The 56203-nt window shown below is 59.2% G+C and carries 55 protein-coding genes and 1 riboswitch (2 of these 56 running past the window's edge); of the genes, 23 read left to right on the top strand and 32 right to left on the bottom strand.

Annotated features, from left to right (window positions below; genetic code table 11):
* From ACR3E6_RS11615 to ACR3E6_RS11605, 3 genes are all read left to right on the top strand, one after another.
* Window positions 1-571, top strand: partial view of a pyrimidine 5'-nucleotidase gene (locus ACR3E6_RS11615; protein WP_171723477.1) — the 3' portion only. Its footprint begins 74 nt before the window's first position; 571 of the gene's 645 nt are visible here — the last part of the coding sequence; its start codon lies off the left edge, out of view; it ends in the stop codon at window positions 569-571.
* Between the two features lie 85 nt (window positions 572-656).
* Window positions 657-905, top strand: a complete 249-nt coding sequence (locus tag ACR3E6_RS11610; RefSeq protein WP_171228521.1) for a hypothetical protein — start codon at window positions 657-659, stop codon at window positions 903-905.
* 74 nt (window positions 906-979) lie between these two features.
* Window positions 980-2176, top strand: coding sequence for a UbiH/UbiF family hydroxylase (locus ACR3E6_RS11605; protein WP_480487227.1), 1197 nt, complete (start codon window positions 980-982; stop codon window positions 2174-2176).
* A gap of 12 nt (window positions 2177-2188) precedes the next feature.
* Here the strand turns inward: ACR3E6_RS11605 and ACR3E6_RS11600 are convergent, their stop codons facing one another.
* A complete protein-coding gene (locus ACR3E6_RS11600; protein WP_210092192.1) occupies window positions 2189-3316 on the bottom strand; it encodes an aminotransferase class V-fold PLP-dependent enzyme in 1128 nt (375 codons plus the stop codon).
* Window positions 3317-3545: 229 nt separating this feature from the next.
* Between ACR3E6_RS11600 and ACR3E6_RS11595 the strand changes: the two genes are divergently transcribed.
* Complete coding sequence (locus ACR3E6_RS11595) at window positions 3546-4247, top strand: GntR family transcriptional regulator (protein ID WP_480487225.1); 702 nt, start codon at window positions 3546-3548, stop codon at window positions 4245-4247.
* 6 nt (window positions 4248-4253) lie between these two features.
* On the opposite strand, the gene ACR3E6_RS11590 is transcribed toward ACR3E6_RS11595, so the two are convergent.
* Both ACR3E6_RS11590 and ACR3E6_RS11585 read right to left on the bottom strand, forming a co-directional pair.
* Complete coding sequence (locus ACR3E6_RS11590; RefSeq protein ID WP_152457626.1) at window positions 4254-4712, bottom strand: Lrp/AsnC family transcriptional regulator; 459 nt, start codon at window positions 4710-4712, stop codon at window positions 4254-4256.
* Window positions 4709-5164 (bottom strand): Lrp/AsnC family transcriptional regulator, encoded by a 456-nt coding sequence (locus tag ACR3E6_RS11585; protein WP_480487223.1) that lies wholly within the window; start codon window positions 5162-5164, stop codon window positions 4709-4711. Before ACR3E6_RS11585 ends, ACR3E6_RS11590 begins: the two co-directional genes overlap by 4 nt.
* Window positions 5165-5295: 131 nt before the next feature.
* Between ACR3E6_RS11585 and ilvC the strand changes: the two genes are divergently transcribed.
* A complete protein-coding gene (gene ilvC / locus ACR3E6_RS11580) occupies window positions 5296-6318 on the top strand; it encodes a ketol-acid reductoisomerase (protein ID WP_171633271.1) in 1023 nt (340 codons plus the stop codon).
* Window positions 6319-6450: 132 nt separating this feature from the next.
* Entirely contained in the window at window positions 6451-7353 is a 903-nt protein-coding gene (locus ACR3E6_RS11575; RefSeq protein ID WP_209833415.1) for a DMT family transporter, read from the top strand.
* Here the strand turns inward: ACR3E6_RS11575 and glmM are convergent.
* The 9 genes from glmM to ACR3E6_RS11530 all read right to left on the bottom strand — a co-directional run bounded on the left by glmM (window position 7350) and on the right by ACR3E6_RS11530 (window position 19632).
* A complete protein-coding gene (gene glmM, locus ACR3E6_RS11570; protein WP_171228515.1) occupies window positions 7350-8693 on the bottom strand; it encodes a phosphoglucosamine mutase in 1344 nt (447 codons plus the stop codon). The genes ACR3E6_RS11575 and glmM overlap by 4 nt on opposite strands.
* Window positions 8694-8726: 33 nt before the next feature.
* Window positions 8727-9725, bottom strand: coding sequence for a dihydropteroate synthase (gene folP, locus ACR3E6_RS11565; protein WP_480487221.1), 999 nt, complete (start codon window positions 9723-9725; stop codon window positions 8727-8729).
* Window positions 9722-10642 (bottom strand): dihydroneopterin aldolase, encoded by a 921-nt coding sequence (locus ACR3E6_RS11560; RefSeq protein ID WP_170346604.1) that lies wholly within the window; start codon window positions 10640-10642, stop codon window positions 9722-9724. The genes folP and ACR3E6_RS11560 overlap by 4 nt, the downstream gene beginning before the upstream one ends.
* A 101-nt stretch (window positions 10643-10743) precedes the next feature.
* Window positions 10744-12117, bottom strand: a complete 1374-nt coding sequence (locus tag ACR3E6_RS11555) for a multicopper oxidase family protein (RefSeq protein ID WP_480487219.1) — start codon at window positions 12115-12117, stop codon at window positions 10744-10746.
* A gap of 73 nt (window positions 12118-12190) precedes the next feature.
* The gene (locus ACR3E6_RS11550) at window positions 12191-12832 is read right to left on the bottom strand and encodes a cell wall hydrolase (RefSeq protein ID WP_171723483.1); all 642 of its coding nucleotides are present in this window, start codon (window positions 12830-12832) and stop codon (window positions 12191-12193) included.
* A 187-nt stretch (window positions 12833-13019) separates the two neighbouring features.
* Window positions 13020-15560: a putative PEP-binding protein gene (locus ACR3E6_RS11545; protein WP_480487217.1), complete on the bottom strand. Its 2541-nt coding sequence runs from the start codon at window positions 15558-15560 to the stop codon at window positions 13020-13022.
* Between the two features lie 89 nt (window positions 15561-15649).
* Window positions 15650-17884, bottom strand: a complete 2235-nt coding sequence (gene glyS / locus ACR3E6_RS11540) for a glycine--tRNA ligase subunit beta (RefSeq protein ID WP_480487215.1) — start codon at window positions 17882-17884, stop codon at window positions 15650-15652.
* Between the two features lie 9 nt (window positions 17885-17893).
* Window positions 17894-19102 carry a sodium/glutamate symporter gene (gltS, locus tag ACR3E6_RS11535; protein WP_480487213.1) on the bottom strand — a complete coding sequence of 403 codons (1209 nt, stop codon included), beginning with the start codon at window positions 19100-19102 and terminating at the stop codon, window positions 17894-17896.
* 8 nt (window positions 19103-19110) lie between these two features.
* Window positions 19111-19632 carry a DUF6446 family protein gene (locus ACR3E6_RS11530; protein ID WP_480487211.1) on the bottom strand — a complete coding sequence of 174 codons (522 nt, stop codon included), beginning with the start codon at window positions 19630-19632 and terminating at the stop codon, window positions 19111-19113.
* Window positions 19633-19710: 78 nt separating this feature from the next.
* On the opposite strand from ACR3E6_RS11530, the gene ACR3E6_RS11525 reads away from it, so the two are divergent.
* On the top strand, window positions 19711-20343 hold the full coding sequence (locus tag ACR3E6_RS11525) for a MarC family protein (RefSeq protein ID WP_171633290.1): 633 nt from the start codon (window positions 19711-19713) through the stop codon (window positions 20341-20343).
* An 8-nt stretch (window positions 20344-20351) separates the two neighbouring features.
* On the opposite strand, the gene ACR3E6_RS11520 is transcribed toward ACR3E6_RS11525, so the two are convergent.
* The gene (locus ACR3E6_RS11520) at window positions 20352-21281 is read right to left on the bottom strand and encodes a glycine--tRNA ligase subunit alpha (protein ID WP_480487208.1); all 930 of its coding nucleotides are present in this window, start codon (window positions 21279-21281) and stop codon (window positions 20352-20354) included.
* Between the two features lie 206 nt (window positions 21282-21487).
* Here ACR3E6_RS11520 and ACR3E6_RS11515 point away from each other — a divergent pair, with 206 nt between their 5' ends.
* Entirely contained in the window at window positions 21488-23227 is a 1740-nt protein-coding gene (locus ACR3E6_RS11515; protein ID WP_480487206.1) for a serine protease, read from the top strand.
* A gap of 52 nt (window positions 23228-23279) precedes the next feature.
* On the opposite strand, the gene ACR3E6_RS11510 is transcribed toward ACR3E6_RS11515, so the two are convergent.
* From ACR3E6_RS11510 to metZ, 5 genes are all read right to left on the bottom strand, one after another.
* The gene (locus ACR3E6_RS11510) at window positions 23280-24854 is read right to left on the bottom strand and encodes a thiamine pyrophosphate-binding protein (RefSeq protein WP_171723489.1); all 1575 of its coding nucleotides are present in this window, start codon (window positions 24852-24854) and stop codon (window positions 23280-23282) included.
* Window positions 24854-26302, bottom strand: a complete 1449-nt coding sequence (locus ACR3E6_RS11505; RefSeq protein ID WP_171723490.1) for a TrkH family potassium uptake protein — start codon at window positions 26300-26302, stop codon at window positions 24854-24856. The genes ACR3E6_RS11510 and ACR3E6_RS11505 overlap by 1 nt, the downstream gene beginning before the upstream one ends.
* 59 nt (window positions 26303-26361) lie before the next feature.
* Complete coding sequence (locus ACR3E6_RS11500; protein ID WP_480487204.1) at window positions 26362-26994, bottom strand: hypothetical protein; 633 nt, start codon at window positions 26992-26994, stop codon at window positions 26362-26364.
* Window positions 26995-27278: 284 nt separating this feature from the next.
* A complete protein-coding gene (folE2, locus tag ACR3E6_RS11495; RefSeq protein WP_480487202.1) occupies window positions 27279-28382 on the bottom strand; it encodes a GTP cyclohydrolase FolE2 in 1104 nt (367 codons plus the stop codon).
* A gap of 232 nt (window positions 28383-28614) precedes the next feature.
* On the bottom strand, window positions 28615-29820 hold the full coding sequence (metZ, locus tag ACR3E6_RS11490) for an O-succinylhomoserine sulfhydrylase (RefSeq protein WP_480487200.1): 1206 nt from the start codon (window positions 29818-29820) through the stop codon (window positions 28615-28617).
* Window positions 29821-29882: 62 nt separating this feature from the next.
* Window positions 29883-29960, bottom strand: a riboswitch (SAM riboswitch).
* A 122-nt stretch (window positions 29961-30082) separates the two neighbouring features.
* Between metZ and ACR3E6_RS11485 the strand changes: the two genes are divergently transcribed.
* Window positions 30083-30781: a glutathione S-transferase N-terminal domain-containing protein gene (locus ACR3E6_RS11485; RefSeq protein ID WP_480487198.1), complete on the top strand. Its 699-nt coding sequence runs from the start codon at window positions 30083-30085 to the stop codon at window positions 30779-30781.
* Between the two features lie 69 nt (window positions 30782-30850).
* Here ACR3E6_RS11485 and ACR3E6_RS11480 read toward each other — a convergent pair whose 3' ends face one another.
* Both ACR3E6_RS11480 and ACR3E6_RS11475 read right to left on the bottom strand, forming a co-directional pair.
* Window positions 30851-31237: a hypothetical protein gene (locus ACR3E6_RS11480; RefSeq protein WP_171119571.1), complete on the bottom strand. Its 387-nt coding sequence runs from the start codon at window positions 31235-31237 to the stop codon at window positions 30851-30853.
* Window positions 31238-31461: 224 nt separating this feature from the next.
* On the bottom strand, window positions 31462-31854 hold the full coding sequence (locus ACR3E6_RS11475; RefSeq protein ID WP_152459842.1) for an OB-fold nucleic acid binding domain-containing protein: 393 nt from the start codon (window positions 31852-31854) through the stop codon (window positions 31462-31464).
* A gap of 127 nt (window positions 31855-31981) precedes the next feature.
* On the opposite strand from ACR3E6_RS11475, the gene ACR3E6_RS11470 reads away from it, so the two are divergent.
* Both ACR3E6_RS11470 and ACR3E6_RS11465 read left to right on the top strand, forming a co-directional pair.
* A complete protein-coding gene (locus tag ACR3E6_RS11470) occupies window positions 31982-32305 on the top strand; it encodes a 2Fe-2S iron-sulfur cluster-binding protein (protein ID WP_152457603.1) in 324 nt (107 codons plus the stop codon).
* A complete protein-coding gene (locus ACR3E6_RS11465) occupies window positions 32305-33048 on the top strand; it encodes an FG-GAP repeat domain-containing protein (RefSeq protein WP_480487196.1) in 744 nt (247 codons plus the stop codon). The genes ACR3E6_RS11470 and ACR3E6_RS11465 overlap by 1 nt, the downstream gene beginning before the upstream one ends.
* A gap of 134 nt (window positions 33049-33182) precedes the next feature.
* Here ACR3E6_RS11465 and purD read toward each other — a convergent pair whose 3' ends face one another.
* Window positions 33183-34451 (bottom strand): phosphoribosylamine--glycine ligase, encoded by a 1269-nt coding sequence (gene purD / locus ACR3E6_RS11460; protein ID WP_480487194.1) that lies wholly within the window; start codon window positions 34449-34451, stop codon window positions 33183-33185.
* 75 nt (window positions 34452-34526) lie between these two features.
* Between purD and xseA the strand changes: the two genes are divergently transcribed.
* Window positions 34527-36011: an exodeoxyribonuclease VII large subunit gene (gene xseA / locus ACR3E6_RS11455; protein ID WP_480487192.1), complete on the top strand. Its 1485-nt coding sequence runs from the start codon at window positions 34527-34529 to the stop codon at window positions 36009-36011.
* A gap of 3 nt (window positions 36012-36014) precedes the next feature.
* Window positions 36015-36656 (top strand): glutathione S-transferase family protein, encoded by a 642-nt coding sequence (locus ACR3E6_RS11450; RefSeq protein WP_480487190.1) that lies wholly within the window; start codon window positions 36015-36017, stop codon window positions 36654-36656.
* Here the strand turns inward: ACR3E6_RS11450 and ACR3E6_RS11445 are convergent, their stop codons facing one another.
* Entirely contained in the window at window positions 36657-37037 is a 381-nt protein-coding gene (locus ACR3E6_RS11445) for a hypothetical protein (protein ID WP_171633322.1), read from the bottom strand.
* Window positions 37038-37192: 155 nt separating this feature from the next.
* On the opposite strand from ACR3E6_RS11445, the gene ACR3E6_RS11440 reads away from it, so the two are divergent.
* The 5 genes from ACR3E6_RS11440 to ACR3E6_RS11420 all read left to right on the top strand — a co-directional run bounded on the left by ACR3E6_RS11440 (window position 37193) and on the right by ACR3E6_RS11420 (window position 41428).
* Window positions 37193-37831 (top strand): lysoplasmalogenase, encoded by a 639-nt coding sequence (locus tag ACR3E6_RS11440; RefSeq protein WP_480487188.1) that lies wholly within the window; start codon window positions 37193-37195, stop codon window positions 37829-37831.
* A 58-nt stretch (window positions 37832-37889) separates the two neighbouring features.
* Complete coding sequence (gene ftsY, locus ACR3E6_RS11435; RefSeq protein WP_171633327.1) at window positions 37890-39029, top strand: signal recognition particle-docking protein FtsY; 1140 nt, start codon at window positions 37890-37892, stop codon at window positions 39027-39029.
* Between the two features lie 90 nt (window positions 39030-39119).
* Entirely contained in the window at window positions 39120-40022 is a 903-nt protein-coding gene (locus tag ACR3E6_RS11430; RefSeq protein WP_171633329.1) for an EamA family transporter, read from the top strand.
* Window positions 40023-40038: 16 nt separating this feature from the next.
* Window positions 40039-40644, top strand: coding sequence for an inner membrane-spanning protein YciB (locus ACR3E6_RS11425; RefSeq protein WP_171633335.1), 606 nt, complete (start codon window positions 40039-40041; stop codon window positions 40642-40644).
* A gap of 115 nt (window positions 40645-40759) precedes the next feature.
* Window positions 40760-41428 carry a Crp/Fnr family transcriptional regulator gene (locus ACR3E6_RS11420; protein ID WP_171633338.1) on the top strand — a complete coding sequence of 223 codons (669 nt, stop codon included), beginning with the start codon at window positions 40760-40762 and terminating at the stop codon, window positions 41426-41428.
* Window positions 41429-41647: 219 nt separating this feature from the next.
* Here ACR3E6_RS11420 and ACR3E6_RS11415 read toward each other — a convergent pair whose 3' ends face one another.
* From ACR3E6_RS11415 to rpiA, 6 genes are all read right to left on the bottom strand, one after another.
* Window positions 41648-43162, bottom strand: a complete 1515-nt coding sequence (locus ACR3E6_RS11415; protein ID WP_209833451.1) for a Do family serine endopeptidase — start codon at window positions 43160-43162, stop codon at window positions 41648-41650.
* Window positions 43163-43272: 110 nt separating this feature from the next.
* Window positions 43273-43467 (bottom strand): DUF2065 domain-containing protein, encoded by a 195-nt coding sequence (locus ACR3E6_RS11410; RefSeq protein ID WP_171633344.1) that lies wholly within the window; start codon window positions 43465-43467, stop codon window positions 43273-43275.
* On the bottom strand, window positions 43467-44363 hold the full coding sequence (gene hflC / locus ACR3E6_RS11405; RefSeq protein ID WP_171633347.1) for a protease modulator HflC: 897 nt from the start codon (window positions 44361-44363) through the stop codon (window positions 43467-43469). The genes ACR3E6_RS11410 and hflC overlap by 1 nt, the downstream gene beginning before the upstream one ends.
* A complete protein-coding gene (hflK, locus tag ACR3E6_RS11400) occupies window positions 44363-45505 on the bottom strand; it encodes an FtsH protease activity modulator HflK (RefSeq protein ID WP_171633351.1) in 1143 nt (380 codons plus the stop codon). The genes hflC and hflK overlap by 1 nt, the downstream gene beginning before the upstream one ends.
* A gap of 72 nt (window positions 45506-45577) precedes the next feature.
* Window positions 45578-46936 (bottom strand): glutathione-disulfide reductase, encoded by a 1359-nt coding sequence (gene gor / locus ACR3E6_RS11395; RefSeq protein ID WP_480487185.1) that lies wholly within the window; start codon window positions 46934-46936, stop codon window positions 45578-45580.
* A gap of 126 nt (window positions 46937-47062) precedes the next feature.
* On the bottom strand, window positions 47063-47851 hold the full coding sequence (rpiA, locus tag ACR3E6_RS11390; protein WP_171723503.1) for a ribose-5-phosphate isomerase RpiA: 789 nt from the start codon (window positions 47849-47851) through the stop codon (window positions 47063-47065).
* Window positions 47852-48018: 167 nt separating this feature from the next.
* Between rpiA and ACR3E6_RS11385 the strand changes: the two genes are divergently transcribed.
* From ACR3E6_RS11385 to ACR3E6_RS11370, 4 genes are read left to right on the top strand one after another with little or no spacing between them, the layout of a single operon-like run.
* Complete coding sequence (locus ACR3E6_RS11385; RefSeq protein ID WP_480487183.1) at window positions 48019-48720, top strand: glutathione S-transferase family protein; 702 nt, start codon at window positions 48019-48021, stop codon at window positions 48718-48720.
* Window position 48721: 1 nt separating this feature from the next.
* Window positions 48722-50095, top strand: a complete 1374-nt coding sequence (locus tag ACR3E6_RS11380; RefSeq protein WP_480487181.1) for an L-serine ammonia-lyase — start codon at window positions 48722-48724, stop codon at window positions 50093-50095.
* An 11-nt stretch (window positions 50096-50106) separates the two neighbouring features.
* On the top strand, window positions 50107-50535 hold the full coding sequence (locus tag ACR3E6_RS11375) for a GFA family protein (protein WP_480487179.1): 429 nt from the start codon (window positions 50107-50109) through the stop codon (window positions 50533-50535).
* A 45-nt stretch (window positions 50536-50580) separates the two neighbouring features.
* Window positions 50581-51495 (top strand): DMT family transporter, encoded by a 915-nt coding sequence (locus ACR3E6_RS11370; protein ID WP_210092169.1) that lies wholly within the window; start codon window positions 50581-50583, stop codon window positions 51493-51495.
* Here the strand turns inward: ACR3E6_RS11370 and ACR3E6_RS11365 are convergent.
* Window positions 51440-52147, bottom strand: a complete 708-nt coding sequence (locus ACR3E6_RS11365; RefSeq protein ID WP_171633369.1) for a thiamine diphosphokinase — start codon at window positions 52145-52147, stop codon at window positions 51440-51442. The two genes, ACR3E6_RS11370 and ACR3E6_RS11365, sit on opposite strands and share 56 nt — an antisense overlap.
* Window positions 52148-52270: 123 nt before the next feature.
* Here ACR3E6_RS11365 and ACR3E6_RS11360 point away from each other — a divergent pair, with 123 nt between their 5' ends.
* Window positions 52271-53971, top strand: a complete 1701-nt coding sequence (locus tag ACR3E6_RS11360) for a hypothetical protein (protein WP_480487177.1) — start codon at window positions 52271-52273, stop codon at window positions 53969-53971.
* A 242-nt stretch (window positions 53972-54213) separates the two neighbouring features.
* On the opposite strand, the gene ACR3E6_RS11355 is transcribed toward ACR3E6_RS11360, so the two are convergent.
* The 3 genes from ACR3E6_RS11355 to ACR3E6_RS11345 all read right to left on the bottom strand — a co-directional run.
* The gene (locus tag ACR3E6_RS11355; protein ID WP_171228487.1) at window positions 54214-54450 is read right to left on the bottom strand and encodes a DUF2842 domain-containing protein; all 237 of its coding nucleotides are present in this window, start codon (window positions 54448-54450) and stop codon (window positions 54214-54216) included.
* The gene (locus ACR3E6_RS11350) at window positions 54450-55745 is read right to left on the bottom strand and encodes an adenylosuccinate synthase (protein WP_171723506.1); all 1296 of its coding nucleotides are present in this window, start codon (window positions 55743-55745) and stop codon (window positions 54450-54452) included. The genes ACR3E6_RS11355 and ACR3E6_RS11350 overlap by 1 nt, the downstream gene beginning before the upstream one ends.
* A 224-nt stretch (window positions 55746-55969) precedes the next feature.
* Window positions 55970-56203: the 3' portion of a nitrile hydratase accessory protein gene (locus tag ACR3E6_RS11345; RefSeq protein ID WP_480487175.1), read on the bottom strand. It continues 96 nt past the right edge of the window; the window shows 234 of its 330 coding nt (coding positions 97-330); the start codon falls outside the window, past its right edge — the gene reads right to left on this strand; its stop codon occupies window positions 55970-55972.

Genomic DNA, 56203 nt, shown 5'->3' with positions numbered 1-56203 from the left:
GCGGCTGTTCGATCAGATAGAAGTTCTGATGACGGATTATGTGGTGCAAGCCATCGGTGTTGACCGGGCCGAGGCCGACCGGCTGCGCGCGCATTACTGGCGGGAATACGGGACCACGCTGGCCGGGTTGATGGCCGAACATGATCTGGACCCCGACCCTTACCTGCACGCGGTACATCAGGTTGACATGAGCCACATGGACCCGGATGCGGAACTGGCCGATCACATCCGCGCCCTTCCCGGCCGGCGGATCGTCTACACCAACGGCAGCGCGCCCTATGCGGAACGGGTCCTCGAGGCACGCGGCCTGACAGGCCTGTTCGACGCGATATACGGTGTTGAACATGCAGGGTACCGACCAAAGCCCGAAAAAGCTGCGTTCGAAGCGATTTTTGAAAAAGACGGTCTTCAGACAGAAACGGCGGCCATGTTCGAAGATGAACCACGCAATCTCGCGGCCCCGCACGAGATGGGAATGCGTACGGTTCATGTTTCCCCCGACCCGCATGAAGCCGATCACATCCACCATCACACGGACGATCTGACCGCGTTTCTGTCGCGCCTGCGATAGGCTGTCACACTGCGACGATCTGCACGTTCTGCACGCGCTTCCACACCCCTATATGCGCGGCAGCGACGAACAGATGGAGACCCCGATGAGCGCGATTGACATGCCGCTGCGCCTACCGATTTGGCAGCGCCTTTTCTTTGCAATTCCCGTCTTTGGATGGCTGGCGCGCGACGCGGTCAACGCCAAGGCAGAAGACTTGTATTACACCGCCGCTGCGATTTTCAGCATGTGGGGCTGTTCCATCATGTTGTTCGGCCTTCCCGGCCTCTACATCCCTGCCCTTATGATGGTGCCGCTGATGTTTCTGATCCTCATCCTGATTTCACGGGGCTGAAATACGGGACAGGATGTCACTTGGCACTTGGGGCAGATCCGAACTAGGTTCTGCCCAGAATGATGAGAGGCGCCATGTCCGACAGCTGTGACATCCTGATTTCCGGTGGCGGGATCGCCGGTCTGACCGCTGCGGCGGTATTCGGAACAGCAGGTTTTGAAGTGATCTGCGTTGATCCGAGCCCTCCGATCACCGAGCGGGACGTGGACGGGTCGGACCTGCGTACAACGGCTTTCTTGCAGCCTGCGCGTGGCCTGCTGGAACAATGCGGTCTGTGGGCAAGACTGGATGCACAGGCAGCCCCGTTGCAAGTCATGCGGATCGTTGACGCCGGGGGCGACTTGCCCGAGCCACGCGTCGTTCGCGACTTCAACGCGGCCGACATCTCCGAACAACCTTTCGGCTGGAACCTGCCCAACTGGCTGTTGCGCCGTGAAATGGTGGCACGACTGGCCGAGTTGCCAAATGTCGATTTCCGCCCCGGCACCGCGACCACCAGCCTGTTCACCCGAACCGCCGAGGCCCGCGTGGGCCTGAGCGATGGCCGCCGCGTTCGGTGCAGACTTGTGATTGCTGCCGATGGTCGCAATTCGCCAATGCGCGAAGCGGCCGGCATCGAGGTGCACACAACTCGATATGGGCAAAAGGCGCTGGCATTTGCGGTGACGCACCCCATTCCACACGAGAATGTCTCGACTGAGATTCACAGATCCGGGGGGCCGTTCACGCTGGTGCCTCTGCCGGACTGGAACGGGCAGCCCTCGTCCGCTATCGTCTGGATGGAGCGCGGCCCGAAGGCCGTTGAACTTCTGAACCTGGAACCCGAGGCATTCGAGGCCGCCATGACCTCTCGGTCCTGCGGTTTGTTCGGCCCGCTGAAATTGGCATCCCGCAGAACGATCTGGCCGATCATCAGCCAATCGGCGGAACGGTTGGCGGGTGAACGCATTGCGCTGATGGCCGAGGCGGCGCATGTGGTGCCTCCCATCGGGGCACAGGGATTGAACATGTCTCTGGGCGACCTGCGTTGCCTGCTGGATTTGGCACAGGCCCGGCCCGAAGGTCTGGGAGACGAACAGATGCTGGGTGCCTATCACAAGGCCCGTCACACCGAGGTCCAGATGCGCGTCAAGGGCATTGATCTGCTAAACCGTGCCTCGATGATCAAGACGCGGCCGCTGCGGGATGCACGGGCGATGGGGCTGAGCGCGCTCTATTCCCTGCCCCCCGTGCGCAAGACTTTGATGCAGATGGGCCTCGGCGTTCGCTAAGGCCCGGTCCGCTTAAAGAACCTGATCCAGCACCCGTTTCAAACGCGCGATGGTGCCGTCCACGTCGTACAGCTTGTCGAGCCCGAACAGACCCAACCGAAACGTGCTGAACCCTTCGGGCTCATCACATTGCAACGGAACACCCGCGGCAATCTGCATGCCAAGTGCCGCAAATTTCTTGCCGTTCTGGATTTCCGGATCCGAGGTATAGCTGACCACAACTCCGGGCGCGCCGAAACCGTCGGCCGCAACCGAAACAACACCCTTGTCCTTCAGCATCGACCGCACACCGTCACCCAGCGCCCATTGCGCCGCACGCAACTTTTCGAACCCGTATTCACGAGTCTCTGCCATGGTGTCGCGGAAGGCCAGCAACGCATCGGTCGGCATCGTGGCGTGGTAGGCGTGGCCGCCGTTTTCATAGGCTTGCATGATCTGCCGCCATTTCTTCAGATCAAGGGCGAAACTGTCGGAACTGGTCTGCTCCAGACGTGCCTCTCCGCGTTCAGACAACATGACCAGACCGGCACATGGCGAGGCGCTCCACCCTTTCTGCGGCGCCGAGATCAGAACATCGACACCGGTGGCTTTCATGTCCACCCAGGCGCAACCCGACGCAATGCAATCCAACACCATCAGCGCACCCACTTCATGCGCCGCGCTTGCCAGCGCGGTCACATAATCATCCGGCAGAATGACCCCCGCCGACGTTTCGACATGCGGAGCAAAAACAACACCGGGCTTTTGTTCGCGAATCGCGGCGACGACCTCTTCGAGTGGAGCAGGCGCAAAAGGCGATGGGCTGGAATTGCCAGTCTCGCGCGCCTTCATGACCGTGGTCGAGTTTGTCAGAGAACCGCTTTCAATGATCTGGCTCCACCGGTACGAAAACCAACCATTGCGAACCACAAGCACATCTGCGCCGCGCGCAAACTGTCGGGCGACCGCTTCCATGGCATAGGTTCCACCACCGGGAATAACGGCAACGCCATCCGCGTTGTACACGCCCTTCAACATATCCGAAATGTCGCACATCACCTGCTGAAACTTTTGCGACATATGGTTCAGCGAGCGGTCGGTAAATACGACCGAGAATTCTTCGAGCCCGTCCGGGTCAACGGTTTCCAGCAAGCCTGGCATGGCGCATCCTCTCCAAAGCGTTTTCGAAGTCTTGTCCGCTTTGTCAGTGCGGGTAAAGCCCTTTCGCTGCAAAAATTGACCCAACGTAAAGCTTAACAAACACTTAATTTTTTTCACTTAGTTTCCTGAAAACAGAAAAATGACGCCAACCAGTGTCACTTCCCCTTTACACTTCTACTTGCTTCTGAACAGATGCGCACACTTTATACTTGAAGGGATAGATTCACCCGTGACGATACAAAAGCGGATCAGCTTCCAGTTCGTTCGAGACGAAGTAAAACGACGCATTGAAAGCCGTGTCTGGCCACAAGGATCGCTTTTGCCGACGGAGACCCAGCTGGCAGAGGAGTTCAATTGCGCCCGGGCCACTGTGAACAGAGCCTTGAGAGAACTGGCCGACCAGGGCTTTGTCGAGCGCAAACGCAAGAGCGGGACACGTGTCAAGAAAGAGCCCAGCAAACACGCCAAACTTGAATTGTCACTGGCGCGGCAAGTGGTCGAAAACCAGAATGCAAACTATCGCTATGCGCTTGTTGAAAGGAATGTGGTCACGAGCCCAGGATGGCTTTCCTCGCAGATCAACGTGGCACCGGACGCGCGTGTTCTACATGTAATTTGTATGCACTATGCAGATAATCGGCCCTTCCAGATGGAAGAACGATGGATCAACATCGAGGCCGTACCTGACGTGGAGGACGCGGACCTGTTCGAACAGGGGCCACATGAATGGCTGTTGACGGCCGCACCTTTCACCGATGCCGAGGTCGCTTTCTGTGCCATTTCCGCAGATGCGCGACTGGCAGAATTCATGGGCACCACGGCGGGAACATCCATGATTCAAATGGAGCGCACCACCTGGAAAGAAGACAGGCCGCTTACCTTTGCGCGCATGACGCATCGTCCGGGCTATTGCATCCGCACGAAATACTGACTCTGTTCAGCCGATGGGACCGGGCAGACGTTCTTCGCTCAGCAGAACGTTGGCCTCGACGTCGCCTGCACCCGGAAGAGTCATGATCCGACGCCGCAATACACGCTCAAAATCGGCCAAGTCCCGGGCTACGACACGCAGTCGATAATCATACAACCCCAGCACGTGTTCGACTGTCTGCACCTCGGGCACGGCACTGACAGCGCGCTCAAAATCTTCAAGACTGACTTGGCCCTTGCGCCCCAGCTTGATGCCCAGAAAGACTGTGACACCGAACCCCAGCGCCTCGGCATTCAGACGCAGCCGACGGCCCTTGATTATTCCTGCCTCTTCCAGCCGACGAATGCGGCGCCACGTGGCGGGTTGGGACAACCCGAACCGGCGCCCCAATGCTCCGGCACTTTGCGTGGCATCCTGTTGCAGCGCGCGAAGAAGACGGCGATCAATCTCATCCAGTTCGATCATACCGGCAGTACCTCGTCCCGCTTGACCCGCGCGATGTGCATAAGGGCCTCGATATCGGCAATATGAGGCAGGGTCAGAATCCGGTCGCGATAAAGCTGCTGATAATGCTTCATATCTCTTGCAATGACGGAAAGACGAACATCGACACGACCCAGAAAGGTCTGGATTTCGATTACCTCTGCCACGTCACGCGCCGCCTGCGTGAAATCGTCGAAAGCTCGGGCCTGCGTCTTGTCGAGCGTGATCCGAAGCGAAACTTCGACAGCATATCCCATCGCGGCCCAGTCTATCACGACCTCCTGCCCTTCGATGATCCCTGCGGTCTGCATCTTTTCGATTCGCCGCCAGCAGACGCCCGCGCTGATCCGGCAAAGATCGGCCAGTTCCGCTGTTGTCAGGCTCGGGTCTGCTTGAAAGTGGCGCAGAATGCGCCGATCAATATCATCAAGCATGATTTTTTCACTTTCTCTAATTATTACGAATTATTCTTCATCTTTTTTGCAAATACTCAAGCCCAACCCTATCGCCATTGCGCGAACAGGCAGATACAACCGCCGCAATCAAACCAGAAAGGACCGGCGAAATGCGCGTCTATTACGATCGCGATTGCGATATCAACCTGATCAAAGACAAGAAAGTGGCTATCCTGGGCTATGGCTCGCAAGGTCACGCCCACGCGCTGAACCTGCGCGATTCAGGCGCAAAGAACCTGGTCATCGCCCTGCGCGAAGGCTCGCCCTCGGCCAAGAAAGCCGAAGCGGAAGGTCTGCAAGTGATGGGCATCGCCGAAGCGGCTGCCTGGTGTGACGTGATCATGTTCACCATGCCCGACGAGCTTCAGGCCGAGACCTACAAAAAATATGTCCACGACAACATCAAGCCGGGCGCGGCTATCGCCTTTGCCCACGGCCTGAACGTCCATTTCGGCCTGATCGAGCCGAAAGAAGGCGTCGACGTCATCATGATGGCCCCCAAGGGCCCCGGCCACACCGTGCGCGGCGAATACACCAAAGGCGGCGGCGTGCCCTGCCTGGTCGCTGTCCACAACGATGCAACCGGCAAGGCGCTGGAAATCGGCCTGTCCTACTGCTCGGCCATCGGTGGCGGGCGCTCGGGCATCATCGAAACCAACTTCCGTGAAGAATGTGAAACCGACCTGTTCGGCGAACAGGCCGTTCTGTGCGGTGGTCTGGTCGAACTGATCCGCTGCGGCTTTGAAACTCTGGTCGAAGCCGGTTACGCCCCTGAAATGGCGTATTTCGAGTGCCTGCACGAAGTGAAGCTGATCGTTGACCTGATCTATGAAGGCGGCATCGCCAACATGGATTATTCGATCTCGAACACCGCCGAATACGGCCAGTACGTCACCGGGCCGCGTATCCTGAAATACGACGAAACCAAAGCGCGCATGAAAGCGGTTCTGGACGACATCCAGCAGGGTAAATTCGTTCGTGACTTCATGCTGGAAAACGCCGTTGGCCAGCCGACCATCAAAGCGGCGCGCCGTGCCAATGACGAGCATATGATCGAAGAAACCGGCGCCAAGCTGCGCGGCATGATGCCGTGGATTTCGGCCGGGAAGATGGTTGACAAAGAAAAGAACTAAGTAGGGCGGAAGCCTTTCACAGGGCGGCCCGCGTGGCCGCCTTTTTCGTTTGAACAAAGGTCCGGCAAGGCACATAAACAGCCGGTCAGGTTAAATTTTTTGGCGCACCCGCGCGTTCCGACAGGACAATCAATGGTTCTACAGCCGACAAGACAGGACTGGAGCGGCGTCTTCACGCTGGGCCTGATCTGGGGCGCGACCTTCATGGTCGTTGCCATGGCGCTTGAAGGGTATGGCCCAATCACCGTTGCCACCTCACGAACCACGCTGGGCGCTGTTACCCTGTTGCTGATGATGAGGGCGACCGGTCGCAAGCTGCCGGTTCTGACGCCGGCGCTGAGTGTTTCGATTGTCCTTATTGGCGTGCTGTCCACTGCCGTGCCATTCATGTTGCTGAGCTGGGGGCAGCAATTTGTGCCATCTGCCTTTGCGGGGCTGTCCATGGCTGCTATCCCGCTGATGGTGCTGCCGCTTGCGCATTTCTTCTCGGATGAACCACTGAACCTGCGCCGATTTATGGGGGTGTGCCTTGGCTTTTCCGGGGCCCTGGTTTTGATCGGACCCGGCCTTGCACAATTGGGCCAGGGGGCAGAACCCGTCGCACAACTGGCCTGCATCACGGCAGCGTTGTGTTATGCAAGTTCATCCGTGCTGACGCGACGCTGTCCGCCGGTTGACCCTTTGGTACTGGCTGCTCTGACGCTGGTTGTCGGGGCTGTGCTTCTTCTGCCCATAATGCTGGTCACCGAGGGGCTGCCGACCTGGCAAGGCCCCCGCCCGACAATCGCCCTGATCGTTCTGGGATTGCTGCCAACCGCGTTTGCCACCCTTTTGCGCGTTTCGATCACCCGCAGCGCCGGGTCGGTTTTCCTGACATTGGTGAATTACCAGGTGCCGATCTGGTCGATGGTGTTCGGCGCATGGATCCTGTCCGAGGCCCTGCCCCTGCGCTTTTACATCGCTTTGGCGCTGATCCTGACCGGCATGGCCATCAGCCAGTGGTTCAGCCTGCGAAAGGTATTGTTCGGGCACTAGCTTGTGGCGGCTTCGACCTCTGCCACGATGCTGTCGACAACTTGGGTCAGCAACCCATCGTCTTCGCATTCAGCCATCACGCGGATCAGAGGCTCGGTCCCGGATTTGCGGATCAACAAACGGCCCTGCCCGTTCAGCCGCGCCTCGGCATCGGCGATGGCCGCCTGAACACTTTGAACCTCCAACGGTGTTTGATCGCTGGAATAGCGCACATTCTTCAGCAACTGCGGAACGGTTTCGAACTGCTTGGACAGATCAGATGCCTTGCGCCCCGACAAAACCATTTCCGCCAGGAAATGCAGCCCAGCCATCAACCCATCACCGGTTGTGGCATAATCGCTCATCACGATATGGCCGGACTGTTCCCCACCAAGGTTGAACCCACCTTCACGCATCCGTTCGACCACGTAGCGATCACCGACGGCCGTTCGCTCCAGACGCAAACCCTGCGCTGTCAGATGGCGTTCCAAGCCCAGGTTGGACATGACGGTCGCGACCAGGGCGTCGCCTTTCAACTGGCCCGATTTCTTCCATGCCGTCGCCAGCAAAGCCATAAGCTGATCGCCGTCAGCCACCTGGCCGGTTTCGTCGACCACAACCACCCTGTCCGCGTCGCCGTCCAGACAAATGCCCACGTCGGCGCCATGCGCGACAACGGTTTCTGCGGCCAGTTGCGGCTTGGTCGATCCGCAGTTGAGATTGATATTCTTGCCGTTGGGCGCGATTCCCACGGGGATCACTTCTGCGCCCAGCTCCCACAGAACTTCTGGCGCGGTGCGGTGGGCTGCGCCGTTCGCACAATCGATCACCACCTTCAAACCATCCAGACTGACGTTCCGCGGCAACGACGACTTCACACGTTCGCCATAGCGAAACCGTGCGTCATCAACCCGGCGCGCCCGGCCGATATTCTGCGCCTGGGCGGGTCTGACGCCTTCGTCGATCAGCCTTTCGATCTCGACCTCGGCCTGATCGGACAGTTTATAGCCGTCCGGCCCAAAGAACTTGATTCCGTTGTCTTCGGCAGGGTTGTGGCTGGCCGAGATCATGACGCCCAGATCAGCCCTCATGGACCGCGTCATAAGGCCAACGGCGGGCGTCGGAACGGGCCCCAGCAGCAGCACGTTCATTCCAGTGGATGTCAAACCGGCCGTCAGCGCGTTTTCCAGCATATAGCCGGACAAACGCGTATCCTTGCCGATGACAACCCGGTGCACCCCTGTCGCGTCGCGTCGGAAATACCGCCCGACAGCGGCCCCGATGCGCAACGCCATCTCTGCCGTCATCGGATGCGTGTTGGCGGTGCCCCGCACCCCGTCGGTTCCGAACAGCTTGCGCATAGGTGTTACTCCGTGATTTGCCGTGCGACCGGATTACCGGACAGCAGCCCATAGGCGCAAGGCCTGAGAGGTCTCGGCCACGTCATGAACGCGGATGATCTGCACGCCCTGAGACAATCCGGCCAGAGCCACCGCGATTGATCCCGGCGCGCGGGCAGTCTTGCAAGGCTCTTTTCCGATGGCGCCAATAAAGCCCTTGCGCGACACGCCCAACAGGATCGGGCAACCCAAGCCTTGGAACAGGCTGAGATTTCGCAGAAGGATCAGGTTGTGATCCTCGGTCTTCCCAAACCCGATCCCGGGATCCACAACGACCTGATCGCGGCTCAGGCCAAGACGTTCCAGCAACGCAATCTGGCCTTCGAGAAAATCGTAAACATCCAGCAATACATTGTCGTATTGCGGATTGCTCTGCATCGTCGCCGGATCACCCTGCATGTGCATGACACAGACAGGCACTCTCTGCGCGGCACAGAACGGTGCCAATGCCGGATCGAAGGTGAAGCCCGAGACATCGTTGACCAACCCTGCCCCGGCCGCGCAGGCAGCCTTGGCGACATCGACCTTTCGTGTATCGACGGAAATCAAAGCGCCTGTTTCCGACCGGATCGCTTCGATCAACGGGCGGGTTCGCGCGATCTCTTCCCCGGCCGGGACAAAATCCGCCCCCGGACGGGTGGACTCTCCGCCGATATCCAGAATCGTGGCACCATGCGCCACCATATTCACCGCAGCCACGCGAGCAGCATCTACCGAGCTGTGAACACCGCCATCCGAGAAACTGTCCGGCGTGGCATTCAGAATCCCCATGATATGAGGCACCTGCATATCAAGGCCCGCCACGTCAGCCCGCGGTTGAATCAAACGGCTCAGGTAATCTGACGGAACGTCCGAGGCCGCGACGATTTCGGGTTCTGACCCGCGCCGCAGGGCCTCGGCATGAGTGAACCAAAGGGGTTGGCCCGCCAGCGGCACAGCGCCTGCCGGACGGGTCGCTCCATGCTGAACCAGTGGTCTGAAATAGGTTCTCACAGCTGGGCCTGATCCACCGCAACAGCGCGCAAGGGCGTTTTGGGTTCCGTCGGCAATGCGCCGCCGATCACCATCATTTCGCTCGCTTCAAAGGTCGCCGCGAACCATGCAGCCAGCGCCACGGCATCCGACGGGGCGGCAGACGGGCCGTCAACGGCGTCCAATACGATCTTGGATGGGGCCCAGACACAGATCTGGCCGTTCTTCATCGCCCAATCCAATTCGGTCCGCGTTGAGACCACCACACAGCGATGGTCCCGTGCCGCCAGAACCCAGGCATTCTGTTCAATTGCCAACAGGTCAATTCGGCGTTGCGTCATCGCATGACCCGTTTGCGGAGCGGCCAGTTCGGACGCCCCGACACACAGGATCAGCGGGCGCTGACGGTTCTCCAACTGATCGATCCAACCCTTCAGGTTTTCCGAGGCGATGGCGTCATTCGACAGGAAGACAAGGCGGGGATGCGGGCGTTCTTCTTCGGCCACCTCATGATGGACCGAGTCTTTTCCACGCACGATCTCAACCCCCAACGCACCCGGGCCTCGATCCAGTTTTTCGATGCGAACAAAGACCCTTACAGCCTGAGGTTCAAGCAATATGCGTTCCGCAACGCGTTCGGCCAATGTCTCAAGCAGGTTCAGGCGCTCGGCCGCCAGCTCATAGGCGATGGATTCCGTTACGCGGTCATATGACAGGATTCGGTCCACATCATCATCAATCGGGTCTGTCAGAGGCCGGACTTCGACCACGATGTTGAAACAGATCCGCTGGGTTGTTCCCCGCTCGGCCTGGAAGGCACCGATTTCGACTTCGACGATATGGTCGCGCAAAGAGATACGATCCAACGGCCCCCGAGGAGACGTCGCTTCGGACCGTTCGGACGGGTGTGCGAATGCCAAGCGGATTTCAGAACTCATGGGTCAGGCCTTTTCGGGCTCGTTGCATAGTTTGCCTACTATAGGCGTCGCGAGGGCCTATAGCATTCAAACAAGCGCCATTCCAACCGCCGAATGCGGCGTCACGAGACCCGAAACCAGCTCATCATCCCGGAAGCAGCATGCCCAAGCATATGACAATGCAGCAACCAGTTCCCGGGATTGTCCGCGATCAATGCGATTTGGCGAGTCTGTCCCCGCCCGACCAGAACGGTATCACGCCAGGGGCCCAGAGAGCCATCGTCCATGATCAGCCGGAAGTGATGCCCGTGCAGATGCATTGCGTGCGGAAATGCGGTTTCATTTACGAACTCGATCCTGTGCAAACTGCCGACGGCCGCATCCAGAAACGGATCTTCGGGGCGCTCGGCGTAACCGTTCAGCGCCCAGAATTTGCCCAACTGCGCCAGTTCGCGGCCTGACAGTTCCGTTCCACCCAGCCGGCCGCTTTCCAGCCACCGCATTGCGCCACCTTGCAGAACCATCTGGTGCGCTCTGGCACGTTGAAAATTCCCGATCTCAGGCAGAGGGTTAGGCGGCAATGCTGACACGCCCTGCCTGTGCGCCCCGGCAGCGTTTCCACCAACCTCGAACCGCGCCAGCCCAAAGGAACCATCTCTTTCGACGCTGACCAGGCTTGCCGTTTCGCCCTCGGTGACGACATCCACAATCAGATCCGCACGCTGTGCAGGTGCCAGCGGGAAAGAGCCCGACAGCCGCAGCGGTGTGTCCAAGGGCATTCCATCCAAGGCGACGATCCATCCTGAAAGACCATCAAGATCCAGGTCAAATATCCGGGCATTTGAGGCGTTGACCAATCGCAGTCGCAGTCGCTCGTTTCTGCGTACCGCAAACGCGGGATCGAATGATCCGTTGACGGTCAGGATGTTCCCAATCCGACCTGCATGGCTCAGATCATGGCCATTGTCGAAATCATCCGTGATCTGGGCGGTTTCCGGATCAAGCCGCCAGTCGTCCAGCATCAGCACCAAATCCTGATCCACATCGGGGGCCACGGTTTCTTCGACGATCAGCGGCCCATAAAGCCCGCGCGCAACCTGTTCAATCGACTGGTTATGCGCATGGTACCAATAGGTCCCTGCATCGGGAACGACGAAGGAGTAATCAAAGCTTGCGCCCGCTTCCACCGCGTCCTGCGTCAGGCCGGGCACGCCGTCCATGGCGTTTTCGATGCGAATGCCGTGCCAATGGACCGACGTGGCTTGCGGGAGCTGGTTCATCAGGGTGCGCTGGATGCGGTCGCCCTGCCTGACGCGCAGTTCAACGCCGGGAACAGACCCGTCATATGTCCAGACTGCCGTTTCAGGATAACTTGCTGGCGCGATCGGGTATTTGGCTACACGCGCATTAAGCGGTGCAAAACCCGCGCTGGCCACACGCGGCATCAGAAATGCTGCGGCGGCGGATTGCAAAAGATGTCTGCGGTTCAAAATCATTGCGGGCCTCCTGGCCCGCAATATAGGATGCAACCTGCCCCACGCCAGCAAGCTTCCAGCGCGGGTGCGTCAATCAGTTGCTCGCTGTCCGATAGTTGTGGCGGTAGAAAATGTGCACGCCGATTTTCGCCGTCTGTTTATAGACCCGCGACCAGGACGGGCGAACCGATGTCGTGTGATAGTGCGTCGCCCCTTCGGTCAACTCATCCGCCACACCATCAATGGCTGCCCGCGCGACTTTTGCCACACGCTCATACGCCGTTTTCTCGTGGATGACCTCTTTGCGGCCATCACAGGTGTATGTAAATTGGCACTGGTATTTCTTGCCGGTCCCCTGATGGATCACCCCGCACAGGGAATCCGGGAAACGGCTGCTTTTGACCCGGTTCAGGATCACCTCGGCAACCGCGAACTGGCCGCGCACGCTTTCGCCGCGCGCCTCGAAATACAGGGCTTCGGACAGGCATTTCCAGTTTTCACCACCGGAGGCCTTTGGTTGCTGGTCAAGCCAGTCTTTGGAGAAGGACACTTCGACAGGTTCAGCCGCCTTGCGGGGCTGGAACAGCTTGAAATAGTCCCGGAAGCTTTGCGCCGGCAGCTCACTGCGGGCGACAAGTTCTTTCTTTGCAGTATCAATTGCTTCCCTCTCGGCGAAGGACGCACTCGGCAGCACGGTTGCCGCCATTGTAGCAACAGCCATTATGTAACGTAGCATCAGATAACCTCGCACAGGCACATCACGCGCCATACCCTCCCCCGGCGGGCGCGACGAGGCATCTAACGCAATCCTGCGCAAAGGTCCAGTATCCTAAAAAAAGCAAGTGGAAAATTGCCCGTGGCGAAAATAATTTTCGCCTACGAATGACCGAATAACCTACTATTCTTTGGGGTTCAGCGCGGTGTCAACCCCCAAGTCTGGAGGAAATCGCCAGTTGAGCGGCAGCCAGCCGAGCGACCGGAACCCGGAACGGCGAACACGAAACATAGTCAAACCCCAAATCCCTGCAAATGGCGATTGATTCGGGGTTCCCGCCATGTTCGCCACAGACCGAAAGGGTCACATTCGGTTTCGCGGCACGCCCTCGTTCCGCCCCGAGTTTCAGCAATTCCCCGACCCCATCCGGATCAAGAACGTGGAACGGATCTTCGCCAAAGACTCCCTGCCGAACATAGGCGGACATGAAACGACCGGCATCGTCGCGGGACAGGCCGTAGGTCATCTGTGTCAGGTCGTTTGTGCCAAAACTCATGAAGGCGGTCTGCGGCGCGATTTCTTCCGCGCGCAGACAGGCGCGTGGTGTTTCGACCATGACGCCCAGCCGATATTCGAACTTCTGTCCCCGTTCAGATTCAACGGCGGCGGCGACCGAATCGATGCGGGATTTGACCAGTTCAACCTCGCGCTTGGCAGATACCAGCGGGATCATCACTTCGGGCACCACCGGGGCACCGTTTTTTCTGGCCTCCAGCGTGGCTTCGAAAATCGCGCGCGCCTGCATGTCGTAGATCTCGGGCACGGTGACACCCAGACGAACGCCGCGCAGGCCCAGCATTGGGTTGTATTCGGTCATCGCCTCAACCCGGCGTTCAACGTCGGACACAGGAAGGTCCAGCGCCTCTGCCAGTTCCCGTTGCCCGGTGCGCGTTGTCGGCAGAAATTCATGCAAGGGTGGATCGAACAGGCGGATGCAGACAGGCTGGCCTTCCATGATCCTGAACAGCTGAACAAAATCCTCGCGCTGCATCGGAAGCAGGCGTTCCAGCACCGCCGCCCTGCCCGCCGAGGTTTGCGCAAAGATCATTTCACGCATCACGATCAGACGGCCGGGATCAAAGAACATATGTTCTGTCCGGCACAGACCGATCCCCTGAGCCTGAAAGTTCCGGGCTGTCTGCGCGTCAGCCGGTGTGTCGGCGTTGGCGCGGATGTCGATGTCACGCTCGGCATCGGCCCAGCCCATCAGCGTCTGGAAACAGTCATCCAATGCGGCCTCGAGCATGGCGGGTTGACCGGCCAGCACCTGACCCGAGCTGCCATCAATGGTGACAATATCGCCGGTTTTGAACACCCGTCCATCCGGTGCGGTCAGCATCTTGTCTTTCGTCTGAAACCGCATTTCCGAGGCCCCGACGATACAGGGCAGGCCCAATCCGCGCCCGATCACGGCCGCGTGGCTGGTCATGCCGCCCTTTTCCGTCAGAACCGCAACGGCGGCATGCATCCCGCGCACATCCTCGGGCGAGGTTTCCCGGCGCACCAGAACACACGCCTCGCCACGGGCGGCACTGGCCTGCGCTTCGGCCGAGGTGAACACGATCTTGCCGGTCGAGGCACCGGGGCTGGCACCAATGGCGGTGGTCAGCACATCGCGGCGCGCATCGGGGTGGACCTGACGGTGCAGTAGTTCGTTCAGCGCGTGCGGGTCGACACGCATCACCGCCTCTTGCGGCGGTATGATACCGTCTTCGGCAAGACGTACGGCAATGCGCATGGCCGCGCGGGCCGATCGCTGCACCCGGACGCCATCCAGAATATGCACTTTGCCGTTTTGAATGACGAACTCGACCTGCATTTCTTCACGCAGTTTTTCGCGCATCAGGACGGCATGCGTTTTGACGTCGGCAAAGGCTTTGGGCGCAACCTCTTCCAGCGAGGGGCCGCGCGGGTCTTTTTCAAGAAACAGGGCTGCCACATCTTTGCCTAGCGCGTCGCGTCCCTGGCTCTGGCTTAGGTAGCGACCGGTGATCTGTGGCATTCCTGTTGTGGAATCAACCAGTTGAAGCACGCCTGATCCGCATTCACCCTGCCCGACGCCCGGGATCATCTCTTGAATGACAAGCCCAAGACCCGCATCTGCCGGGGCACCCTTGGCCTGCCGCAGCAGCCGGGCGGACGTCCCGTCCCATGCACGTGCCATCGAGCGCAGAACGCCGATCAGCTGTTCACCCCGGTCCTGCGGGAAGGCTTCATCCGTTTCATCTTCGTAGGCGCGCAGGGAATGGCGCAAGCCTTCGCGGCCATCCATGTCGATGTCATCAAACACATCCGCGTCCAGCCGCGCCACGTGGATCGCATAGCTTTGAACGAACCTGAGATACAGCGCAGCAGCGGCCTCTGCCCCCATGGTGTCGGACAGGTCCACATAGCGGGCATCATTCATGCCAATGTTCAGAACCGCACCGGGCCCGCCCCAATCGGGATCTTCAGAACTTGGTCGGACGCACAGCAAGGTCGTGGGGTCGAATTGCTCAAGGATCGCGTCAAGGTTCGGAACGTCGCCTTCCGCAATCTGATGGACCGCATCAAACGACAAGGCGACGGTCCGGGGCACCGGCAGGTCCAGTCGGACCAGCCGTTGCAGACACTTGGCCCGCCCGCCATGGGTATGGGCCGTGACCGGCGCATCGGATGTAATGAGCGTGGTATGCGGATTATTCTGCACTGCAGCACCTTTTGATTTGCCTGCAGCATAAGCGCTTGCGCCCTTCGTGCAAGGGCGTTGTGGGCACGCATCGCTGCGTGCCCGAGGTTTTAACCTTCGATCCGCGACAGATCGGCCACGCTGGAACAAACCTGCCTGATCTGACTGAGCAGGTTCAGCCGGTTGCGGCGGATCACGTCATTGTCGGTGTTGACCTGCACGTCCTCAAAGAACGCATCCACCGGCCCGCGCAGCCCCGCCATGGCCGCCATTGCAGTTGGAAAGTCTTCGGATTTCAGGGCCACGTCGATTTGCGTCTGCGCCCCATCCAAAGCCATGAAAAGCGCCTTCTCGCTGTCGGTCTCGGCGAATTTCACATCCGCACCGTAAGAGTATTCCACGCCGTCCTTTTCCTCGGCCTGGGTCAGGATGTTGTTGGCCCGCTTGAACCCCTGCACAAGGTTTTCGCCATCCTCGGTCGCGATCACGGCATTCAGCGCGCGTGCACGTTTGACAAGCAGGTTGAGGTCGTCATTCCCCTCCATCGCGATGCACGCATCGATGATGTCGTGGCGGATGCCCTCGTCACGCAGAAAGACTTTGAGGCGGTCGTGGAAGAAGGACAAAAGGTCATCGGACGTATCGGGTACCTTCCGTTCAAGACGCAGAAAGTCCGTCATTTGGTACGTCCCGGCCTTGTCGCCCGCAAGCTTCTCCTTCACCGTATGGAACGCCGCTCCGAAAACACCGTGGTCGGCAATCTCATCCAACAGCTCTGCGACATGCCCGTCGTGCAAGGCTTCGTTGGAAGCCGCTTCGGCCCGAACGAGTTGCGCGTCGAAGAAACGATCCAGCTTCAGCCGCAGATCATTGTTCAGGATCAACCGGATCACCCCCAATGCCGCGCGACGCAGCGCGAACGGGTCCTTCGACCCGGTGGGCTTTTCGTCGATCGCCCAGAACCCTGCCAGAGTATCAAGTTTGTCCGCAAGCGCCACGGCGACCGACAGGGGTGCCGCAGGCACATCATCCGACGGCCCCAGCGGCGAGTAATGTTCCTGCGCAACAGCAGCCACCGCGGCATCCTCGCCGGCGGCTTCGATGTAATACCGCCCCATGAGCCCCTGAAGTTCGGGGAATTCATAGACCATCTCTGAACTCAGATCGGCCTTGGCCAGACGCGCGGCTTTCTCGGCCTGATCCGGGTCGGCGCCCGTCACCAGAGCCAGTTCGCGGGCCAGCGCGGCGATGCGCTCGATACGTTGGGCCTGAGTGCCCAGTTTGTTGTGGAAGGTCACGTTCTCCAGCGCGCGGGTCCATTGGGCGATGTCCGATTTGGCAACGCGCAGGTCGTTCTCCCAGAAGAATTTCGCATCTGCCAGACGCGCCGACAGCACCTTCTGGTTGCCCGCCAGAATGGTCGCGCCATTGTCGGCGGTTTCGCGGTTGGCGACGGTGATGAAACGCTCGATCCGACCGGTCTTGTGGTTTTTTACGGAAAAGAACTTCTGATGCTCTTTCATCGAGGTCTGCAACACCTCGGGCGGCAATTCGAGGAATTCCTCGTCGATTTTCCCCATCAACACCACAGGCCATTCCACCAGCCCGGCAACCTCGGCCAACAGCCCCTTGTCTTCGACGATTTCCAGACCGGCGGCAAAAGCCATGTTCTGCGCATCATTCCAGATGTGTTCGGCACGTTCATCCTGTGACAGCAAAACGAATGCGCGTTTCAGCTTGGCGGCATAGTCCTCGAAAGACGTAACCGAGAACCGGTTGGGGGCCATGAAACGATGACCGGCTGTGGTGTCACCGGAACGGATGCCATCGACCTGCATCGGGACAACCTGCGCCCCTGATTCATCCGACAGGATGCACAGAATCGAATGCAACGGGCGCACCCACCGCAGACTGCCGCTGCCCCAACGCATGGATTTGGGCCATGGGAAGTTGCGAATAGTGGCTTCCAGCACTTCGGCAATGATCTCGGCGGCCGGACGGCCCGGTTTCTCGATGGTGGCGAAGTAAACGGCGCCCTTGGGGGTCTCGCGCTCTTCCAGTTGGTCGCGGGTCAGGCCAGCACCCCGCAGGAATCCTTCAATCGCCTTGTCCGGCGCGCCGACCTTGGGCCCTTTGCGCTCTTCCCGGATTGTCGGGCTTTGCGCCAGCAGACCTTCCACCGCCAATGTCAGACGGCGGGGTGTCGTCAGTGCGGCCGCGTTTGAATAGGTCAAACCGGCCTCGACCAGACCATCGGTAATCCGCTTTTTCAGATCCTCACCTGCACGGGTTTGCATCCGCGCAGGAATTTCTTCGGAAAACAGTTCGATCAGCAGGTCGGGCATAGTCGGTCCTTAGAAGTTCACAATCGTCTGAATGACGATGGCATTGGCGATATCCACAAAGAAGGCGGATACAAGGGGCAACACGATAAAGGCAATAGGCGACGGCCCATATCGCTTGGTTACAGCCGTCATATTTGCAATCGCCGTGGGTGTGGCGCCCAGGGCAAAGCCTCCGAAGCCCGCTGCCAGCACCGCTCCGCGATAATTCGAGCCCATCAGGGGAAACAGCACCCAAATCACGAAGGCAACCGTAAACACCGTTTGCGCCGTCATGATCACGGCAATTGCCACACCCAGTTCCGCGATGGTCCACAACTGCAAGCTCATCAGTGACATTGCCAGAAAGGCCCCAAGCGCAAATTCAGACAGCAATGCCAGCGACGGTGTCCGTGCAACCGGCGGCGCGGACGGAGCGATAGCCGCCCGGACATTCGAAATCACGATGCCCATGATCAGACAGGGCACAAACAGCGGCAGTTTAAGCCCCGCTGCCGAAATCGCCTCGCCCAGCGCATAGCCCAGAATAATCGCAAGGTTCAGATGCAGCAGCACGCGCATGATGGTCATATGGTCAATTTCGGTGGCTGCGGTCGTTTCTTCCGGCAGTCCAACGGTATATTCTTCGTCAGGTCGGTCCGGCGACAGGCCTCGTGTTTCCACCAGAAGACGGGCGATGGGGCCACCGACCAGCGCTGCAAGCACCAGTCCGAGCGTCGCCACGGCAACGCCAAGTTCAGTTGCACCGTCCAGACCCGTTGCGCTGGCAACTTCGGGTGCCCATGCAATTGCGGTTCCGTGTCCACCAATCAACGCGGCCGAACCGAACAGAACGCCTGCTTGCGCCGGATAGCCAAACAAGGAAGCCCCTGCCGCGCCGATAACGTTCTGCGCAACAATCGTGACAAGCGTCAAAATCAACAGGATCAACAAAGGCTTACCACCGGCAATCAAGTCAGAAAGCCGCGCGTTCAATCCGATTCCGGCAAAGAACAAAACCAGCAGAGCGTCCCGGGTCTGCAACTCGAATGACAGCTCTACATTGGCACCAAGATACAGAAGCAAGACCACGAGCGAGGCCAAAAGGCCGCCCGTGACCGGTTCAGGAATATTGAACTGCCTCAGAACTGCGACTTTGCTGTTGATCCGGGCACCCAACAAATACACCGCAAACCCCAGAGTTGCAGTAATGAAGTCCGGGATCAAAACGGCGTCAGCCATGGTTTTCCTCAGTTTTCAGGGCGCGTCGGGCACTCCTCACCCACCACCGTACCGTCATAGGCTTTTTCACCGCAGTTGTTCAACGCGTGCCAGACATATCCCTTGCCATCCCTGGTAATCGCCACGATCCGGTCGACGCCGAAATGGATGTTCTTTTCGCTCAAAAACGCCTGCGCCTGCCCCGATTTCAGCGCATCGCCCAACGACACGGCGTCGTAACAGTCAAACCAACCCGGCGCGGTCAAGGGTTCGGGGTTTTCGACAGCAATAAACCCGGCCATCTGATCCGGTTTCAGATCCGTTTCAAAACAGCCACGGTAGCGGATCGGAGAACTGTCTGCATCAATCGCCTGAAAGTCTGAATAGGTGATCGGGACAGGCGCATCGCTTTGGTCCGTCATCAGGACCACGTCCTGGCCGGGTTGCGGTTCGACCTCGTAGTAGAAACCGTAAATCTGCAAATAATACATTCCGGCCCCGGCCACCAAGGCCGACAACAAAAGAACAATTGCCAGCAGTTTTCCCGTCATGTTTCAGGCTGCCTCTTTCAAGTTCTTGTAAAATAGGACAGGTTTCGTCCGGGTACAGGCATCAATGAGGTCAACACCATGGAATCCACGCTTGCTGTCGGTTTTTTCGGCGCATTGTTTGCCATCATGAACCCGGTTTCCAACCTGCCGGTGTTTCTGAGCGTCACTCAGGATCTGCCTGCCGCCGACCAGCGCAAGATTGCGGTGAAGACGGTGATCTATTGCCTGATCCTCGGCGGTGCCTTTGCGCTGGTCGGAAGTCAGGCGCTTGGCCTTTTTGGCATCAGCGTCAATCACCTGCGCGTCGCCGGCGGCCTGGTCGTCATGATGATCGGTCTCAACATGCTGAACGGAAACGAAAGCACCTCTCATCACGGAACAAAAGGAGAGAAGGAAGCTTACCCCGAAACCGATACGGTGGCCTTTTACCCGCTGGCCTTTCCCATTCTTGTGGGCCCCGGCACGATAACCACCCTGATCTTGTACGCACATCAGGTTAAAACTGCGGTCGAGGCCTTTGTTTTTGCAGGCGTATTTCTCGTTGTGGTCGGCCTGCTTCTGATCACGTTCTGGAACGCCGCCTGGCTGGCTGAACGCCTGTCCAGCAACGCGCGCGTGATTATGAGCCGCTTCATGGGTATGATCCTTGCCGCCATTGCCGTCAGCATGATCGCAGACGGGCTCAAGGCGCTTTTGCCCGGGCTGGCCTGATTGCCTCATCAGGCCTGAAACCCGGCGGCCTCGGTCTGCACAAACGCATCCGCACATTGTTTGGCCAACGCCCGGACGCGCCCGATATAGGCCTGCCGTTCAGTCACCGAGATCACGCCGCGCGCGTCCAGCAGGTTGAAGATGTGACTGGCCTTGATGCATTGATCATAGGCAGGGTGCGCCATGATGATGCGTTTGCCCGTCTTCGGGTCCACATGCGCCTGGCTCAGAATCGCCGCGCACTCGGTCTCGGCCTCTTCGAAGTGGCGCAGCAGAACTTCGGTGTTGGCCACGTCAAAGTTCCAGCGGGCGTACTCCTCTTCGGTCTGCTTGAAGATATCACCGTAAGTCAAAGGACTGGGCGACTGGGGGTCATTGAACGGCATGTCCATCACGTGATCGATGCCCAGCACATACATGGCCAGACGCTCCAGCCCATAGGTCAGCTCGCCTGATACCGGCGCGCAGTCATGGCCGCCAACCTGTTGGAAATAGGTGAACTGGCTGACTTCCATTCCGTCACACCAGACTTCCCAACCCAGACCCCACGCGCCGAGCGTCGGGCTTTCCCAGTCATCTTCGACAAAACGGATGTCGTGCAGGTCCATGTCGATGCCAATCGCCTCGAGGCTTCCCAGATACAACTCCTGCAAATCCGGTGGGCTGGGTTTGATCAGCACCTGGTACTGATAGTAGTGCTGCAACCGGTTCGGGTTCTCGCCATAACGCCCATCTGTCGGGCGGCGTGACGGCTGAACGTAAGCCGCAGCCCAGGTTTTCGAGCCAAGCGCGCGCAGGGTGGTCGCGGGATGAAACGTTCCGGCGCCGACTTCCATGTCATAGGGCTGTAGAATCGCACAGCCTTTAGACGCCCAATAGGTCTGAAGCCGCAGGATGATCTCCTGAAATGAACGCGGTGCGCTGGTCGGTTCGGTCATGGCATTCCCTCTGGGCGCCTCTGCGCCCGGTTCCGGTCGGTTTTGCCCTTCCTATGCAAGGGGCAAAGGGGCGTCAACGGGGCTTGGGGCCAAGCCTGTATCTGCGGTGCCACACCACAAATTCCCCGCATTCGCGCCATGGCGTTTCGCAAATGAATTCGCGTATTCTGCGTCAAAGCATGAACACTGCATAAGACGGGCAGACTATGACACGCGTATTTTCAGCAATCCTATTGTTTATTCTGGTCGGCCTGCGCGCCGCAACCGCACAACAAGATCCCGGCGTCTGGGTCCAGGTCGAGGCCCAGCCCTCGCTGCGCGAAGCGCAGGAACGGGCACAGGCCTATGCCGGTGCTTTGCCGGATGTGAACGGGTTTCGCCTGAACAGTGGCTGGTACGCGATCGTGATCGGCCCCTACGCGCGGACCGACGCCGAACAGGTGCTGCGCGTCTATCGGGCCGAAGGCCAGATACCGCGCGACAGTTACATCGCGTTTTCCAGCGCGATGGGGCAACAGTTCTGGCCCATCGGGGCAAACGTGCTGAACCGTGGCACCGTCGCGGCACCGATTGAACCTGTGGCACAACCGGAAGAGGCTCCGGCGGTTACCACACCACAGGATTCGGATGAAACCCGTGCGCAGGCGCTTCAGTCCGAACGTCTGTTGACCACGCAGGAACGCAAGGATCTGCAAACGGCTCTGCGCGCGGCAGGGTTTTACAACTCGACCATTGATGGTGCATTCGGGCAAGGCACCCGCCGTTCGATGAGCGATTGGCAGCGCTACAACGGGTTTGACGCCACGGGCGTTCTGACGACGTTGCAGCGCAAGGCCCTGATGGATGAATACAACGCGCCGCTGATCTCTGTCGGAATGGAGCGGTATTCCGACGACAAGGCCGGGATTGTGCTCGACATGCCTCTGGGCGCTGTGAGCCTTGATCGCTATCAAGCCCCGTTTGCACATTTCAAAAGCATCTCTGACCTGAACGCCAAGGCGCTCCTGATCAGCCAGGAGGGGGACAAGAACACGCTCCGCGCGCTTTACGAGGTGATGCAATCGCTTGAGATCGTTCCGCTGAATGGCCCTCGTGAACTGGGCCGCGACCGGTTTACCCTTGAAGGACGCGGCAACGGCATAGTGTCCTTTACGCAAGCGCAATTGGCCGATGGAAAAATCAAGGGCTTCACCCTTGTCTGGCCCGAAGGAGACGAGGCACGTCGCCTGCGTGTCCTGTCAGCGATGACATCCAGCTTCAGCACGACGGATGCGGTTCTGGATGCCGCCGCCGGTGCATCCGCAGAACAGCGCATCGATCTGGTGTCGGGCCTTCAGGTCCGTAAGCCCCGACTGACGCGCTCTGGCTTTTTCGCGGATGAGAATGGGACAGTACTGACGGTTTCCGAGGCCGCAGACAGCTGCACGCGGATCACGCTGGATGGCGATCACGAGGTTCAACTGGCCCTCACGGACCCTGAACTTGGCGTGGCGGTCCTGCGCCCTGCAAAAACGCTCGCCCCCATGAGCGTCGCCGCGTTCAGTGCGGCCAAGCCGCAGATCAAGTCAGAGGTGGCCGTGTCCGGCTATTCCTATCAGGGCGCATTGGGTGGCCCCACCCTGACCTACGGGCAGGTCGCGGACATTCGTGGGCTGAATGGTGAGACCGGCGTCAAGCGTCTGGCGCTGAACGCCCAACCCGGCGATGCGGGTGGCCCCGTCTTCAATGACAGCGGTAACGTCGTCGGAATGTTGTTGCCCACACCGTCCGAAGGGCGCACCCTGCCCGCTTCGGTCAGCCTTGCGGCCACCGTTGATAGGTTGACCGAAATTCTTGCAGAGGCCGGAGTGTCCGGTCAGTCGAGCGAAGAAACCACACGGATCTCACCCAATGAGCTGAACCGGCGCGCAACCGGCATGACGGTTCTGGTTCACTGCTGGGATTGATCCGACAGCACCTCAAAAAAAAAGCGCCGCATGAAAGTGCGGCGCTTTTTCGTTACAGAATGTCAGGTGTCACGTGGATCAAGGTCGGCACAGGCGCATCGAATGCGGCCCTTACTGCACTTTGCATCTCTGCCACATTCGAAGGCGCCGAGGAGCGCGCACCAAAGGCTTCGGCAAGTTTGCAGAAATCGGGATTGTGCGCCATGACCGCGTTGGGCGCGATCTGGCTGCGCACCATACTGTCCTCGATTTCCTTCAGTTTGCCATTGTCCCATAAAATGATTGGAAGCGACAATCCCAACTCAACTGCCACGCCCAGTTCCTGCATCGTGTAATGGAACCCGTAATCCCCGGCGATAACCGCCGTGGGTTTGCCGCGCCGGGCAACCGCCCCGCCAATACCGGCGGGCAACCCATAGCCAAGAGTGCCAAACCCCGTCGGATGATGCCAGTGATGAGGATAGGCCATGTCCCACACCTCTTTGGCGACATAGGCAAACTGCGTCATGTCCGAATAGATCATGGTGTCGGCCGGCATGGCCGCGCGCAAAGCGTCCGCGATCGGCACGATTCCGGGCCGCTCTGCATCCACCTCGGCACGCCAGCGGGCGCGCATCTCGGCGACTTCCTCGGGTGACCAGCCTGTTGCCGGTTTCATGTCCTGAGTTGCGTGCCACAAGGCGCGGGCAAAGCTCTGGCTGTCGACTTGCAGCTTGATGGCGGCGCGATGGCAATCGGAAAGAACCTCGGGGTCGAGGTCGACGCGTATCAAGGTCGCCTTGTGCCCCAAATCCTGCCGCCACAAATCGACCTCGCCCAGCTCGGCCCCGACCGCAACGACCAGATCCGCCGACGCGATTACCTCGGCGCTGCCGGGACGCGGCAACATGGACCCGAAGTCCAGCGGATAATTTGCGCCCGGCAGCCCGCGCCCGGCATAGGTGGTAAAACAGGCCGCCCCCAGCTGTGACAAAATCTGACGCCAATCATTCGACCTGCATCCGCCACCCAGGATGAACAGCGGCCTGCGGGCAAGGTTCAACATGGACACGACCGATGACACGTCAGGCGGCAAGGCTTTGGTGCGCAGCGCGGGCTGGTTGGGGAACGGCGCGGGGTCGGCCTCGGCCTGCAACTGCGCGATGGGCACCTGAATGTGCTTGGGGCGCGGGCGCGAAAGCTCGAATTCTTCAAACGCCCGTTCTATCAGCCCATAGGCAGCTTCGGCGGAGTTGGCCTGTACGGACCAATCCGCAACCGTACCGGCGGCGGCACCTTGATCTTTCATCTGGTGCAACTGACCCCGGACAGCCTGCGTTTCATCCAGGCATGAGGACAGAATCAGCATCGGAACCGAGTCGCTGTAGGCCTGTCCGATCGGGGTCATGATGTTGCACAGGCCGGGACCGGTGATCACATAGGCGACGCCGGGCTGCCCGGTCGCGCGCGCGTAACCGTCAGCCATGAATCCGGCCCCCTGTTCGTGCCGGGCCAGAACATGCGTGATCCCGGCCTCTTCGATACCGCGATACATTTCCTGATTATGGACACCGGGAATGCCGAATATCACATCCACACCGCGATCCTTGAGCATATGCGAGATTTGCGCGCCAAGGGGTCTTTTCATCAGCCTCTCCAGAATTGAACGGTAAAGATCGCATATACGGCCAAAAGTTCGAGCCGCCCGGCCAGCATCCCGAAAGTCAGCAGCCACTTGGCCGTATCGTTGAGACCTGCGAAATTGCCCGCCGGTCCGATCTGATCGCCGAGTCCCGGTCCGACATTGGCCAGCGCCGTCGCGGCCCCGGATACGGACGTGACGAAATCCAGACCTGTCAGCGCCAACGCCCAGGACAACACCCCCATCGACAAAACGAAGAACATGAAAAAGCTCATCACCGATGTCAGAACGTCCCGCCCGACCGGCCTTCCATCATAGAGCGGCATGAACACGCCATGCGGGGACCGGATCCGTTTGATCTGGCTTTTGATCGAGGCGAACAACAACTGATAGCGGAAAATCTTGATCGAACACGCCGTCGACCCCGCACATCCACCGATCAATCCGATCAGGAAAAACAACATGATCGGAAAGCTGCCCCACCCCATGTAATCGACACTGGCATATCCTGTCCCCGAGATGATCGAGGTGATGTTGAACAATGACTCGCGGAACGCCTGTTCCCAGTGATGCGGAAAGACCGAGGTCAGAAAGACTGACATGATGACAACCAGAACCAGAATGGTCGCCAGAAATGCCCGGATTTGACTGTCTTTCCATAAGGACGCCGTATGACCATTGGCCAATTGGACATATCGCACAAAGGGCAGAGCCGCCAGAATCATGAAGACGGATGCAGCATATTCGGCCGGGCCTGAAAATGTTCCAAACGAGGCATCATAGTTCGAGAAACCACCCGTGGACACCGTCGTGAAAGCATGCACCAACGCGTCAAAAAAACTCATCCCCAATGCGGCATAGACCAGCACGCATACGAGTGTCAGGAAGACGTAGATCAGGGAAATCTGTCCCGCAATCTCCTGCGCGCGAGGCAGGATTTTCCCCATGGTCTCAAACCCTTCCGATCGGAAGATTTGCATGCCACCAACCCGCAATTCCGGCAGGAACACCATCGCAACAACGATAATGCCGATGCCCCCCAGCCATTGCAGGATACCGCGCCACAACAAAAGCCCCTGCGGCAGCGTGTCCAACCCTGATATCACAGTCGAACCGGTCGTCGTAAGGCCCGACATCGCCTCGAAATAGGCATCGACAAAGCGCAGTTCGGTTTCACCGAACAGAAACGGGATTGCACCAAACACCGGCAGCGCGACCCAAACGCCGGTTGTCAGCAAAAAGGTCTGCCGGATGGTCAGACCCTCGCCCACGCCGTTGGAACAGCTCATCGCAAGAACGGATCCGGTCAGCATCGTGATTATCGCGCTTTCCAGAAATACATTCCATTCGCCGCGACCTTCGATAATGTCCGCGAGCATAGGCAGCAGCATGGTCGCCCCAAGAATGGCGACCAGCAAGCCAATCACATATCCGACCGGGCGAAGATCCATCATGACGCGCAGCGTTGGCGCGCCAGCCCGACCGTGTCAAGCAGATGATCCCGGTTTACCCGTCAGTTTTTAACATCTGCTTCGGGCATCACGGGTGGTTTGGACGGGGCACGAGTCTTTCGCGCCTGCGGTTTGCGCGGTTCCGTCGCCGGGGCTGGTTTTGCCTGCACCTTGGCCGGGGCAGGATCGGCCGGTGCCGGCTTGACCTGCGCTGCCTGGACAGGCGCCGGTTTTGCGGGGGCTGGCTTGGGTGTTACGGGCAAAACGGTTTCGGCCGCAGGTGTCGCCGAGCGTTCAACAGGCTTCACTGCTATTTCATCGCTAACCGCTGGTGTCGGTTTGGCTGCTGCCGTGGGCCGCGGACTGGCTGAAAACTCAACCGGTTTTGCCGCCGGCTTGGTCACCGGTTTGGTCGGTGCAGCTTTGCGGGCCAGCTTGTTCTTGGTCGTTGGCGATTTCGCCGGTACGCGTTTTTTGCGCGTCGCAGCGGCTTTGGCCACCGGTTTTGCCGCCGGAGTTTCCACCGCTGGACCCGGTGCTGACGCTGCCAGGTGTAGCGCGTGGACCGACACCATCGGCAGTTCAAGTGCTGAACGTGTCATGATCTGTGCGATCTTGATCTGGTTGACGATCGCATAGCCAGCCATGCGTAAAGCCGCGGCCTGAAGCTCCAGCGGTTGGGTAATCGAATTCATTCCATAGATCTCCTGTGAAAACGATGCAGCCCGAAGAGAGAGGGTAAAGCGCCCTGCCCGCTCGGGGGATCCGGGCGGAGGTTGGGGTCTTGCAGTCCAAGGCGTCTCACGTCTCGGCTTCCTTTTGGGGTGACACACCATTGAGCGCGCCGGTGTGCCGAAGCTGCATTCCCCGTCAGGATACAGGAGTTTCTCACGCAATTGCAGCATTTTTGCTGCATTGCGGCGAATGAGCGCCGATCAGATAATTCTCTGATTAAATTCTAGCCACTTACCCGAGAAGTTCAGCCAACGTGAAACAGGGTCGTGAACAGTTTCGGGTCCAGGCTGGACGCGGCGAAGGTTGGGCCTTCGGTCAGAATCGACACGGCGTCATGGCTGTGCAGGCTTTCCTGATGGCTTGCGACAACGCGAAAATCACCGACATGATGATCGGCCAGCAATTCCGCGCAGAACAAGCGCGCCGCATCTTCGACAAAAATCGGATTGGCTGCGTTCAACTCGGCAAAAGCCTGTTCGTCTTCACGTTTGACCATGACCTGAGTTTCGGTCGGCACCGCGCGTCGGCACAACTCGATCAGGTCTTCAAACCAAAGACAATCGGCATCGCAATCCACGACCACGGAAATTCGCGCGACGGAACGTTGCGAATGCGGTGTTGCCAATTGTCCCCGCATGGCACGGGCATGTTCGCTCAGCTCCAGAGAGCACGGGCAGGTCGAGGAATAGACATAGTCCAGATGCATGATCTTCTGGCGCACGCCGCCGGACTCCACCAGTTCCAGAGCGATGTCGTAATACTGATACCCTTCCAGACCCGATCTCAGGCTCTTGACCCTGTCGGGGTAAGAAAACCGCATTTGGATACGCGCGTCAAAGCTGTCCAGGTCAGTCATATAGTCGTCAAGCGCCGCCTGCATGACTTCAAAGCTGAAAGTACGCTCGGCATGTTTGTAAAAAGACCGCATGATCCGGGACATGTTGATGCCCTTTTTCTCAGCCTCAAGGCTGACGGTGCCCGTAACAGACGTCTCAAGCGTCAGGTCTTCCCCTTCTTTCCGATGGAAACGGATCGGCAGGCGAAAGTTCGAGATGCCAACATGCTGGATCTGCTGCTTGGCACCGCGTATCAAGCTGGACGGGCCGTTTTGCAAGTCGGGCAAAGACGCGCGGTAATTCGCGTCAACCGAGAAACCCTCCGGGTACTCGCGCGAAAGCGAAGGATAGTTCACCTGCGACAGGCCGGGCACCAGCCGCGCAATAGCCGGATCCAGCTGGGTGATCTCGGATGCCGTCGCAGATTCCGCCCATTGCCGCAGAACCTTCAGGGCCTCGGCGGCTTGTTCTTTATCCGGGGTCTCATCAATGTCGCGCGGGTGAATGTTCATCGGCTGCGGTTCCTCGATTGGTCGTAGGAATATATACGACTACAGGTGATTTACCAGTTTAACCCAATACGCAGGCAATAGCAGTCCGGATTGAAAAAACCGGCGCAAAACCGTCATTCTGCAACGAAATACGCCTTTCGCAGACACAAAGGCCAGGCTTCAACCGCGAATACCACCCGAAAAGACGCCGCGTTCACAGACAACGCGACGCCCCCGAAGGGCAAGAGGCTTTTCACTGTGCTGCTGTTTGCTTCTGCGAAGCCTCCAATGCCTGCTGGATGTCAGCCAGCAGGTCTTCGGCGTCTTCCAGCCCTACGGAAAAACGGATCAGGCCCGGCGTAATGCCCAGCTCGTCCTTCTGCGCATCGCTCAGACGCTGGTGCGTTGTGGTCGCCGGGTGCGTCGCGATCGACTTGGCATCGCCCAGGTTGTTCGAGATCACAGGAATGGTCAGCGCATTCAGGAAAGCAAAAGCCGCGTCCTTGCCGCCCTTGATATCCAGGGACAACACAGTCCCGCCCTTTCCGCCAAGTTGCGATTGAACCAGAGCATTTTGCGCGTGGGTCTTCAAACCTGGGTAAAGAGTGCGCGCCAGCGCCGGGTGCCCTTCCAGCGCCTCGGCGATCCTTTGTGCACTGTCGGCCTGCGCATTGACGCGCAGCGCCATGGTTTCCAGACCTTTGAGCATGACCCAGGCATTAAACGGGCTGAGCGCGCCGCCGGTGTGCTTCAGATACGGCTCAACGGTTCCGCGGATGAACTCCCTGGTGCCGATGATGACGCCGCCCAGCGCACGGCCCTGTCCGTCAATATGCTTGGTCGCCGAATAAACGACCACATCCGCGCCCTGTTCTATCGCGCGCGAAAAGACGGGCGTCGAAAACACGTTGTCCACCACCACAATCGCCCCGACGGCATGGGCCAACTTGGACACGGATGCGATGTCGATCACTTCAAGAGTCGGGTTCGACATCGATTCGAAGAAGACCGCCTTGGTGTCCGGGCGGATCGCTGCCTGCCATTGCTCCAGATCGGTGCCGTCCACAAAGGTCACCTCGACGCCAAAACGGGTCAGGATGTTCTCGAGGATGTACAGGCAGGACCCGAACAATGCCTTTGCTGAAACAACATGGTCCCCGGCCTTCAGCATCGAGGTCAGCGCACCGTTCACCGCTGCCATGCCCGAAGCCGTCGCAAACGCATCCTCGCCACCTTCAAGGGCCGCGATGCGCTGTTCGAACATCGAGACCGTCGGATTGCCATAGCGGGCATAAATGAACTCATCAGGGCCGCATTCCAGAAACCGGGCTTCGGCCTGTTCGGCGGTTTCGTACACAAAGCCCTGCGTCAGGAAAATCGCCTCGCTCACCTCGTTGTACTGACTGCGGCGGACACCGCCATGGACGGCTTGGGTGCGTTTGTTCCAGTTCTCGCTCATCTCATTCCCTTTCAGCCTCCGGAGGAGGCAAACAAAAAACCCCAGACGCGGCCAAGCGAAAGGGGTCTTTCATCCTGACCTTTTAGCGGTGTTGTTTAGCGTGGCCCGCAATCCGGTAACAAATCGCCACGAAGCTTTGGGATGGCAATACGCCCCGGGCGGTTTGCGGTCAAGCCCGGCCTGCGTTTCGGTCACGCTTTCGTAAGCGGCCCTTGCCGAACCGGCAGAAACCCGCATGATCCCTTCAACATCAGGAGAACACATGGCCGACCCGATTGATCTGTATTTCTGGCCCACACCGAACGGCTGGAAAGTGTCCATCGCCCTGGAGGAGATGGAGCTGCCCTACACCACGCATCTGGTCAATATCGGAAAGGGCGATCAGTTCGACCCGCAGTTCCTGAAGATTGCCCCGAACAACCGGATGCCCGCAATCGTGGACCCTGACGGGCCGGATGGTGCACCGATCTCGGTTTTTGAAAGCGGGGCAATTCTGATGTATCTGGCCCGCAAGACCGGGCAGTTCTATGGCAGGACCGAGCGTGACCGGATCGCCGTCGAAGAATGGCTGATGTGGCAGATGGGCGGTGTTGGCCCGATGGCCGGTCAGGCGCATCACTTCCTGAAATACGCCCCGCAACTGAACCCGCCACAGGACCTGCCCTATGCCAAAGATCGTTACCGGGCCGAGGTCGGTCGTCTGTACGGGGTGCTCGACAGACGGCTGGCCGAGAACGAATACGTTGCCGGAGATTTCTATTCAATTGCAGACATGTCGATCTGGGGCTGGGCCAGCCTGTGGGAAGGGCAGCAGCAAGTGCTGGATGACAAACCCCACTTTGCACGCTGGCTGAAGACCGTCGGCGCCCGCCCCGGTGTTCAGGCCGGACGCGCTCTGCACGCAGAGCTGCGAGGAGACAATCGTGACAAGCAGGCGCAGGAGGTCTTGTTCAAACGATGACTGCGTTGAAAACCCGTTTGGATTGACGCGGATCATCAACCCTGTCCGCCTTGGCCACGGCAGGTTCGGCTAGCGAAACTTGAATTCGGGTTCTGCCGGGAAAGGCATCGGGGTGTTCCTCCAAGCTCCACTGCGCAGCGCGGCGGGATTTCTGTGGTCAACACGCATCCGGGGCGTCAGGACAAAAGCCGCTTGCTTCTTCCCATCCGTTTCCCGCACCAAGCGTGTCATCTCTTTGCGCTTTAGACGCTGCAATTCCGAGAGGTATTTTTGGGTGTTCCCAAGGTGTCTGCGCTCGAAAGAGTGGGCACTCAATGCTTCCTCGATCATTCTGGCGGTATGCACGTATCCTTTTGAACGCGTATGCTCCAACAGTTCGCCAAGGCGACCGGCAATCTGGCTCTCATCCAGCTGGACGGTTTTTTCGAACGATCCATTTCGTGTTACTTCGGGCATCTGAACTGACTCTGAGAAGGTGTTGAGTAGCGTTCCGTTGCGCCTGCGTTCAGACACAGGCCGACGCATAGAGATGCCCGCAGTACTAACACGGCATCAAAGAGTCGACCGGCCAATGCCGAATTGGCGGAAAAGCGCCTTTGACCCAGCGTGATATGCGGAAACTTACCGACATTCATCGCGCACAGGTCTTGCTGGGCGCAAGGCGGCAAGGCAGCCGCCCGCTATTGTCCGTCACGGCAGGCCGCCCCTGCGCCCTGCACCAGCATATCCAGCATCCCCGAAATATCCTCGATTTCTTCCGCAATCACATGGGTCACTGAATGCGCCCGCTGCATCCGGCCCGTCACCTTCAGCAACCGCCCCGAAATCACCGCACGGCGGAACCGTTCGTAGATTTTGCGCCACACCACCACATTCACGATCCCGGTCTCATCTTCAAGCGTCAGAAAGATCACGCCCTTGGCCGTCCCCGGCCTCTGCCGCAGGATCACAAGCCCGGCCACAGCCACGCGCGCGCCCTCGGGCGGGGAATCCAGTTGGCTGGAAGGCAGACAGGACGGCGGGCGCGGCCAATCCCGGTTTGAAACCACAGGGCGAATGGGTGTAACAAGCATGAGAACAAAAATAGAACAAACGACAAGAAAGTCCAGACACGGCGCACTGAGTCGCAAATGAGGCTGGAAAGACCTAAATGCCTTCACTAAGGAAGAAATCGAACATCGCAAAAGGAAGACGCACGCAATGGCAAAGATCACCTATGTCGAGCACGGCGGTACCGAACACACAGTCGAGGTCGCCAACGGACTGACCGTCATGGAAGGGGCCCGTGACAACAACATTCCCGGCATCGAGGCCGATTGCGGCGGCGCCTGCGCCTGCTCGACCTGCCATGTTTACGTCCACCCCGACTGGGTCGAGAAAATCCCGGCCAAGGATGACATGGAAGAAGACATGCTGGACTTTGCCTATGAGCCCGACCCGGCCCGCTCGCGCCTGACCTGCCAGATCAAGGTCACCGACGCGCTGGACGGTCTGGTCGTTCAGATGCCCGAAAAACAGATCTGATGCACAACAATGTGCCGCGCCTGCCCCGCCGCTTTTGTCAACGCCGGGCACGCGGCGCTTTGCTATCTTTCGGACTTTGGCTCTCGCTGCAACCGGCTGGCGCGGCGGAAACCATCAACGACGCCCGCTTCACAGAGCCAACCACCCGTTACGCCCATGGCGTCCTGGGTGATACGATCGAATATGGCGCGGTGGAATTCACGACCGACACTACTGTCGTAACTGTTCGACTGCCGCAGGATCGCGTGTTCGAAGACCTCGCTCCGCGTTTGGCAGACGTCAACCTGGACGGCGCGCGCGAAGCAATTGTCGTTGAATCCCACGACAAATCAGGGGCTCAACTTGCGATCTACGACGCCGCCGGAGACAAGATCGCGGCCACGCCTCATATCGGTACCCGCTTCCGCTGGCTCGCCCCGATCGGGGCAGCCGACCTGGACGGCGACGGACATGTCGAGATCGCCTATATTGATCGTCCGCACCTTGCCAAAACGCTGCGCATCTGGCGCTACAAAGACAACGCCCTGGGCGAAGTCGCGGCTCTGCCCGGATTGACCAACCACAGGCTCGGTGAAGATTTCATTTCCGGTGGTCTGCGCACCTGCGGCGACCGCCCGGAACTGATCGTGGCCAGCGCCGACTGGACGCGGATCGTCAGCGTCTTCTACGACAACGGCTGGATCACATCCGACCGGGGCCCGTTCCACGGCCGCAAAAGCCTTGCCCAAGCCCTGAACTGCTGATCCGCCTCTTCATCTGGCCAAAAATATCCCGGGGCGTGAGCGGTTGAAAGGAATTCGTCCAATGGACGATTTCGACCGCGAACGCGCGCAGCGCCGGGAAGCCGCAAAGCCGAGGGGTCAACCGCCCTGCCCCGTCAACCTTCCAGGGCACGCCATCCGATATCGCGCCGGTAAAACCCGTCAGGCCAATCCACAGCTTCAACCATTTCATAGGCCCGGTCGCGCGCCTCTTTCAGCGTGCTCCCACGGGCGGTCACGTTCAGCACACGCCCGCCCGATGCAACCACCTGCCCATCGACACTCTTTGTACCAGCGTGGAACACCATGTTCTGGCTGTCTTCCGGCAGGCCTTCAAGCCCTTTGATCGCAGTGCCTTTCTTGTAAGCACCCGGATAACCATTGGCCGCCATTACAACCGTGATCGCATGGTCATCCGCCCAATTCACCCGCATTTCACCCAACCTGCCCTCGGCCGCGGCGTGCATCAGGTCCATCGCCTGCGCGCCCAACCGCATCATCAACACCTGACATTCCGGATCACCGAAGCGGACGTTGTATTCAACCAGCCTTGGCTGCCCGTCCTTGATCATCAAACCTGCATAAAGAACGCCCTGAAACGGCGTTCCCCGGCGCTTCATCTCGGCGATGGTGGGGCGCACGATCTCTTCCATCGCGCGCGCCTCCACCTCTTCGCTCAACACCGGCGCCGGAGAATACGCGCCCATCCCGCCCGTGTTGAGCCCGGTATCGCCCTCGCCAACCCGTTTGTGATCCTGGGCCGTGCCGACTGAGAGGATGTCCTCACCATCACACAGAACGAACAGCGAGGCTTCTTCCCCATCCATGAATTCTTCAATGACGACTTCCGCACCAGCACCGCCAAACGCACCGCCAAACATGTCGTCAATGGCGTCCAGTGCGGTCGTTTCGTCCATCGCAACGATAACGCCCTTGCCCGCGGCCAGACCATCGGCCTTGACCACAATCGGTGCGCCCTGTTCGCGGATATAGGCTTTAGCGGGTTCGGCTTCGGTAAACCGGGCATAAGCTGCGGTGGGGGCGTTGGCCGCGTCGCAGATTTCCTTGGTGAAGCTTTTCGACGCTTCCAGCTTCGCCGCCTCGGCTGAGGGCCCAAAAACCAATACTCCGGCTTCGCGCAACCGATCAGCCACACCGGCCGCCAAAGGCGCCTCGGGCCCAACGATCACGAAATCAATCGCATTTTCTTCGGCAAAGCCGACAACAGCCCCGCCGTTTTCAACATCCAGAGCGGCACAGTCAGCGATCTGAGCGATCCCCGCATTTCCCGGAGCAACGATCAGGCGATCACATTTGGGGTTTTGCAGCACTGCCCATGCCAGGCTGTGTTCGCGCCCTCCGCTGCCGAGAATGAGGATATTCATGAAAGCTCTCCGATCTGCTTGGCCTTGCCTGCGCGGCGTTCTAAGCTGGGCGCGCATTTGAAACAAGGCGCTGAAATGTCCGACCTGCTTGATGACCCGATTCCGGGCCAAAACACCCCTGAATATACCGTGTCCGAAATTTCGGGTGAGGTGAAACGGACGCTGGAAGGCTCATTCGGCCGAATCCGAGTACGCGGAGAGGTTGGGCGCGTGTTCAAAGCCCGATCCGGGCATCTGTATTACGACATCAAGGACGACCGGAACGTTTTGGCCTGCACGACATGGAAAGGTCAGGTTTCCAGCCTCTCGGTCGTGCCAGAGGAAGGGCTGGAGGTTGTCGTCACCGGTCGCCTTACGGCTTTCGGGGCGCAATCCAAATACAACCTGAACGTCGATGAGGTTTCCGTCGCGGGTCAGGGCGCGCTCATGGCACTGCTGGAGAAGCGCAAGAAACAACTGGAATCCGAAGGTCTGTTCGCGCCGGAACGCAAGAAACCCCTGCCGTACCTGCCGCAGATCATTGGCGTTGTGACATCCCCTTCCGGTGCCGTGATCCGCGACATTCTGCATCGGCTCGGGGACAGGTTTCCGCGCAAGGTGCTGATCTGGCCTGTGGCGGTTCAAGGGGCCAACTGCGCGCCCGAGGTCGCCCGCGCCATCGAAGGCTTCAACCAACTGACACCCGGCGGCGCGTTGCCCCGGCCCGACCTGATCATCGTCGCCCGTGGCGGCGGATCGATCGAAGACCTCTGGGGCTTCAATGAAGAGATCGTCGTCCGCGCCGCAGCCGCGTCGGACATACCGCTGATTTCGGCCGTTGGGCATGAAACCGACACCACCCTGATTGATTTTGTCTCGGACCGCCGCGCGCCTACACCCACGGCTGCGGCAGAGCTGGCCGTGCCGGTCCGCATCGAACTGCTCGCCTGGACCGAAGAACAAGCTGCGCGCCTGTCGCGCGCGGCAACGGACGCGGTGCAGCGCCGTTCGCAAAGGCTGCGCGATTTGTCCCGCGCCCTGCCGCGCCCGGACAGTCTGTTGAACTCCCCCAGACAACGCCTTGATTTGATTGCAGATCGCCTCACACCCGCCTTGATACGCGGGGTGCAGAACCGTCGCCTGCAAGTGGTGGAATTGTCTGCTCATCTGCGCCCCTCGACCCTGCAAAGCTTGATATCGACGCGACAGGAATCGCTGCGCAACCTGTCATCGCGCCTGTCCTTGCGACCGATCCAAAGGGAAATCGATCAACAGCGGCAAAACCTAGATCGTTTGCGCGATCGAATGCACACGGCCCAAACCACGCGACTGGACCGCCTCAAGCAGCAACTCGAAGCGACGGACCGCCTGCGCGAGACGCTGAGCTACAAAGCCACTTTGGACCGCGGATACGCGGTCGTCCGAGCCGAAGGGAATGTGATCACCACCAAGGCTCAGGCCACCAAACAAACGGCGTTCGAGATCGAATTCGTCGATGGCGTTCTCAGCACCGGCCCGGGCGCGAAATCACCCTCGAAGAAACCCAGGCCGGACACCCCGGATCAGGGATCACTGTTTTAAGCCATGCTGACCATCTGGGGCCGAAGAACATCATCAAATGTACAGGCCCTGATGTGGTGTGTGGGTGAGCTGGCGCTGGAGTTCCAGCGCCACGATGCCGGGCACAGGTTCGGTTTGCTGGACACCGATGAGTTTCGCAAGCTGAACCCGAACGGCACCATCCCCGTGATACAGGACGGCCCAAATCCCTCGCTGTGGGAGACGGGGCCGATCCTGCGCTACCTTGCCTCCATGTATGGAGCGGATGATTTCTGGCCACGCGATCCGACCCGGCAAGCCGAAGTGGACAAATGGGCAGAATGGGCCAAGATCAATGTCGCGATGGCCTTCACGGTACCTGTGTTCTGGCGGGTCGTGCGGACCCCGCAGACAGAGCGCGATCACCAAGCGATCGAAACGGCCGTCACAGCACTCGAGAACGCGCTGGCGATCGCCGATGCGCAACTTTCTGAAAACGCTTTCCTGTGTGGTTCCTGCCTGACTTTGGCCGATATCCAGTTGGGGCACATACTCTATCGCTACTATGACATCGATATTTCGCGCGCATCACTGCCCAACTTGCGCCGCTATTACGAAGGCTTGACAGACAGGACAGCTTACCAAACCCATGTCATGATCAATTATGATGAGCTGCGCGCAAACTGATCAAACGCCAACGTCCGGTCCATAACAAACCATTTCTTCCCCAAGATCCTCGGCCTCATACAGTTCAGTCGCTTGCGGATTACCTTCGAACTGCGCAATCAAACCGCCACCGGATTCAGTGAAAACCCAGCATTGCGGATCCAGCCTGTCTTCGTAGACAAAGCAGATCTGCTCGCCCTGCTGATACCAGATACCTTCCTTGCAATTCCCGTCGAGAAAAGACCAGATCACACGACGGTTCGGAAGATACCGCTCCACCCCGTAAACCTGACCTTCGAACCCGTAGAACAGAGTTTTGCCCTGCGTATACTTGTCGAACTCCGAGCCAGACAAAGGCGTTTGTGCCGCCACGGAATGTGCGGCCAAAGTCGCGAGAATCATCAGGAACCTGAACATGTTTCCATTTTGTCAGAAGCGCTTCGGTCATGCCATTCGCCTGTTGAACCGGTGCCTTCACAAGGCGCTTAACTCAACGTAAGCGGTTGATTTCACGACACGCCCCAGATCAGATCATTCTGAACCGGCGAGGAGATGACATGACAACCCTACTGTTCTGGATCGCCTGTGGCTGCGCCCTTGGTTACCTGCCACTGACCTCCTGGCCCGTCGGTTCTTTGCGCACTGTACTGAAAACCGCATCAGTCGCCCTACTGGCGGTCATCGCCATCATGAACGGTGAGCCTTGGCTGTTGGTTCTTGCGCTCGCTCTATGTGCGACAGGCGACGCCCTGCTGTCGCGCGAAACAGATGCCACCTTCATGATGGGCATCGCCGCATTTGCCGCCGGGCATCTGACCTATATCGCTCTGTTCCTGACTCAGCCGATCAGTTCTGCCGGGCTGATCCTCAGCGCGCCTGCGATTGTATGGTCCTTGATCATTCTGGGCATCATCATGGCCACTTTGCTCGCGCCCCGCGCCGGAGACCTGAAGGGGCCCGTTCTGGCATATATCCCCATCATTCTTGGCATGGGGGTCACGGTGCTGGCACTGCCGGATGCCGGTCCCCTTCGGTGGGCCTTTCCCGCCGCCATGGCCTTCATCGCGTCAGATCTGATCCTCGCAACCGAGAAATTCCTGCTGCCGCCACACCATCCGGCCCTCAAGGTGACGCCCTATCTTGTATGGCCCCTTTACTGGGGTGCTCAGCTTGGCTTTGTCCTTGCATTTGCGTGACCCTTTGCAACTGCCGCAAATCCGCATTAGGTGAAAGGAACACCTGTGGAGACCAAGTATGGCGTTTTTCTCAAAGCTAAAGGACAAGCTGTTCAAATCTTCATCTCGTCTTGAAGAAGGGCTGGAAGCCATCGTCGAGGATGGCGGCGAGGAGACGGCGGCTCCGGACCCTGTGATCCCCCAGCCGCAGCCAGATCCGCAACCGGTTCCAGAAGTGCCAGAGCCTGCCCCGGCCCCGCAACCGGCTGAACCGCCGGCACCGATCCCGGCTGACCCCACGCCTGTCGCTCCACCGCCGGAAATACCGGAAGCCAAGGGCATCCTGAACCGCCTGTTCAATCGAGGCGCCGTCACGGAAATGCGCCGCACCCTGGACGATGACATGCTGGAGCAGCTCGAAGAACTGCTGATCGCCTCGGACATGGGCGTCGACACAGCCTTGCGTGTCACATCGAACATGGCCGAGGGCCGCTTTGGCCGCAAACTGTCGACCACAGAGATCAAGCAACTTCTGGCACAAGAAATCGCCCGCGTTATGGAGCCTGTGGCAAAGCCTCTGCCGATCTATCCCAAACGACCACAAGTGGTACTGGTCGTCGGCGTCAACGGCTCGGGCAAGACCACGACAATTGGAAAACTGGCCAGCCAGTTCAAAGAGGCCGGCAAAAAGGTCGTCATCGCCGCCGGCGATACCTTCCGCGCTGCGGCCGTGGAACAGTTGCAGGTCTGGGGTGATCGCGCCGGAGTTCCGGTTCTGACCGCCCCCGAAGGCTCGGACCCCGCCAGCCTCGCCTTTGACGCGCTGACCCGTGCACAGGCAGAGGGCGCTGATCTGCTGATGATAGATACGGCGGGCCGCCTGCAAAACCGCACCGACCTGATGGAGGAACTCGCCAAAATCGTCCGCGTCATCCGCAAGGTTGATGACACTGCTCCGCACAACACTTTGCTCGTACTCGACGCCACCACCGGTCAGAACGCGCTGAGCCAGGTGGAAACGTTCCGCAAACTGGCGGACGTTTCCGGTCTGGTCATGACCAAGCTGGATGGCACGGCCAAGGGCGGTGTTCTTGTTGCCTTGGCGGACAAATTCGGGTTGCCCATCCACGCGATCGGCGTCGGCGAACAGATCGACGACCTTGCCCCTTTCGACCCCGAAGAATTCGCTGCCGCCCTCACCGGTCTCGACAAAGGCTGATCTTAGGCTTCATCTGGCCCCAAATATCCTCGGGGGGTGTGGGGGGCAGACAGCCCCCCACCTTCTCCGCTCCGCAAAAGGTCCGCGTATTTGAGCGACTGGCTGATCTCTCTCGAAGGCACCGAAGCCGGACACCAGCTGGCATTGGCGCTGGCTTTGATGGCGGCGTTCCTGCACGCGGTCTTCGGTGCACTGCAAAAAGGCAGACACGACCCGTGGCTGTCCCGCGGCGCCATCGACGCCTGCTATTGCCTCATGGCCGCCCCCTTCGCCTTTTTCGTGGTGCCCTGGCCCGAACCTCATATGTGGCCGATCTTCGCGCTCGTCTGGCTGATCCACATCGCCTACAAAACCCTGCAAGCCATGGCATATACCAAAGGCTCTTACACCGTCGTCTATCCGGTGGTGCGCGGTACGGGTCCGCTATTCACCGTCATCGGTGCCTATCTTCTGTTCGGCGAAACATTCTCGGCCGTTCAATGGCTGGGCGTGGCCACCTTGCTGGCCGGGATATTTGGGTTGGCCGCCTACAACTTCAGGTTCCTGGAAACCAACAGGGATACGCTGGGTATCGCGCTGACACTGGCGATCATCACTGGCCTGTTTGTGGCCCTGTACACCACCTATGACGCCTATGGCATTCGCGCCACCGCCGATCCGTTCACCTTTCTGGCCTGGTTCTTCATGATCGACGGCGCGGCCATGCCGATCTACGCATATCTCAGGTGGCGCGTGATGGCACACAGACCTGCACCTGGCCCGCTGATGCTGCGCGGCCTCGCTGGCGGTATCATCGCTCCTTTGTCCTTCGGGGCAATCATGCTGGCCACCCGGCTGGACAAGGTCGGTGAAGCAGCCGTTCTGCGCGAAACCTCAACAGTCTTCGCTGCGCTGATCGGCTGGCTTGCGCTAAAGGAAACGGTTGGCCCAAGACGCATTGCCCTGATGGCATTGATTGCACTTGGCGCCGTAATAGTTGAAATGGGCGGGTAAGCAGCAGGAAGTACAGATGACAGGCAAAAAAGACATCAACCCGTTTCTGAAACAGATTCTGGAACTTGGCCCCCCGCTGGCCTTCTTCTTCATCTACCTGCGCCTGCGCGACGACAGTTTTCTGATCGGCGGGATCGAGTATTCCGGCTTCATTGTCGCCACGATTATCTTTGTCCCCCTGATGCTGGGGGCAATGGGTATCCTGTGGTATCTGACCGGCAAACTCAGCCGGATGCAGATCTTCACGGCCTTCATGGTGATTTTCTTCGGCGGTCTCACGGCCTGGTTCAATGACGAGCGGTTCTTCAAGATGAAAACCACACTTGTCTATGGTCTGTTTGCCTTGATCCTCGGCATTGGCCTGATGCAGAAAAAATCCTATCTCGCCTATGTGCTGGATGAGATGCTGCCGATGAAGCACGAAGGCTGGATGATCCTGACACGCCGCCTGTGCGCCTGTTTCGCCGTTCTGGCCGCCGCAAACGAATTCGTCTGGCGCACCATGTCGACGGATCTGTGGGTCAAGATCGAGACCTTCGGCTTTCCCATCGCTCTGATGGCCTTCCTGATGCTTCAGTTCAGCATTCTGCAACGCTATATGGACGATCCCGAGCAGAAATAACGGCCCCTGCACCCGCCAGACCTGCCAAAACAAACAAAATTCTTGGCTTGAGCGCCGAGCTATGGGAAGTTGTGCCACCACCCACACTCACAGCTTGCCCAAGATCGGTGCACACATGACGGCCTTTCCCAACAGCGGCTTCCTTTCCGAAGCCTCCGACGGGCTCAGAGAAATGCTTTCGGCGCAAGCGACCGACATATCTCTGTCCCAAGGTGAAATACTTTTTGAACAAGGTGACGAGGGCGACTCTCTCTATGCCATTCTGGAAGGCACGTTAGAGGTTTCCTTTCTGGCCATGAGCGGCCGCAAACTGACGCTTACCCTGATGCGCCCCGGCGAAGTCTTTGGTGAGATCGCGTTGTTCGACAATGGTCCGCGTACGGCCACCATTGCGGCGGCAGAACAGTCGCGTGTACTGCGTGTGCGCCGCAACGACGTTATGAACCAGATCAGACAACAGCCTGACCTTGCCGTGGATATGATCCGTCTGGCCGGATTGCGGATGCGATGGATGGGGCTGCAACTGAACGAGCAGGTCTTTCTGCCCATGCCTATTCGGCTGGCCCGCAAGCTGCTGCACCTGTCCAGTTTACAGGACGACCCGGCCGCGCGCATCACCCTGTCGCAGAGCGAACTGGCCGAATTTGTCGGTGCCACACGCGAGGCAGTATCCAAAACCATCTCGATCTGGAAACGCGACAACATGGTCGAAGCCTCTCGTGGCGGTTTGCTGATCCAGGATTTTGAAGCCCTGCGAGAACTGGCTGATTCAGATCTTATTTGATCCGGTGTGATCTTGTTCACAGACCATCGATTACGCTTTGACCTAACGTGAGATTGTTACCGTAGGAGGTCAGAGAATCATCCCCGATATCTGTCCACTGACCTCTCCCTGTATCTGAGCCATACGCATTCACTGCGTGTGGCTCATTTTTTGCATGGCGGTAATACCCGGTCTGGCCCGCAATAAAAAAAGGCCGGGAGGTTGTCCCGGCCTGTTCAATCAGTTCTCAAGGCTCAGCGCCACAAAACGCGGATCGCCGCCCCTGCGCACCAACAGCAGCAGAGATTTGCGACCAGCTTCGCGCGATTCTTCCATACGGGCTTCGAGATCTCCAATGGTTTCCACCTTTTGCTGGCCTGCTTCGGTGATCAGATCACCTGCCCGCATTCCCTTGGCATACGCCTCAGATGCTTCATCGACATCTGTAATCACAAGGCCGTCTGCATCACCATCCAGCCCCAAATCTGCACGCAGCGTATCGGTCAGGGGGGAAATCGTCAGGCCCAGAATATCCGCATTCTCCTCAATCGGAGCTTCCTGCGGTTCCTCCTCGCCATTGTCAGCGCGTTCCGCATCTTCCCGACGCCCTAGTGTCACAAGTACGGTCTGGGTTCCGCCGTCGCGGTGCACGACCACTCTGACCGACTTGCCAACTTCTGCTTCACCGACCTGACGCACCAGACCTCGGGTGTCTTCCACCTCGACGCCATCAAAGCTGAGGATCACGTCACCCGCCTTCAACCCAGCTTCCTTGGCGGGGCCGTCCGGTACATCGCTGATCAGCGCGCCGCCAGGTTTTTCCAGACCCATGGCCTCGGCCATGTCCTCGGTTACGTCCTGAATGCGAACGCCCAACCAACCCCGACGGGTCTCGCCATATTTCCGCAGTTGATCCACGACCTTCACGACAACATTCGACGCCATCGAGAATCCGATGCCGATCGAACCGCCGTTAGGCGACAGGATTGCGGTGTTCACACCGATCACTTCGCCTTCCATGTTGAACAGCGGCCCGCCCGAGTTGCCCCGGTTGATCGCCGCGTCCGTTTGAATGTAATCGTCATAGGTTCCGCTCAGCGCTCGGTCGCGGGCTGAAACGATCCCTGCCGATACCGAAAAGCCTTGCCCAAGCGGGTTGCCCATGGCGATAACCCAGTCACCCACGCGCGCGACGTCGCTGTTGCCGAACTTCACGTATTTCAGCGGGCCCGAAGCCTCGACCTTGAGCAACGCGATATCTGTTTTCTCGTCCGTTCCAATAACCTTGGCCACCAGTTCTTTCTTGGGCTGGCCATCGCCGGGGAAGAATTCCACAAGGATCTCATCAGCTTCGGCAATTACATGGTTGTTCGTGACGATGAAACCGTCCTCCGAGATCACGAACCCCGACCCCAGCGCATTGCTGCGACGCGGCGCGTTGTCGTTATCTCCGCCGTTTCGGTCCTGGAACTCGCGAAAGAAATCTTCGAACGGAGAACCTTCGGGCACGATGCCCTGCGGGCCAGTCCGGCCCTCGATCAGGGTGCTGGTGGTGATGTTCACAACCGCCGGGCTGACTTTCTCGGCCAGTGGTGCCAGGCTTTCGCCCCTGGCCTGTGCCATCGCCGATTGCGCCAGCAAAAGCAATGAACCGGCAAAGGCCAGCCACATAAGCCGCATCCAAACACTCACTTCGTCCCACCGGACGGATACACTGCGCGCTTTCGCCTGCACTAGAGCTCTCCTTGTCGACATTCACGCCAAGACCGCTTGTTCACGGCCTTTCTTACAAACCAATGTAGTCAGTTTGACCCCACGAGCAACTCGGGATCGCAACGAAATCACCGGCAAGTGAAACCGCAGCGTCAAAATCCCAGGTGTTGCGCGCCCCAAAGCAGGATCAGCCCGCTGATCACACACAGCAATCCGACCAGGCGCCGGGCTTGCTCTGGCATGTCCCGCAAGGCTTCCAGCATCCGCTCGATAAGCGAAGGGGCCAGCGCATAGGCCAGCCCCTCAACAATCAGTACCAGCCCGAAAGCCAGAAGGATCATACCCATTATTCAGACGCCGCAGCCGCCGGTGCCCGCCGTCCGGTTGGTGAAGCGAGGTAGTTGAAAAACTCGGAATCCGGGCTCAGGATCATTGAGCTATTACCACCTTGCAGCGCATTTTCATACGCGGTCAGCGAACGGTAGAATTCGAAGAACTCCGGGTCTGCACCATACGCTTCTGCAAAGATGGCGTTGCGTTCGGCGTCAGCTTCACCGCGAATGATCTCGGCCTCGCGGTTGGCGTCCGACACCAGTTCCACCACGGTCCGGTCGGCCTGCGCCCGCACGCGCTGCGCGGCTTCGTTACCACGTGCGCGTTCATCGGTGGCTTCACGCTCACGCTCGGCTTTCATCCGGTCAAACGTGGCCTCAAGGTTGGCCTGAGGCAGGTCGGTCGCCTTCAAACGCACGTCGATCACATTCACGCCCAACGCGCGCGCTTCGGCAATCGCGCTGTTGCGGATGCGCAGCATCAGCGCGGCACGGTCTGAACTGAGGATGTCACGCGAGGACACCGAACCCAGTACTTCGCGGGTTTCAGCGCGCAGGATACGATCCAGACGGTCTTCGGCGACCGGAATACCACCCACACCAACGGCCTGACGGAACTGTTCCAGATCGGAAATCCGATAGCGGGCGAAGGCATCAACCACCAGTCGGCGATCATCCAGAGGCGTAACCTCCAACGGCTGAACGTCGATGGACAGGATCCGGTCGTCATAGCGGACAACTTCCTGTATCAGCGGGATCTTGAACGCCAGACCCGGCTCTTCCTTGACCGCAACAACGCGGCCAAATTGCAGAACCAACGCGCGCTCACGTTCATCCACGATAAAGATTGAGGACAGTACACCAACAATCGCGATGAAAACGATCGGCAGAATAAAGGTCGCTTTACGCATCAGTTGCTCTCCTGTCCGGAATTGCGGCGCAGTTCGTTCAGCGGCAGGTAAGGCACGACGCCCTGCCCCGATCCGGTCGAGTTTTCGTCCAGAATGATCTTGTCCACGTCACCTAGAACCTGCTCCATCCGCTCCAGGTACAGACGTTTGCGGGTCACATCAGGCGCTTTGGAATATTCTTCCAGAACCGCGCTGAAACGGCTCGCCTCACCCATAGCGCTGTTGATCTGCTGTGCGCGGTAGGCTTCGGCTTCTTCCAGTACCTGGGCAGCTTCACCGCGCGCCTCAGCCAAAACCCGGTTGGCGTAGGCGTCGGCGACGTTTTGCAGCCGGTCACGCTCCTGCGCGGCGGCCTGAACATCGCGGAAGGCGGCGATCACGTCCTGCGGCGGGTCGGCCTTGTCAAAGTTCACGCGGATGATGTTCACACCCGAATCGTAGCTGTCCATCGTCGTCTGGATCAGTTCCTGAAGGCGTTCGGCAATGATACCGCGATCCCGGTTCAGGATTGGTGCCAGCTCGCTCTGCGCGATAATCTCGCGCATCGCCGATTCCGACACGGCGCGGATCGTCTGACGCGGATCACGCAGATTGAACAGGAACTTGGCCGGGTCATTGATGTTCCAGACGACCTGATAGTCGATATCGACCACGTTTTCGTCGCCGGTCAGCATGAGGCCATCGTCGCTGCCCCGGGCTCCGCCCATATCTTCGGTCTGTTCGCGGGTGACCGGAATCACCTCGGCAGTGACAAACGGCCATGGCGCAAAGTTCAGACCCGGATTACCCACGGCCGAAAACTCACCCAGAAACAGCTCAACTGACTGTTCTTCCGGTTTTACAGTATAAAAGCTGGCCAGCCCCCACAAAACGGCAGCTGCCACCAGACCAATCGCAACCGTACCTTTGGTAAAGGCCGGGCCTCCACCGCCCTGACCACCGCTGCCACTACGGCCACCGCCGCCGCGACCGCCCATCAGGACGCGCAGCTGCTCCTGGCCTTTTTTCATCAGCTCATCAATCTCGGGGATCTGCGGGCCTTCGCCTTCGGGGGGCTTGCGCCCGTCACCGTTGTTGCCCCGATTTCCTCCACCTCCGGATGAGCCTCCGCCCCCCCAGGGGCCACCGCTGTTGCCCGCCATATGTATCAATTCCTTCGTTTAGGCCCGTGTGATCACGGGCACACTTGTAACTTGTGTGCGCGCGCTTGCAAATCAAGCGGAGCGTACAGGTTGCCGCATTGTCACCAGTTCTTCCGCCATAACGGGATGTACTGCAACCGTGCGATCGAAATCTTCCTTTGTCGCGCCCATCTTTACGGCAATTCCGGCCAGCTGGATCATCTCTCCTGCTCCGGGGGCGACAATATGGCAACCCAGTACTTTGCGCGTGGCCTGAGACACGATCAGTTTCATCAGAACCCGTTGCGTGCCACCGGCAAACGCCTTCTGCATCGGTTTGAACGAAGTGGCATACACCTCGATCGGTTCCTGGGCCGAGGCTTCTTCCTCGCTCAGGCCGACTGTGCCGAATTCCGGTTGGGTGAAAATGGCGGTTGGGATCAGCGCGTGATCCACAGGGGTTGGGTTGCCTTTGAAGACGGTTTCCACAAAAGCCATACCCTCGCGGATGGCCACGGGTGTCAGGTTGACCCGGTCGGTCACATCGCCAATGGCATAGATCGACGGAACGGCGGTCTGGCTGTATTCATCCACGACGATCTCGCCCTTGCGCCCACGTTCAACGCCCAGCTCTTCCAGCCCGAGGTTATCGGCATTCGGTGCCCGGCCCGTGGCGTACATGACCACGTCAAAACGATCCTCGGTGCCGTCCGTCGCCTTTACACGTATCTGGTCGCCATCTTTGGCCATTTCCAGCACATTGGTGCCCAGACGGACATCGATGCCGTTCTGGCGCATCTCTTCGCAGATCAGCCCACGCGCTTCTTCATCAAAGCCACGCAGGATCTGCGCACCGCGGTAGAATTGCGTGGTCTTGACACCCAGACCGTTCATGATCCCGGCAAACTCGCTGGCGATATAACCGCCACCAACAATCAGAATGCTTTCGGGCAGCTTGTCCAGATGGAAAATCTCATTCGACGTGATCGCAAGATCCGATCCCGGGAAGTCCGGCACCACCGGTTGACCGCCTGTTGCAATCAAGATGTGTTTGGCGGTTTTTCGGGTGCCATCGGCCAGCTCGACCGTGTGCGCATCCACCAGGCGCGCGCGCTGATCAAAGCTTTCAACGCCGTTGTTTTTCAGGATGCTGCGATAAATCCCTTCCAACCGGTCCAGTTCGGCAACCAGTTTGCCGTGAAACATGCCCCAATCAAACGCGCCGGGCTGAACATCCCAACCATAAGCTTGCGCATCTTCGATCATGCCCGAGTATTCACTGGCAAAGACCATCAGTTTCTTAGGCACGCAGCCCCGGATCACACAGGTGCCGCCATAGCGGTCTTCTTCAGCCAGCGCGACCTTTGCACCGGCTTCACCCGCCGCCACGCGTGCCGCCCGGACCCCGCCCGAGCCTCCGCCGATGACAAAAAGATCATAGTCAAAGCTCATGCCGGGTTCCTTCGTTCAACTTGCAAAATTCCTCTGGATATCTGGGCGCGAAAACCCCGGTGCCAACCCCCGGGCGCGGAATTTTCGATCTTTTGCCGACGCTTGTCCGATTGGCTTGCATAAAACTCAGTCCGTTTGGTCGGAAAACAGGTTTTCACGGGATCCGCTCAGCAGCTGATCCAGTTCCAGGGTGCCCGCGTTGATATCCCGCAGTTCGACCCGCCCGTCGCCGTGGCCGATGATGACCTTGTCACAAATATCGATAAACAGGCCGTTTTCCACCACGCCAGGAACCTGGTTGAGGATCAGGGCCATCTGACGGGGATTGCCGATGCGTTTCAGGTGCAGGTCCAGAATGTGATTGCCTTCATCCGTCACGAACGGGGCCGCGCCATTCATACGCAGCGCCGACGAGGTTCCAAGTACATCCATCGCGTCCAGCGCTTCTTCGATCAGTGTTCGCGTGGTTTGCCAGCCAAATGGAACAACCTCGACCGGCAAGGGGAAAGCACCCAGCGTTTCCACCTCTTTCCCGGCATCTGCGATGACAACCATCTGATCGCTGGCCGTGGCAACGATCTTTTCCTGCAAATGCGCGCCGCCGCCGCCCTTGATCAGGTTCAGGTCAGGGTCGAATTCATCCGCGCCGTCGATGGTCATGTCCAGCCACCCGGCCTGATCCAGAGAAATGACTTCGATCCCGACTTCGCGTGCCAGCTGCGCGGTGCGGGTGGACGTGGGAACGCCCTTGATCCGCAGACCTTCGTCTTGCACCCGTTCGCCCAAACGACGGACCAGCCAGGCCGCAGTGGATCCCGTTCCAAGACCCACGCGCATGCCGTCCTCGACCATCTCGGCGGCACGACATGCGGCCACGTATTTTGCGGTGTCGATGGGCGACAGTTCTCCGGTCATGGCAGCTTTCCCAGTTTGGCCTGCCGGAGTTATAGGGAATGCGCCGCGCGACTGCGACCACATTTTGCGGTTCGGCAAGCGTAAAGATGCCTGAAGACTGCGCGTTTCCTATCGGAAACGTCGCAATCATGTCTTACGCCCTCATCTTTGTCATATAGATTGCCCGCATGTTGAACCGATACCGCCTGCACTACGCCCCTGACAACGCCTCGCTGGTGATCCGGCTGGTGCTGGAAGAAATGGGTTTGCCCTATGAAGCTGTGCTGGTCGATCGCCGTCGAAACGAACAGGACAGCGCGGCCTACAGGTCATTGAACCCCAACGGGCTGATCCCGGTGCTTGAAACTCCGCAAGGGCCGATCTTTGAAACGGCGGCAATTCTGCTGTGGCTGTCCGAGCGCCACGGGCAACTGGCCCCGGCGGCAGACGCCCCCGAACGCGCCGAGTTTTTGAAATGGCTGTTCTTTGCGTCCAACACGCTGCACGCCGATCTGCGCATTCTGTTCTATGCCGAGAAATACATCACCCCGCCACAGGCTGATACCCTGCGTGCAGGCATCCGACCCCGTTTGAAGCAGCACCTGCAACTGCTGGACGCGCTGGCAAAACGCGCACCAGCCTGGTTTTGCGCGGAATGCCCGTCGGTTCTGACCTATTATGTCGCCTGCATGATGCGTTGGATGGCCTTGTATCCGGCCGATGCAAATCGCAGTTGGTATGCGCTGGCCGACACCCCGACCCTGCAAACCATCCTGGCACAGCTCGAGACACGCCCCGCCACCCACACGGCCATCGTGGCCGAGGGCCTGGGCCCCGCACCGTACACCTCTCCTATTTACGCCAACCCCTTAGAAGGCTCAGCTACCTGACATGTTCCTCTCTGTCTTCGATATGTTCAAAGTGGGCATCGGCCCGTCCTCCTCACACACCATGGGCCCCATGGTGGCAGCGGCGCGCTTTCTGGATATGATGCGTGCTTCACCTTTCGAATTTGCGGGTCTGAAGGGCTCGCTGCATGGCTCGCTCGCCTTTACCGGCGTCGGCCATGCCACCGACCGGGCGACTATTCTGGGCCTGGCCGGCTTTGTTCCGGACACCTATGACAACAACAAGGCCGAGGCCGCATTGGCGGATATCGCCAAGACGCACACGGTTACCCCCGACGGCCTGCCGACGCTTCAGTTCGATCCCAAAACAGACCTGATCTTCGACTATGACACCGACCTGCCGGGACACGCCAACGGGATGATCCTGATGGCCACGGACGCGCAGGGGGACGTGATCCTGCGCCAGGTATTCTATTCCATCGGTGGCGGCTTTGTCCTGACCGAAGAAGAACTGGCCGAAGGCAAGGCAACGGATGAGGGCGCACCGGTGCCGTTCCCGTTCAAATCCGCGGCTGAAATGCTTGAGATGGCCAAGTCCAGCGGCAAAACCATCGCCGAGATGAAGCGCGCCAATGAGATCGCGCGCGGCTGCGCCGACAGTTTCGCCCAAGGATGCGCTCGTCTGTGGGACGTCATGAATGCCTGTATCGAACGGGGTTTGAGGACCGACGGCATTCTGCCCGGCGGGCTGAAAGTGCGACGCAGGGCAAAGGGTATCTATGACGCGCTGATCGCCGAACGCGGCATGAACCTGACCGCGCCGCACACGATCAACGACTGGATGAGCGTCTACGCCATGGCGGTCAACGAAGAAAACGCCGCCGGTGGGCAAGTCGTAACGGCACCGACCAACGGGGCAGCGGGCGTTCTTCCTGCGGTGCTGCGCTATTACCTGGATCACGTTCCCGGTGCCTCGGAGAGCCATATCGAAGATTTCCTTCTGACCGCGGCCGCGATTGGCGGGCTGGTCAAATACAATGCGTCCATCTCGGGTGCCGAAGCGGGGTGTCAGGCCGAGGTCGGCAGCGCATCAGCCATGGCCGCGGCGGGGCTCTGCGCCGTGATGGGCGGTACGCCCGAACAGGTTGAAAACGCCGCCGAGATCGCGTTGGAGCATCATCTGGGCATGACCTGCGATCCCGTCGCCGGGCTGGTTCAGGTGCCCTGTATCGAACGCAACGGGCTGGGGGCCATCAAGGCTGTGTCCGCTGCGTCTTTGTCCCTTCGCGGGGATGGAGAGCATTTCGTGCCGCTGGATGCGGTGATCGAGACGATGCGTCAGACCGGCCATGACATGCATGAAAAATACAAGGAAACCTCGCTTGGCGGATTGGCCGTGAACGTGCCAAACTGCTGATATCGCAACAAATGGGGATCGATATGCGTGGACATTGCCTCTGCGGCAGCATCAAGTACGAGATCGACCCTCCTGCCCTGTCCTGCGTCACCTGTCATTGCGACAGCTGCCGACGCCAATGCGCCGCGCCGATGACAACCTATTTCGCGGTTCGTGACGGTCACTGGCGCTGGATCGGAGAAGAGCCGAAACGCTTCAACTCTTCGCCCGGAGTCGAGCGCAGCTTTTGCCCGGATTGTGGCACGCCAATCTCGTTCCGCTCGGCCAAAATGTCGGATGTGCTGCATCTATACGTCGCCACTTTGGAGACCCCCGAGGCAATGCAGCCCACATTGCACGTGGCTCATGAGGAAAGACTGAGCTGGCTGCATCTGGATGACAACCTGCCCACCTGCGCCGGACCGGATTACACAAAGGTTCACCCCCTGCCCGACGCCTGACATTCGACCTTTCCACTGCGCCGCGAAGCAGATAGCGTCGCGCGCATGACTCAGGATCGTCCCGTCTTGGGCATCTTTTTGATGCTCGGTTTTTGCGTGCTTGCACCCTTGGGGGATGCGATGGCAAAGCTGTTGGGCGAAACGACACCGTTGGGTTTGCTGGTTGCAGCCCGGTTCGCGGTGCAAGCGCTGATCCTCATTCCGCTGGTGATGATGACAGGCCGGCCCTGGCGGATGCACGGGCGCATCCTGCGCCTGACAGTCATCCGCACGCTGCTGCACATCATCGGCATAACCGCGATGTTCAGTGCGTTGCAGTTCCTGCCCCTGGCTGATGCGGTCGCCATTGCCTTTGTCATGCCGTTCATCATGTTGCTGCTGGGCAGATACGTTCTGGGCGAAGAGGTCGGCGCGCGGCGCCTCGTGGCCTGCATCGTCGGTTTCATCGGCACACTTCTGGTCATCCAGCCCAGCTTTGCCGAGGTGGGCTTACCTGCCCTGCTACCGTTGATCGTTGCAGTGGTCTTTGCCCTTTTCATGCTGGTCACGCGGCAAATCGCCAAGGAAACTGATCCGATTTCCTTGCAGGCGGTGTCTGGTGTCATGGCCACTGTGGGGCTGGTTCCTGTCCTTGTGATCGGAACATCGCTTGGTATCTGGAACCTGTCAGCCGCCTTGCCCGCCCCCGACATGTTTTGGCTGCTGATCGCTATCGGCATTCTGGGAACTGTCGCGCATCTGCTGATGACATGGTCGCTGCGCTATGCACCTTCGGCCACGCTGGCCCCGATGCAATATCTGGAAATCCCGGTGGCAACCCTGATTGGCTGGGCAATCTTCAGCGACCTGCCTGACGGACTGGCAGCGGTTGGGATCATGATCACCGTCGCCGCCGGTTTGTACGTTATTCTTCGCGAACGGGCCACCGCTCGCTCTGCCCCGACAGAAACACCTGCATGAGCGGATCGAGTGCGGCGCGGGGAACCATCACCAACAGGCCCGGGCCATCCATCTGCAATTCAACCACTGACAGCGCGCGATTAGAGGTGCCCACCCGGTCGTCCGGTTGCAACCGCAGGCCGTCGATGGGCCATTCCAGCCCGGTGCTGCGCCCGGTCACAGGGCGCATTGGAAACAGCGACACCACATCCCCGGGCAAAACCGGCAGCCGGATTTGGCGAGGCGCGTGAAACACCACCTCATGCGCGCCCAGCAGAATGCAGGCCTGTTCCTGACGTCTGACCAGCACGTTCAGAACAGCAAGCTGATGATCAAGCCGTCCGCCCAGAAAACCGGCCCCCAAAACCAGTGGAGCCTGCACATTGCGCAAGGCCTTGTCGAAATCGGTGCTGTCCTGTTCACGAATGGCAAAAAGCCGGTCAGACGGGATTTTGGCTTTTGTTGCTTTGTCCAGCGAATCGAAATCCCCGATGACCGCGTCCGGAATCCGGCCTGATTCTGTCAGAACTGCCGCCCCACCATCCGCCGCTACGACTGAAGTGACGCGGTTCAGCACCAAATTCAGGTCCTCGGAACCAACAAAACCACCCCCAAACAGCCCGATTGGATCGGCAGAGCGTACAATTGGTTCATTTTTCCTAAGATTGGCCATTTTTCCCGGATTTGGACACATTAAGACCACAAAATGATAGGTTCATGCATAAAGTTCAGAGCCTTCGTGTGCTCCCGATTCCGGGTAAGTGGGCTCTCGTAGTTTGTAAAGGACGTGCGTCTGATGGTACAGAATAACAAGGTATTAACCGTTTCATATGGAACCTTCTCCTGCACTTTGGAAGGATTCGACGATTCCTTTGAAACGATGAAAGCCATTGCCGAATATTTCCGCGATCTTGCCGCGGATGATCGTTACTTCGGCTCAGAGCCTCCACAACCAGACGCCGAAATGCTGACCCGTATCGCACGCCGCGACGCATCGCAACGCGTCGAAGCCAGCCAAAACGAATCCGGGCTTCTGCTGCGTGCCGCTCCAAACACCGAAGCCCCGGCACCGGTCGCGTCTGACGCACCGGTCCCGCAAGCGCAAAATGCAGATGCCATGACCACTCCCCCTCCCGAATATACCCAAGCAAGCCCGGGGCGGACCGCGTTCACGGACGCGGAGGCCGTCGACGCCACCACATCTCCGCCGGCCGACAGCATTGCCGCAAAACTGCAACGCATCCGGGCCGTTGTTTCCCATTCGGACGTCCCCCCCACTGCCTATTCCGAAGACGAGGAATCTTCGCTGCTGGCCAACACCACTCCCCCGGTGGACGCCGTGGCCGCCGCGTTCGAAGCAGGCGCTCTCAACGAAGAAGACTTTGCTGAACCTGCCCAGGCCGAGGCTTCGGAAATCGAGGATCTGCAAGCGCTTGACGCCGAAGACGTACAAGACGACGCGCCGGCAGTATCTGAAAACCAGGCCTTCGAATCCGCCGAGCCGAATATCGAAAGCAATTCCGAACAGCAGGTGCAGCTGACCCCCGACCACCTGCGGGATGAAGATATCAAGGTCGCAACCGACTCCGCGCAGCTTCCTGCTGAGCCCCTGTTCTCGGATCTTGAAGAGGATACCGACGAGGAAATCGACGAGGAGGATGTTCCAAACATCCTCAACGTCGAAGACGTGGCGATCGAATCCGAAGATGAAGCAAGTGACGAGCCGCAAGACGATCAGGCGCAAGGAGTATTGTCGGAAGAGGACGAAATTCAGCTGCTGTCCGAGATTTCCGAAATCGAAAAAGACATGGCAGGCCGTTCTAGCCAAAAACTGACGGATGACGCCGATCCTGATCAGGATATCTCGCGACTGATGGCCAAAACCGGTGAACATATGGAGGATCCGTCCAGCAGCGACGCGCGAGAAACCTATTCGCACCTTCGCACCGCCGTTGCCGCGACCGAGGCCGACCGTGATGACCAACCGGCCCCGAACACCTCGCCTGTTGATGAGTATCGCGTTGATCTTGCGTCAGCGGTCAGCCCGCGCCGCCCCGAAGTAAACGTGACCAGCATACGCCCGGAAGCAGACGCTCCGGCTCCGTTGAAGCTGGTTGCCGAGCAGCGCGTGGACGATCAAAGCGAATCCAACGGCCCCGTGATGCCGCGTCGCGTGACCACTCAGGCAGAAGAAACCGGGTCGGAAGAAGGCGGTTTTGCGCAATTCGCACAAGATCAGGGTGCACAGTCGCTTCAGGACCTGCTTGAAGCGGCTGCGGCCTACCTGTCTTTCATCGAAGGACAGCAACAATTCTCGCGCCCGCAACTGATGAACAAGGTTCGTTCTTTGAAGCAGGATGAGTTCAATCGCGAAGAAAGCCTGCGTTCCTTCGGACAGCTGCTGCGCGATGGAAAAATCGAAAAAGCCGGCGGCGGCCGTTTTGCGGCCTCTGACCTGATCGGCTTCCGTCCTGATGATGAGCGCGCAGTCGGCTGACTGCCGCGCCAATTGACAAAAAGGGCCGGGTGAACCCCGGCCCTTTTGCTATGGCACGTCCAGAGACAAACGCCCGCTGTTAAACAAGACCCAGCGTTGCCCATTGTACCCGGCCCGACCAGCCGCCTTGGTCCGAGCAATGGCCCGGCTCAATTCAGCAAAGTCACAGAACCCACGTATAATTGCGCGCGTTTACACGCACGGCGTTTGCCCGCTTAATCTTTTGCAGTGCCAAACCCGGCTCAGGATTGATCCGGGTCCTCTTTGCCAACGCCGCGAAAAACGAACTTGAACGGCAGGGCCCAAAGAATGCCAAGAACGATATAGACCAGAAGTTCCACCCATATCGGGGGGCGCTCCAGCCAGTTCAAAACCGTCACCACCGCCACAATGTAAAGTGGCAGGCCGATCACAAGTATAACCAACGACCAGCGCCGGCGCGCTTTGTAGCTCAGGCCTGTTTTCTGCTCTTTGTTCATCAATCTGCAAACGGGTCGGTCACCAGAATGGTGTCGTCCCGCTCCGGGCTGGTGGACAAAAGGGCCACAGGGCATTCGATCAGCTCTTCCACCCGGCGCACATACTTGATTGCGTTGGCGGGCAATTCGGCCCAGCTGCGCGCGCCTTCAGTGGATTCGCTCCAGCCCGGCATTTCTTCATAGATGGGGGTGCACCGTGCCTGTTGATCGGCCGCGGTGGGCAGATAGTCCAGCCGTTGGCCATCCAGCTCATATCCGGTGCAGATTTTAAGCGTTTCAAACCCGTCCAAAACATCCAGCTTTGTCAATGAGATACCGTTCACGCCACTGGTCGCGCAGGTCTGACGGACCAGGCACGCATCAAACCAGCCACAGCGGCGCTTGCGACCTGTCGTTGTTCCGAACTCATGCCCGCGTTCCCCAAGGCGCTGACCATCCGCATCCTCAAGTTCGGTCGGGAATGGGCCTTCGCCGACACGGGTGGTGTAGGCTTTTACAATCCCCAGCACAAAGTCGATCGATCCCGGTCCAATCCCCACCCCTGTCGCGGCCTGGCCTGCGATCACGTTGGACGAGGTCACAAATGGATAGGTGCCGAAATCGATGTCCAACAGCGCGCCTTGCGCCCCTTCGAAAAGGATGCGTTTTCCGGCTTTGCGCTTTTCGTTCAGCACTTTCCACACAGGTGCGGCAAAAGGCAGGATGCTCTGCGCGATCTCTTTCAATTGGGCAATCAGCGCGTCGCGGTCGACCGGTTCGATTCCCAGACCTTTGCGCAGCGGGTCATGGTGCTGCAAAGCACGGTCCACCCGAGCCTCGAGCGTGGCTTCATCCGCCAGATCCGCGACACGAACAGAACGACGCCCGACCTTGTCTTCATAGGCCGGTCCAATCCCACGACCTGTTGTGCCGATCTTGGTCCCCTTGCTGGCCGCCTCTTCACGAGCGCGATCCAATTCACCGTGGATCGGCAGGATCAACGGGGTGTTCTCCGCAATCATCAGCGTATCGGGGGTGATCTCTACACCTTGTGCCTGGATGGTCGCGATTTCCTTGACCAGATGCCAAGGGTCCAACACCACGCCGTTGCCGATGACGCTCAGCTTACCGCCGCGCACGACACCGGACGGCAGAGCGTGCAGCTTGTAAACTTCGCCATCAATCACCAGCGTATGTCCGGCATTATGCCCGCCCTGAAAACGCGCGATCACGTCCGCCCGTTCGCTGAGCCAGTCGACGATCTTGCCTTTTCCTTCGTCACCCCACTGGGCGCCGACAACAACCACGTTGGCCATATCCGGTCCTTTTGCGCTGAGTTATCAAACCCGGCTCATATAGCTGGGCGGAAACGACAGGGAAACCGATATTTCGCCGCAGATGAAAATCGCGCGAACACGCGATGCCTCCGGCGGGGATATTTATAGCCAGATGAAAAGCGGATCCCCTGCTTCATCTGGCTGAAAATATCCCGGGGGAGCCGCACGGAACGGGCGGCGGGGGCAGAGCCCCCTGCCCGGCATCAACGCAGATGCACCGGTTGCCCATGAGGTGTCGTCAGATAAGCCTTTTCCCAAGATTTATGTAGCCCTTTCACCTCCTGCGGCGACGAGACGCCCTGCTCGGCCAGCAACCCTTCGAGCGTTTCCAGCCATGCACGGAAATAGTCGTCGCCGCCGTCCAGCTCTCGCGCGAGCCCGTGGCGCTTCAACGTGCCCGAGAACCGGGCCGCCCAATCCGCCCATTCGAACCGCCC

It is taken from the genome of Ruegeria sp. AL3 (assembly GCF_056536065.1).
Note: the sequence above shows the minus strand (reverse complement) of the source record. Positions and strands in the feature narration are given on the sequence as shown.

What these genes read in the sequence shown, in the direction of transcription:
- hflC (WP_171633347.1), bottom strand. Translation starts at nt 44,363, where the DNA reads ATGCGTAAAGCGACCTTTATTCTGCCGATCGTTTTCATCGCGATTGTT.
- ACR3E6_RS11500 (WP_480487204.1), bottom strand. Translation starts at nt 26,994, where the DNA reads ATGAATTCGATTACCCAACCGCTGGAGCTTCAGGCCGCGGCTTTACGC.
- hflK (WP_171633351.1), bottom strand. Translation starts at nt 45,505, where the DNA reads ATGGCGGGCAACAGCGGTGGCCCCTGGGGGGGCGGAGGCTCATCCGGA.
- gor (WP_480487185.1), bottom strand. Translation starts at nt 46,936, where the DNA reads ATGAGCTTTGACTATGATCTTTTTGTCATCGGCGGAGGCTCGGGCGGG.
- ACR3E6_RS11375 (WP_480487179.1), top strand. Translation starts at nt 50,107, where the DNA reads ATGGGGATCGATATGCGTGGACATTGCCTCTGCGGCAGCATCAAGTAC.
- ACR3E6_RS11550 (WP_171723483.1), bottom strand. Translation starts at nt 12,832, where the DNA reads ATGCTACGTTACATAATGGCTGTTGCTACAATGGCGGCAACCGTGCTG.
- ACR3E6_RS11440 (WP_480487188.1), top strand. Translation starts at nt 37,193, where the DNA reads ATGACAACCCTACTGTTCTGGATCGCCTGTGGCTGCGCCCTTGGTTAC.
- ACR3E6_RS11585 (WP_480487223.1), bottom strand. Translation starts at nt 5,164, where the DNA reads ATGCTTGATGATATTGATCGGCGCATTCTGCGCCACTTTCAAGCAGAC.
- ACR3E6_RS11360 (WP_480487177.1), top strand. Translation starts at nt 52,271, where the DNA reads ATGGTACAGAATAACAAGGTATTAACCGTTTCATATGGAACCTTCTCC.
- ACR3E6_RS11560 (WP_170346604.1), bottom strand. Translation starts at nt 10,642, where the DNA reads ATGAGTTCTGAAATCCGCTTGGCATTCGCACACCCGTCCGAACGGTCC.
- ftsY (WP_171633327.1), top strand. Translation starts at nt 37,890, where the DNA reads ATGGCGTTTTTCTCAAAGCTAAAGGACAAGCTGTTCAAATCTTCATCT.
- ACR3E6_RS11380 (WP_480487181.1), top strand. Translation starts at nt 48,722, where the DNA reads ATGTTCCTCTCTGTCTTCGATATGTTCAAAGTGGGCATCGGCCCGTCC.
- rpiA (WP_171723503.1), bottom strand. Translation starts at nt 47,851, where the DNA reads ATGACCGGAGAACTGTCGCCCATCGACACCGCAAAATACGTGGCCGCA.
- ACR3E6_RS11505 (WP_171723490.1), bottom strand. Translation starts at nt 26,302, where the DNA reads ATGATGGATCTTCGCCCGGTCGGATATGTGATTGGCTTGCTGGTCGCC.
- ilvC (WP_171633271.1), top strand. Translation starts at nt 5,296, where the DNA reads ATGCGCGTCTATTACGATCGCGATTGCGATATCAACCTGATCAAAGAC.
- ACR3E6_RS11350 (WP_171723506.1), bottom strand. Translation starts at nt 55,745, where the DNA reads ATGGCCAACGTGGTTGTTGTCGGCGCCCAGTGGGGTGACGAAGGAAAA.
- ACR3E6_RS11520 (WP_480487208.1), bottom strand. Translation starts at nt 21,281, where the DNA reads ATGACCGAACCGACCAGCGCACCGCGTTCATTTCAGGAGATCATCCTG.
- ACR3E6_RS11515 (WP_480487206.1), top strand. Translation starts at nt 21,488, where the DNA reads ATGACACGCGTATTTTCAGCAATCCTATTGTTTATTCTGGTCGGCCTG.
- ACR3E6_RS11480 (WP_171119571.1), bottom strand. Translation starts at nt 31,237, where the DNA reads ATGCCCGAAGTAACACGAAATGGATCGTTCGAAAAAACCGTCCAGCTG.
- glyS (WP_480487215.1), bottom strand. Translation starts at nt 17,884, where the DNA reads ATGCCCGACCTGCTGATCGAACTGTTTTCCGAAGAAATTCCTGCGCGG.
- gltS (WP_480487213.1), bottom strand. Translation starts at nt 19,102, where the DNA reads ATGGCTGACGCCGTTTTGATCCCGGACTTCATTACTGCAACTCTGGGG.
- ACR3E6_RS11355 (WP_171228487.1), bottom strand. Translation starts at nt 54,450, where the DNA reads ATGAACAAAGAGCAGAAAACAGGCCTGAGCTACAAAGCGCGCCGGCGC.
- ACR3E6_RS11600 (WP_210092192.1), bottom strand. Translation starts at nt 3,316, where the DNA reads ATGCCAGGCTTGCTGGAAACCGTTGACCCGGACGGGCTCGAAGAATTC.
- ACR3E6_RS11365 (WP_171633369.1), bottom strand. Translation starts at nt 52,147, where the DNA reads ATGGCCAATCTTAGGAAAAATGAACCAATTGTACGCTCTGCCGATCCA.
- ACR3E6_RS11385 (WP_480487183.1), top strand. Translation starts at nt 48,019, where the DNA reads ATGTTGAACCGATACCGCCTGCACTACGCCCCTGACAACGCCTCGCTG.
- ACR3E6_RS11530 (WP_480487211.1), bottom strand. Translation starts at nt 19,632, where the DNA reads ATGACGGGAAAACTGCTGGCAATTGTTCTTTTGTTGTCGGCCTTGGTG.
- ACR3E6_RS11470 (WP_152457603.1), top strand. Translation starts at nt 31,982, where the DNA reads ATGGCAAAGATCACCTATGTCGAGCACGGCGGTACCGAACACACAGTC.
- ACR3E6_RS11465 (WP_480487196.1), top strand. Translation starts at nt 32,305, where the DNA reads ATGCACAACAATGTGCCGCGCCTGCCCCGCCGCTTTTGTCAACGCCGG.
- folE2 (WP_480487202.1), bottom strand. Translation starts at nt 28,382, where the DNA reads ATGAACATTCACCCGCGCGACATTGATGAGACCCCGGATAAAGAACAA.
- ACR3E6_RS11485 (WP_480487198.1), top strand. Translation starts at nt 30,083, where the DNA reads ATGGCCGACCCGATTGATCTGTATTTCTGGCCCACACCGAACGGCTGG.
- ACR3E6_RS11410 (WP_171633344.1), bottom strand. Translation starts at nt 43,467, where the DNA reads ATGGGTATGATCCTTCTGGCTTTCGGGCTGGTACTGATTGTTGAGGGG.
- ACR3E6_RS11415 (WP_209833451.1), bottom strand. Translation starts at nt 43,162, where the DNA reads ATGTCGACAAGGAGAGCTCTAGTGCAGGCGAAAGCGCGCAGTGTATCC.
- ACR3E6_RS11525 (WP_171633290.1), top strand. Translation starts at nt 19,711, where the DNA reads ATGGAATCCACGCTTGCTGTCGGTTTTTTCGGCGCATTGTTTGCCATC.
- ACR3E6_RS11425 (WP_171633335.1), top strand. Translation starts at nt 40,039, where the DNA reads ATGACAGGCAAAAAAGACATCAACCCGTTTCTGAAACAGATTCTGGAA.
- ACR3E6_RS11445 (WP_171633322.1), bottom strand. Translation starts at nt 37,037, where the DNA reads ATGATTCTCGCGACTTTGGCCGCACATTCCGTGGCGGCACAAACGCCT.
- ACR3E6_RS11420 (WP_171633338.1), top strand. Translation starts at nt 40,760, where the DNA reads ATGACGGCCTTTCCCAACAGCGGCTTCCTTTCCGAAGCCTCCGACGGG.
- glmM (WP_171228515.1), bottom strand. Translation starts at nt 8,693, where the DNA reads ATGCGCAAGCTGTTCGGAACCGACGGGGTGCGGGGCACCGCCAACACG.
- ACR3E6_RS11450 (WP_480487190.1), top strand. Translation starts at nt 36,015, where the DNA reads ATGCTGACCATCTGGGGCCGAAGAACATCATCAAATGTACAGGCCCTG.
- purD (WP_480487194.1), bottom strand. Translation starts at nt 34,451, where the DNA reads ATGAATATCCTCATTCTCGGCAGCGGAGGGCGCGAACACAGCCTGGCA.
- ACR3E6_RS11475 (WP_152459842.1), bottom strand. Translation starts at nt 31,854, where the DNA reads ATGCTTGTTACACCCATTCGCCCTGTGGTTTCAAACCGGGATTGGCCG.
- xseA (WP_480487192.1), top strand. Translation starts at nt 34,527, where the DNA reads ATGTCCGACCTGCTTGATGACCCGATTCCGGGCCAAAACACCCCTGAA.
- ACR3E6_RS11370 (WP_210092169.1), top strand. Translation starts at nt 50,581, where the DNA reads ATGACTCAGGATCGTCCCGTCTTGGGCATCTTTTTGATGCTCGGTTTT.
- ACR3E6_RS11605 (WP_480487227.1), top strand. Translation starts at nt 980, where the DNA reads ATGTCCGACAGCTGTGACATCCTGATTTCCGGTGGCGGGATCGCCGGT.
- ACR3E6_RS11575 (WP_209833415.1), top strand. Translation starts at nt 6,451, where the DNA reads ATGGTTCTACAGCCGACAAGACAGGACTGGAGCGGCGTCTTCACGCTG.
- ACR3E6_RS11510 (WP_171723489.1), bottom strand. Translation starts at nt 24,854, where the DNA reads ATGAAAAGACCCCTTGGCGCGCAAATCTCGCATATGCTCAAGGATCGC.
- ACR3E6_RS11610 (WP_171228521.1), top strand. Translation starts at nt 657, where the DNA reads ATGAGCGCGATTGACATGCCGCTGCGCCTACCGATTTGGCAGCGCCTT.
- metZ (WP_480487200.1), bottom strand. Translation starts at nt 29,820, where the DNA reads ATGAGCGAGAACTGGAACAAACGCACCCAAGCCGTCCATGGCGGTGTC.
- ACR3E6_RS11590 (WP_152457626.1), bottom strand. Translation starts at nt 4,712, where the DNA reads ATGATCGAACTGGATGAGATTGATCGCCGTCTTCTTCGCGCGCTGCAA.
- ACR3E6_RS11555 (WP_480487219.1), bottom strand. Translation starts at nt 12,117, where the DNA reads ATGATTTTGAACCGCAGACATCTTTTGCAATCCGCCGCCGCAGCATTT.